The 57671-nt window shown below is 46.1% G+C and carries 50 protein-coding genes and 1 pseudogene (1 of these 51 cut by a window edge); 14 read left to right on the top strand and 37 right to left on the bottom strand.

What is annotated here, in order from left to right; translation table 11 throughout:
• Together crtO and QT987_RS13265 are read right to left on the bottom strand one after the other, a co-directional pair.
• Positions 1-589: the start of a beta-carotene ketolase CrtO gene (gene crtO, locus QT987_RS13270; protein ID WP_333240506.1), read on the bottom strand. The gene continues 1109 nt to the left of window position 1, outside the view; only the first 589 of its 1698 coding nucleotides appear in the window; it begins with the start codon at positions 587-589; the stop codon falls past the left edge of the window.
• Positions 590-1022: 433 nt separating this feature from the next.
• Positions 1023-2183: a tetratricopeptide repeat protein gene (locus QT987_RS13265; protein WP_333240503.1), complete on the bottom strand. Its 1161-nt coding sequence runs from the start codon at positions 2181-2183 to the stop codon at positions 1023-1025.
• Positions 2184-2273: 90 nt separating this feature from the next.
• Between QT987_RS13265 and QT987_RS13260 the strand changes: the two genes are divergently transcribed.
• Positions 2274-2600 carry a YbjQ family protein gene (locus QT987_RS13260; RefSeq protein ID WP_172184303.1) on the top strand — a complete coding sequence of 109 codons (327 nt, stop codon included), beginning with the start codon at positions 2274-2276 and terminating at the stop codon, positions 2598-2600.
• Positions 2601-2869: 269 nt separating this feature from the next.
• Positions 2870-3493, top strand: coding sequence for a hypothetical protein (locus QT987_RS13255; protein ID WP_333240500.1), 624 nt, complete (start codon positions 2870-2872; stop codon positions 3491-3493).
• 476 nt (positions 3494-3969) lie between these two features.
• Here the strand turns inward: QT987_RS13255 and metH are convergent, their stop codons facing one another.
• The gene (gene metH / locus QT987_RS13250; protein ID WP_333240498.1) at positions 3970-7521 is read right to left on the bottom strand and encodes a methionine synthase; all 3552 of its coding nucleotides are present in this window, start codon (positions 7519-7521) and stop codon (positions 3970-3972) included.
• 180 nt (positions 7522-7701) lie between these two features.
• On the opposite strand from metH, the gene QT987_RS13245 reads away from it, so the two are divergent.
• On the top strand, positions 7702-8076 hold the full coding sequence (locus QT987_RS13245; RefSeq protein WP_333240495.1) for a hypothetical protein: 375 nt from the start codon (positions 7702-7704) through the stop codon (positions 8074-8076).
• 156 nt (positions 8077-8232) lie between these two features.
• Positions 8233-9036 (top strand): lectin OAA family protein, encoded by an 804-nt coding sequence (locus QT987_RS13240; protein ID WP_333206283.1) that lies wholly within the window; start codon positions 8233-8235, stop codon positions 9034-9036.
• A gap of 162 nt (positions 9037-9198) precedes the next feature.
• Here QT987_RS13240 and QT987_RS29955 read toward each other — a convergent pair.
• The 3 genes and pseudogenes from QT987_RS29955 to QT987_RS13225 all read right to left on the bottom strand — a co-directional run bounded on the left by QT987_RS29955 (position 9199) and on the right by QT987_RS13225 (position 12146).
• Positions 9199-9407, bottom strand: a pseudogene (locus tag QT987_RS29955) (serine hydrolase domain-containing protein).
• Positions 9408-9548: 141 nt separating this feature from the next.
• A complete protein-coding gene (locus QT987_RS13230) occupies positions 9549-11117 on the bottom strand; it encodes a tetratricopeptide repeat protein (protein WP_333240488.1) in 1569 nt (522 codons plus the stop codon).
• Between the two features lie 192 nt (positions 11118-11309).
• Positions 11310-12146, bottom strand: coding sequence for a sigma-70 family RNA polymerase sigma factor (locus QT987_RS13225; RefSeq protein ID WP_333240486.1), 837 nt, complete (start codon positions 12144-12146; stop codon positions 11310-11312).
• Positions 12147-12650: 504 nt separating this feature from the next.
• On the opposite strand from QT987_RS13225, the gene QT987_RS13220 reads away from it, so the two are divergent.
• The gene (locus QT987_RS13220) at positions 12651-13826 is read left to right on the top strand and encodes an AAA-like domain-containing protein (RefSeq protein WP_333240483.1); all 1176 of its coding nucleotides are present in this window, start codon (positions 12651-12653) and stop codon (positions 13824-13826) included.
• Positions 13827-14312: 486 nt separating this feature from the next.
• Here QT987_RS13220 and QT987_RS13215 read toward each other — a convergent pair whose 3' ends face one another.
• The 6 genes from QT987_RS13215 to ispE form a co-directional block, all read right to left on the bottom strand.
• On the bottom strand, positions 14313-15047 hold the full coding sequence (locus tag QT987_RS13215) for a hypothetical protein (RefSeq protein WP_333240480.1): 735 nt from the start codon (positions 15045-15047) through the stop codon (positions 14313-14315).
• 105 nt (positions 15048-15152) lie between these two features.
• A complete protein-coding gene (locus QT987_RS13210) occupies positions 15153-15833 on the bottom strand; it encodes a dual OB domain-containing protein (RefSeq protein WP_333240478.1) in 681 nt (226 codons plus the stop codon).
• Positions 15834-15905: 72 nt separating this feature from the next.
• Positions 15906-16358, bottom strand: a complete 453-nt coding sequence (locus QT987_RS13205; protein WP_333240476.1) for a DUF488 domain-containing protein — start codon at positions 16356-16358, stop codon at positions 15906-15908.
• Positions 16336-16962, bottom strand: coding sequence for a DUF488 domain-containing protein (locus QT987_RS13200; protein ID WP_333240474.1), 627 nt, complete (start codon positions 16960-16962; stop codon positions 16336-16338). The genes QT987_RS13205 and QT987_RS13200 overlap by 23 nt, the downstream gene beginning before the upstream one ends.
• Positions 16963-17037: 75 nt before the next feature.
• Positions 17038-17391 (bottom strand): DUF3082 domain-containing protein, encoded by a 354-nt coding sequence (locus tag QT987_RS13195; RefSeq protein WP_333056726.1) that lies wholly within the window; start codon positions 17389-17391, stop codon positions 17038-17040.
• Between the two features lie 183 nt (positions 17392-17574).
• Positions 17575-18552, bottom strand: a complete 978-nt coding sequence (gene ispE / locus QT987_RS13190; protein WP_333240472.1) for a 4-(cytidine 5'-diphospho)-2-C-methyl-D-erythritol kinase — start codon at positions 18550-18552, stop codon at positions 17575-17577.
• A gap of 90 nt (positions 18553-18642) precedes the next feature.
• Between ispE and QT987_RS13185 the strand changes: the two genes are divergently transcribed.
• Positions 18643-20169 carry an ATP-binding protein gene (locus QT987_RS13185; protein WP_333240469.1) on the top strand — a complete coding sequence of 509 codons (1527 nt, stop codon included), beginning with the start codon at positions 18643-18645 and terminating at the stop codon, positions 20167-20169.
• Positions 20170-20294: 125 nt separating this feature from the next.
• Here the strand turns inward: QT987_RS13185 and rsmA are convergent, their stop codons facing one another.
• On the bottom strand, positions 20295-21116 hold the full coding sequence (gene rsmA / locus QT987_RS13180; RefSeq protein WP_333209787.1) for a 16S rRNA (adenine(1518)-N(6)/adenine(1519)-N(6))-dimethyltransferase RsmA: 822 nt from the start codon (positions 21114-21116) through the stop codon (positions 20295-20297).
• Between the two features lie 378 nt (positions 21117-21494).
• Here rsmA and galK point away from each other — a divergent pair, with 378 nt between their 5' ends.
• The gene (galK, locus tag QT987_RS13175; RefSeq protein WP_333240467.1) at positions 21495-22574 is read left to right on the top strand and encodes a galactokinase; all 1080 of its coding nucleotides are present in this window, start codon (positions 21495-21497) and stop codon (positions 22572-22574) included.
• On the opposite strand, the gene QT987_RS13170 is transcribed toward galK, so the two are convergent.
• From QT987_RS13170 to QT987_RS13140, 7 genes are all read right to left on the bottom strand, one after another.
• Positions 22564-22938, bottom strand: a complete 375-nt coding sequence (locus tag QT987_RS13170) for a signal peptidase I (RefSeq protein ID WP_333240465.1) — start codon at positions 22936-22938, stop codon at positions 22564-22566. The two genes, galK and QT987_RS13170, sit on opposite strands and share 11 nt — an antisense overlap.
• Before the next feature lie 476 nt (positions 22939-23414).
• Positions 23415-24107 (bottom strand): SRPBCC family protein, encoded by a 693-nt coding sequence (locus tag QT987_RS13165; RefSeq protein WP_333240462.1) that lies wholly within the window; start codon positions 24105-24107, stop codon positions 23415-23417.
• An 18-nt stretch (positions 24108-24125) separates the two neighbouring features.
• On the bottom strand, positions 24126-24377 hold the full coding sequence (locus tag QT987_RS13160; protein WP_333240460.1) for a hypothetical protein: 252 nt from the start codon (positions 24375-24377) through the stop codon (positions 24126-24128).
• Positions 24374-24613 carry a hypothetical protein gene (locus QT987_RS13155; RefSeq protein WP_333240459.1) on the bottom strand — a complete coding sequence of 80 codons (240 nt, stop codon included), beginning with the start codon at positions 24611-24613 and terminating at the stop codon, positions 24374-24376. Before QT987_RS13155 ends, QT987_RS13160 begins: the two co-directional genes overlap by 4 nt.
• A gap of 163 nt (positions 24614-24776) precedes the next feature.
• Positions 24777-24983 (bottom strand): hypothetical protein, encoded by a 207-nt coding sequence (locus tag QT987_RS13150; RefSeq protein WP_333056716.1) that lies wholly within the window; start codon positions 24981-24983, stop codon positions 24777-24779.
• Between the two features lie 5 nt (positions 24984-24988).
• Positions 24989-25366, bottom strand: a complete 378-nt coding sequence (locus tag QT987_RS13145) for a GIY-YIG nuclease family protein (protein ID WP_333240457.1) — start codon at positions 25364-25366, stop codon at positions 24989-24991.
• A 168-nt stretch (positions 25367-25534) separates the two neighbouring features.
• Entirely contained in the window at positions 25535-25948 is a 414-nt protein-coding gene (locus tag QT987_RS13140; protein ID WP_333240453.1) for a hypothetical protein, read from the bottom strand.
• On the opposite strand from QT987_RS13140, the gene QT987_RS13135 reads away from it, so the two are divergent.
• Positions 25947-26255, top strand: a complete 309-nt coding sequence (locus QT987_RS13135; RefSeq protein WP_333240450.1) for a hypothetical protein — start codon at positions 25947-25949, stop codon at positions 26253-26255. The two genes, QT987_RS13140 and QT987_RS13135, sit on opposite strands and share 2 nt — an antisense overlap.
• Here QT987_RS13135 and QT987_RS13130 read toward each other — a convergent pair.
• From QT987_RS13130 to QT987_RS13105, 6 genes are all read right to left on the bottom strand, one after another.
• A complete protein-coding gene (locus QT987_RS13130; RefSeq protein ID WP_333240448.1) occupies positions 26252-27028 on the bottom strand; it encodes a hypothetical protein in 777 nt (258 codons plus the stop codon). The genes QT987_RS13135 and QT987_RS13130 overlap by 4 nt on opposite strands.
• Before the next feature lie 14 nt (positions 27029-27042).
• Positions 27043-27552, bottom strand: coding sequence for a hypothetical protein (locus QT987_RS13125; protein WP_333240446.1), 510 nt, complete (start codon positions 27550-27552; stop codon positions 27043-27045).
• A 191-nt stretch (positions 27553-27743) separates the two neighbouring features.
• Positions 27744-28094, bottom strand: a complete 351-nt coding sequence (locus tag QT987_RS13120) for a hypothetical protein (RefSeq protein ID WP_333240443.1) — start codon at positions 28092-28094, stop codon at positions 27744-27746.
• A 402-nt stretch (positions 28095-28496) separates the two neighbouring features.
• Positions 28497-28736 carry a DUF4926 domain-containing protein gene (locus tag QT987_RS13115; protein ID WP_333240441.1) on the bottom strand — a complete coding sequence of 80 codons (240 nt, stop codon included), beginning with the start codon at positions 28734-28736 and terminating at the stop codon, positions 28497-28499.
• Between the two features lie 152 nt (positions 28737-28888).
• Positions 28889-29866 carry a heme o synthase gene (locus QT987_RS13110; RefSeq protein ID WP_333240439.1) on the bottom strand — a complete coding sequence of 326 codons (978 nt, stop codon included), beginning with the start codon at positions 29864-29866 and terminating at the stop codon, positions 28889-28891.
• Positions 29867-30173: 307 nt separating this feature from the next.
• The gene (locus QT987_RS13105; protein ID WP_333240437.1) at positions 30174-31085 is read right to left on the bottom strand and encodes a heme A synthase; all 912 of its coding nucleotides are present in this window, start codon (positions 31083-31085) and stop codon (positions 30174-30176) included.
• A gap of 949 nt (positions 31086-32034) precedes the next feature.
• Here QT987_RS13105 and QT987_RS13100 point away from each other — a divergent pair.
• Positions 32035-33459, top strand: coding sequence for an ABC transporter substrate-binding protein (locus QT987_RS13100; RefSeq protein ID WP_333240434.1), 1425 nt, complete (start codon positions 32035-32037; stop codon positions 33457-33459).
• A 432-nt stretch (positions 33460-33891) separates the two neighbouring features.
• Here the strand turns inward: QT987_RS13100 and QT987_RS13095 are convergent, their stop codons facing one another.
• From QT987_RS13095 to grxC, 6 genes are all read right to left on the bottom strand, one after another.
• Positions 33892-36393, bottom strand: coding sequence for a glycosyltransferase family 2 protein (locus QT987_RS13095; RefSeq protein WP_333240432.1), 2502 nt, complete (start codon positions 36391-36393; stop codon positions 33892-33894).
• Positions 36394-37119: 726 nt separating this feature from the next.
• A complete protein-coding gene (locus QT987_RS13090; protein ID WP_333154909.1) occupies positions 37120-37701 on the bottom strand; it encodes a hypothetical protein in 582 nt (193 codons plus the stop codon).
• 166 nt (positions 37702-37867) lie between these two features.
• Entirely contained in the window at positions 37868-39682 is a 1815-nt protein-coding gene (locus QT987_RS13085) for a CHAT domain-containing protein (protein WP_333240429.1), read from the bottom strand.
• Between the two features lie 465 nt (positions 39683-40147).
• Positions 40148-41287, bottom strand: coding sequence for a Gfo/Idh/MocA family oxidoreductase (locus QT987_RS13080; protein ID WP_333240426.1), 1140 nt, complete (start codon positions 41285-41287; stop codon positions 40148-40150).
• 160 nt (positions 41288-41447) lie between these two features.
• Positions 41448-42428: a glutathione synthase gene (gene gshB / locus QT987_RS13075; RefSeq protein WP_333240424.1), complete on the bottom strand. Its 981-nt coding sequence runs from the start codon at positions 42426-42428 to the stop codon at positions 41448-41450.
• Positions 42429-42495: 67 nt separating this feature from the next.
• A complete protein-coding gene (grxC, locus tag QT987_RS13070) occupies positions 42496-42759 on the bottom strand; it encodes a glutaredoxin 3 (RefSeq protein ID WP_333240421.1) in 264 nt (87 codons plus the stop codon).
• 655 nt (positions 42760-43414) lie between these two features.
• Between grxC and QT987_RS13065 the strand changes: the two genes are divergently transcribed.
• Positions 43415-43612 carry a hypothetical protein gene (locus tag QT987_RS13065; protein WP_333056697.1) on the top strand — a complete coding sequence of 66 codons (198 nt, stop codon included), beginning with the start codon at positions 43415-43417 and terminating at the stop codon, positions 43610-43612.
• A 666-nt stretch (positions 43613-44278) separates the two neighbouring features.
• On the opposite strand, the gene hflX is transcribed toward QT987_RS13065, so the two are convergent.
• Positions 44279-45874: a GTPase HflX gene (hflX, locus tag QT987_RS13060; protein ID WP_333240419.1), complete on the bottom strand. Its 1596-nt coding sequence runs from the start codon at positions 45872-45874 to the stop codon at positions 44279-44281.
• 49 nt (positions 45875-45923) lie between these two features.
• Between hflX and QT987_RS13055 the strand changes: the two genes are divergently transcribed.
• From QT987_RS13055 to QT987_RS13045, 3 genes are all read left to right on the top strand, one after another.
• Positions 45924-46049: a hypothetical protein gene (locus QT987_RS13055; RefSeq protein WP_263053573.1), complete on the top strand. Its 126-nt coding sequence runs from the start codon at positions 45924-45926 to the stop codon at positions 46047-46049.
• Positions 46050-46560: 511 nt separating this feature from the next.
• Complete coding sequence (locus QT987_RS13050; RefSeq protein WP_333056696.1) at positions 46561-46773, top strand: chlorophyll a/b-binding protein; 213 nt, start codon at positions 46561-46563, stop codon at positions 46771-46773.
• Positions 46774-47071: 298 nt separating this feature from the next.
• Positions 47072-47350, top strand: coding sequence for a Photosystem I reaction center subunit PsaK (locus tag QT987_RS13045; protein WP_333041853.1), 279 nt, complete (start codon positions 47072-47074; stop codon positions 47348-47350).
• Positions 47351-47506: 156 nt separating this feature from the next.
• On the opposite strand, the gene QT987_RS13040 is transcribed toward QT987_RS13045, so the two are convergent.
• The 4 genes from QT987_RS13040 to QT987_RS13025 form a co-directional block, all read right to left on the bottom strand.
• Positions 47507-48055 carry a DUF1349 domain-containing protein gene (locus QT987_RS13040; protein ID WP_333240417.1) on the bottom strand — a complete coding sequence of 183 codons (549 nt, stop codon included), beginning with the start codon at positions 48053-48055 and terminating at the stop codon, positions 47507-47509.
• A gap of 6 nt (positions 48056-48061) precedes the next feature.
• Positions 48062-48832 carry a CPBP family intramembrane glutamic endopeptidase gene (locus tag QT987_RS13035; protein WP_333240414.1) on the bottom strand — a complete coding sequence of 257 codons (771 nt, stop codon included), beginning with the start codon at positions 48830-48832 and terminating at the stop codon, positions 48062-48064.
• A 138-nt stretch (positions 48833-48970) separates the two neighbouring features.
• Complete coding sequence (locus tag QT987_RS13030) at positions 48971-51844, bottom strand: zinc-dependent metalloprotease (RefSeq protein ID WP_333240412.1); 2874 nt, start codon at positions 51842-51844, stop codon at positions 48971-48973.
• Between the two features lie 367 nt (positions 51845-52211).
• Positions 52212-55733 carry a hypothetical protein gene (locus tag QT987_RS13025; RefSeq protein ID WP_333240410.1) on the bottom strand — a complete coding sequence of 1174 codons (3522 nt, stop codon included), beginning with the start codon at positions 55731-55733 and terminating at the stop codon, positions 52212-52214.
• 641 nt (positions 55734-56374) lie between these two features.
• Between QT987_RS13025 and QT987_RS13020 the strand changes: the two genes are divergently transcribed.
• On the top strand, positions 56375-57671 hold a 1297-nt coding region (locus QT987_RS13020), incomplete at its 3' end, for a DUF4114 domain-containing protein (RefSeq protein ID WP_333240407.1).

Raw genomic sequence — 57671 nt, 5'->3', positions numbered from 1 at the left:
CCTCGTCAAACCACTCGTTGAGAAGGTCTTCAGCGCTGGTGAGCATCGTGCGAACAAAGTCCAGCGTTTTGTCGGGTGAACCGATGACTGACAATAAATCTTTGATTTTTGAAATATCGTAGTTGCCCAGAATATCTATGATCGATTTTGGTGGCGCATTAAACATCGGAACCATTGCCCCTAAAGCCCGCTGCCAAAAGTCTGTATATTCGGCATATTTTTTAGCGTCGCGCTCGTTGTAGCGGGCAATTTCAGCACAAGTTTTTTCAACGGATTTGTGCGCTAAGAAATATTTACCGTCGGGATGCGGACAAAAGGCCACTGGATCGCAGAAAAGATATTCTAAACCGTATTTTTCCAGTTCTAATTCTTCTACAACTGGCCCTAAATGGATAAACTCGTGGTCGATCGCGCACATATTGAATTTAAAATCCGGTAATTCGGGAATGGCCGCTTCAGTAGTTGCTGCGCCCCCGGGAACCGAACGTTTTTCTAACAACAGGACGGTATATCCAGCTTTCAGCAGATAAGATGCACAGACGAGTCCGTTGTGACCTGCGCCTATGATAATGACATCATACGTTTGCATAGATGAAGTTCTAGGGAGAGGATATTTTGCTTATTTTACAAATGTTAACAAGTTGGCTGTCTCTACCAATAGAAATAGATTCATTGTCAGTAAGCCCTTTTAGCATATTACAAAAGAGGGAGCTTTGACAAAATTCTGTTGTGCGATCGCCCTGATTTCTGCTTAAACTTACCGAGCACTCACCCTTCTCCAATTGCGCCAATATTGTACTATATTTAGGCAAATTTATCTGCGTTCAATTAAACAATTTACGCAAAGGAAGTAAGAAGGAAGAAGGAAGAGGAAAGGGGGCATAGGGAATAGGGAAGAGAAACAGTTTTGAGATTGCTTTTTTCCTTGCAAGACGGGGAGTGGAAGGAGTTAAGCCCTAGGAAAAATACTTACTCCACACTCAAAACTGCTAGCCAATTACCTATTAGTACATTGAGACATATTACTTTAGTTGCTGGAGCGCAGCCTCAGCTTTTTTGGCACCATCATTGTTGCCTTGCTGGCGGTAAGTGTCGAGGGCTTGTTTAAAAGCTTCAATTGCTTCGGATTTGCGATCGCGCGCTTTGAGTGCCGTACCCATATTATAATAAGCTTCTGCCCGGTTTGGATCGAGTCCAATCACTCGCCTAAAAGTGGTAATGGCTCCTAAAAAATCTTGTTTTTTCAGTTGAATTTCGCCGATTCCTGCGTGTGCTTCCACTAAATTCGGTCGCACCGCAATAGCCCGCTGATAAGCTATAAGCGCTCCGTCGAAGTCGTTTTGAGCCTGGAGAAGTTCGCCAATTTCTAGCTGCACTTCTGGATTCCGGGGCTCCAATTTGGCAGCTTCTTCAAAAGCTGCTAGCCCTTCGGAAGTATAGCCGGCACGCAGCAAAGCAGTGCCTAATTTTAACTGGACACCTGCTTGTTTGGGAGCGAGTTGGGCTGCTTCTTGGAGCACGGTGACAGCACTGGCAAAACTTCCCTGCTGGATCAATACTAAACCCATTGAAGAATAAGCTTGCCAACTTTTTGGATCGAGGGCGATCGCCTCTTGGTATGCTTTAAAAGAACCGCTGTAATCTTTTTGCTGAAAGAGTACCACTCCCAGACCGATGCGGGCATTGACATTTTTGCGATCGAGCGCAGCGGCGCGGCGATAAGCTGTGGCTGCTGCGGGGTAGTTTTGTAAATTCGCCATAGCATATCCTAATGCGTATTGGAAGTCCGCATTGTTCGGTTCCAGACCGATCGCTTGTTGGTAAAATTCTACTGAGGCTTCATAGTTGCCTTGACGCGCTTCTAAATAGCCAATACCAGAAAAAATGCGCGGGTTTTCCGTATCTAAACGCGCAGCTTCCTGATAAATGGCGATCGCGCTACTGTAGTCTCCTACATCTACAAACTCGCGCCCTTGTCGCAGCAGAGCATCTAAATTTGAATCATTTTGAGGGTTGACTTGAACGACTGTTTCTGCTGAGAGCGCCCGAAGCGGCGCTGCGACAGCGAATCCTGCTATTAGCAACGTACTGAATACCAAGAGACTTTGTTTGTGCACGGCCATGTGTTTCAAAGAGTATGTGGAATGGAAGAGCGAGTTGCTGTCAGCTTGACAAGCTGACAACTTATGATTTACCAGGAATGTTTGAGTGGCGAGATGTAGTAAATCTACAGAACAAGACCCACTCAAAATTTTCGTGATTGAGGCCAACTGATGATTGTAACAACAACTGATATCATCCAAGGAGCAGAAATTCAATCTTACCTGGGAATTGTAACTGCTGAGGTTGTCTACGGCACCAATGCCCTGCGAGATTTCTTCGCGGGCATTCGCGACATCATCGGCGGCCGCACCGGCAGTTACGAGGAAGTGTTTCTCAAAGGACAGCGAGATGCCCTCGCGGAACTCGAAAAACGGGCCCAGCGCCTCGGCGCCAATGCCGTAATCGGGGTGGAAGTTGACACCGGCACGATTAATGTAGACTCCAGCGGGGCTTTGCTGCTGATTACTGCCGTTGGAACGGCTGTAAGATTGCGTTAAGCAGTTTTTTCTGTATACGTCCGCATTTCCTGTATACATCCGGGAACTTTTCCAACGGGATAAAATAGTTATGAGTCATCAGTCATCAGTCATCAGTCATTAGCTAATAGCGGGTGGCTGGGGGCGGATGACTTTTTCGTTTCTTTCTTCAGACATAGATACTGGTTATTTCCCCAGGCAGATATAGTTTTTATCAATCTCAGCCACAATCAATGCTTAAGTGAAAGATTGTTAAAAATTAAAGCAACTCTAAGAGGAAAGAAAAACCTATGTCATACGTAAATAGACCTGTAGATAACGTTGGTACTGAACCCGTGGTCGTAAATTCAGTGATGGAATACCACGATCGAGTACGTTGGGGCCCGATTTTTTCGGGTTTGGTAATTGCGATCGCCACACAACTGGTGTTAAGTGCATTGGGCGCTGCGATCGGCTTGAGCAGCATTGCTGGTTCAGGAGCTCCGCGCACTATTTCAGGAGACGTGGGTACCGGCGTCGGAATTTGGTCAATTATCAGTTTGTTAATTAGCTTGGCCCTTGGCGGTTGGGTAACTGCTCGCGCTTGCGGCCCGATGAACCGCAACACAGCGCTTTTGAACGGAGCAATTTTGTGGGCAACCACCTTAACAATCGGCTCTTGGCTGTTAGCAAATGGCGTGGCCGGCACTTTTGGCGTCATAGCTGCGAATGCGGGAGAAGCAATTAATCAAGCGCAGCAAAGCGGGGTCGATTTGCCGAACCAAGCGCCTAACGTAACTGCTCAGGATACTCGCAATATCGCTGGTAATGCTGCGAAAGCTGGTTGGTCATTTTTGTTCGGCTCGCTATTGGGTTTAGTTGCTTCGATGGTAGGAGCATCTGCCGGTGCACGCACTCCCCGGAATTACTCATAAAAGTTTCGTCAGACACGGAAAGTTCATATACATAGAAAGCACTTTTGTTAAGGTGCTTTTTTGTTGCTTTAATTCGTGAACTATTTTTTTTCTCGTTCCCAGGTTCTACCTTGGAACGCATTTCTTGAGGCTCTGCCTCCAGGTTTTTAAATGGAGGCAGAGCCTCTGGATCTTTGTTCCCAGGCAGAGCCCATTGGTGACAACTTAAGACTGAAACCATTGATAAATCTCGCCTTTAGCTAAGTCTAGATCCCCCTAAATCCCCCTTAAGAAGGGGGACTTTGAGAAGACTCTTGTCCCCCCCTTCTTAAGGGGAGTAGGGGTTGGCTAGGGGGGATCTGAGCTTAATACTCAAACAGCAGTCTGTGATTGGGTTTGACGTTAAGTTATCACGAATCGGCAGAGCCTGGTAACGAGTATAACGAGTACAAGAACGAGAAAAACGACAGAAAAAAGTGTGAGTCGCACCCTATAAATTAAGCGCTGAAGTATTTAGCGGCTGGGTGATAGGTGATAATTGCGGTTGTTGATTGTTCGGGATAAAGTTGTTCGCTTTCATCCATGTACAGGTTGATACGATCGCACTTTAACAATTCCAGTTGCTTGTACTGATCCGCCATGTTCGGACAAGCGGGATAGCCGAAACTGTACCGCGAACCGCGATATCTTTGTGCCAGCATATCGCGAATGTTGTCCGGTTCCTCGCTACCAAATCCCAATTCCCGCCGAATTCGCGCGTGAGTCCATTCTGCTATTGCTTCCGCTGTCTGTACCGCTAATCCGTGAAAGTAGAGATAGTCGGTATATTGATTGTTAGCAAATAGCTTTTGCGCGTACTCGGTAGCAATTTCTCCCACTGTCGCTACTTGCATCGGAAATACATCGATTTTACCGGATTCTTTGGGCGCAAAGAAGTCGGCAATGCACAGCCGGCGCGCCGATTTTTGCCGGGGAAAGGTGAATGTTGCAGCGGGTGTCGAGACATTTTGCCCGCCATTCATAATTTCCGGGTCGTACAAATGCAAAGAATTGCCTTCAGCTTGACAGGGAAAATACCCGTAAATTGCTTGCGGCTGCAGTAACTTTTCAGTGATAATTTTGTGTTTCCACTCTTCCAATATGGGATAAACTTTCTCAGCTAAGAAAGCATCGTATTCTTCCCGCGATTGGTCTTTTGGCTTGCGGAACTGCCACTGACCCGCAACTAAAGCTTGCAAATCTAAGTGCCAGAAAATCTCCTCAAATGGGATGTCTTCTCCCTGCAACAGTTTCGTTCCCCAGAAAGGAGGATTCGGGCGATCGATATCTGCTGCAACTGCTTCGGATCGCCTGGTATCTATTACCACAGGAGTGTCTGCTTTCTTGGCATCTTCTACAGAAGTTTCTGGCGCCGCTTTAGCTTCTTTAACCGCCCCATTATCATCCTCTATTTCATCTAAAAATCCTTGCAAATCTTCCCATTTTCCAGCAGATTTTGCTGGCATGAGTTTGTCCATAAAGTGCAAGTCAGAAAACGCATCTTTGCCATAAACGACTTTACCTTTGTAGGTATTTTGGCAGTCTTCATGTACAAACTTGGGAGTCAAAGCCGCGCCCCCCAAAATTACCGGAACCGTGATTCCTTTCTGGTTGAATACTTCCAGATTTTCTTTCATGAATGCGGTGGATTTTACCAGCAAGCCACTCATGGCAATACAGTCGGCTTTGTGCTTTTCGTAGGCTTCGATGATATTGTCAACCGACTGTTTAATACCCAAGTTAATCACTCTGTAGCCGTTGTTTGATAGGATAATATCAACCAAGTTTTTGCCGATGTCGTGAACGTCGCCTTTAACAGTAGCGATGATAAATGTTCCTTTGGCGTTGTCCCCGGATTCGGACTTTTCCATGTACGGTTCTAAATAGGCAACTGCCGCTTTCATTGTTTCTGCTGACTGCAATACAAATGGCAGTTGCATTTGTCCCGAACCGAACAATTCTCCGACTACTTTCATGCCGTCTAGCAAGAAGGTATTGATAATTTGCAGGGGCGGATAGGTTTCTAAGGCTTTGGCGAGTTGGATGTCGAGCCCAATGCGTTCGCCGTCGATGATGTGCTGCTTGAGACGTTCTTCTACCGGGAGGCTTGCGTCTTCTGTACGATCGCGCTTGGTAGTTTTGCCCGCAAACACCGTTGTCAGGTCGCCCAAGGGGTCGTAAACGCAAATATCGCCGTCAAACTCCCGTTCGTCGTAAATCAGTTTACGGCAGATTTCTTGGTGTTTGGGGTCGATTTTCGCCAGGGGCAAAATCTTATTGGCGCTGACAATTGCCGAGTCCATCCCGGCTTGCATTGCTTCGTGCAAAAACATGGAATTCAATACTTGCCGCGCCGCCGGATTCAAGCCGAAGGAAATGTTAGAAACTCCTAAAATTACGTGACAGCCTGGTAATTCTTGGCGAATGCGACGGATCGATTCTATGGTAGCTTTGCCGTTTTTTCTGTCTTCTTCAATCCCGGTGGAAATGGGCAATGCTAGGGTGTCAAAAAAGATTTCCTCGGCGGGAATTCCGTAGGCGACGGCGGCGTTATAGGCGCGTTGGGCGATCGCAAATTTTTGGTCAGCAGTTCTGGCCATCCCGTCTTCGTCAATCGTCCCGATAACTATGCCCGCGCCGTATTTTTTCGCCAACTCCAAAACTTGATAAAAACGCGGTTCTCCGTCTTCGTAGTTAGTGGAATTCAGCAAACATTTGCCGCCCGCCACTTTTAAGCCTGCTTCCATCTTTTCCCATTCTGTGGAATCCAGCATTAAAGGGAGAGTTGCATTAGTCACAACGCGGGAAACTAATTCTTTCATGTCTCGCACGCCGTCGCGGCCGACATAATCAACGTTGATATCGAGAATGTGCGCGCCTTCTCGCACTTGTTCCCTCGCCATTGCTACTAAACCGTCCCAGTCTTCGGCGTTTAGCAAATCGCGGCATTTTTTGGAACCGCTGGCGTTGAGTCTTTCGCCGACAATTAAGAAGGAATTCTCTTGTTCGTAGGGTTGGGCGCTATAAATTGAAGCGGCGGAAGGTTCCCAAGTAATTTCGCGGATTTTGGGTTTAAGAGTTTTGCCAATTTCTGATAGTTCGCGGATGTGATCGTAGCGGGTGCCGCAGCAGCCACCGATGACTTGCACGCCTAAGTCTTCGACAAAGCGCATCAAGGCCATTTTTAATTCTATGGGCGTGAGTTTGTAGTGGGCGTGGCCGCCGATGTTTTCGGGTAAACCGGCGTTGGGAACGCAGGAAACGACGAAGGGTGAATGTTCGGAAAGGTATTTGACGTGTTCGGCCATGCGATCGGGCCCGGTGGCGCAGTTGAGGCCTAAAATGTCGATCGGGTACGGCTGCAAAATTGCGAGGGCGGCGCTGATGTCGGAACCGACTAACATTGTGCCGGTGGCTTCCATTGTGACTGATACCATTAACGGAATTCGCGCACCTTTTTTCTTAAATACTTCCTCAATAGCATTTAATGCTGATTTAATTTGCAGCACATCTTGACAAGTTTCGACAATAAATAAGTCAACGCCGCCGTCATAAAGTCCTTCTGCTTGTTCGGCAAAAGCGGTGGTGAGTGTGTCGAAATCGATGTGTCCTAATGTGGGCAATTTGGTGCCTGGCCCGATCGATCCTGCGACAAATCGAGGTTTTTCTGGCGTGGAAAATTCGGCGGCGATACCCTTGGCGAGTTCGGCGGCAGTTTTGTTGAGATAATATGCTTTGTCTGCTAAATCATATTCGGCGAGTACGATGGAAGCAGCGCCGAAGGTGTCTGTTTCGATGACATCGGCCCCTGCTTCGAGGAATCCCCGGTGCACGTTGGCGACGGCTTCCGGTTTGGTGTGGACGAGATATTCGTTGCAGCCTTCGTATTCTTTGCCGCCAAAGTCTTCTGCGGTGAGGTTTTGGACTTGCAGGTTGGTTCCCATCGCGCCGTCGAAGACGATGACGGGGCGTGAGGGGTGGTGGAGGCGATCGAGGAATCTGCTATTCATAAGCGGTCAAAAAAAACGCAGGTGCTATATATTTACAATTTTATCTATTGTGCAATATTGTCAACAATTATGTGACTGTTGGCAAATGGCTAATGACTATGCCGATTTGAGATTTTGGATTTTGGATTTTGAATAAAAAAAAACCAGCCCCCGGATTCATTCCGACGCGCAGGCTGACTGATGGGGACAATCCCCAATCTCAAATCCGATGACAATAGTTCGATCGTACCTGTAAGTGTGCGGGAAATGTCAGATTATTTCGAGGATGCTGTTGTGCGTGGAGATTTGGGGGAGAAGCGGGTGATTATCGGCTGCGAGGGGTTTTTCCGCTTAACTGTTGAGGATTTTTGCGAAAATGCGATCGAAATAATTAAACGAGTGATGTTAAAGGGCGATCGAATTCTCGGCTATCTTGTAATTATGCTGATAAGTGCGATCGCGATCGCTACTCCTGGTACAAGCCATTGTTTGAATGTTTCTTCTAATAATAAACGAAATTGGCTCAGATTCCATTGGCTGTTCATCAAAAGTCTCCTTGATGCAGTGAACCGATAGCTGATTGAATGGTAAGTGACAAAGAAGCGATAGCGAATGGAATTAAGTCAGTACGTGCAAAGCTATCCTTCGGGATAACTCGAAAAATTCACGAATTGGGTTTTGAGATCGTATTAAGGATGTAGAAACAACCAATATTACTACATCAAGAAAATTATGACGTTATACCAAGTGCAAAATCAATGGGGTGGCTCATCTGCTCCTTGGAATGAAGGTGGTACATGGGTAATCGGTAGTCGTCCTAACCAAAACGTTGTCGCTATCAATGTTAAGTCTGTTGATGGCGGACAAACCCTCAACGGCACCATGACCTATGCTGGAGAAGGGCCGATTGGCTTTCGAGCTACCCGCTCTGGCAGTAATACTTACACAGTTGAGAACCAATGGGGAGGGGCTGCTGCACCTTGGAATCCAGGAGGCGATTGGGTGATCGGTTCCCGCACTAACCAGAATGTGGTCGAACTAAACCTAAAATCTGATGACGGTGGTAAAACTCTGACTGGCAGCATGACCTATGCTGGAGAAGGGCCGATTGGCTTTCGAGCTACCTTCTTTAGTAATATTTACACGGTTGAGAACCAATGGGGAGGGACTACCGCGCCTTGGAATCCAGGAGGTGAATGGGCGATCGGTGGTCGCACTAACCAGAACGTTGTCGCTATCAATGTTAAGTCTGTTGATGGCGGACAAACCCTCAACGGCACCATGACCTATGCTGGAGAAGGGCCGATTGGCTTTCGAGCTACCCGCTCTGACAGTAATACTTACACAGTTGAGAACCAATGGGGAGGGGCTACTGCACCTTGGAATCCAGGAGGCAAATGGGTGATCGGTTCCCGCGCTAACCAAAATGTGGTCGAACTAAACCTAAAATCTGATGACGGTGGTAAAACTCTGACTGGCAGCATGACTTATGCTGGAGAAGGGCCGATTGGGTTCAAGGGGCAACGAAAATCCTGAACCCCTTTGAATTTAAGCTTTTGGCTCGGTTTGCCTACAGAGATATTTCAGCTTATTGACACCAAAGCTTGACCTGACGGGACAAGAACAATCGGTCAACCCCACACGCAGTAAAGGGTTGACCGATTGTTTTCAAAAAAAATAGGTTTCCTATTGCAATTGTCAGTTGGGCAAAAACTCTCGAATCGATCGATCCCAATCTAATTGACCGTCATCCACTAGCAAGCCGATAGTCATGGCGGTGAGGGCTTTGGTGCAAGAGGCAATGGGGAAACGGTTTCCGGTGTAACGGGTAAATTCTGCTCTACATTTCTTAATCCGAAGCCTTCACAGAGGATGATTTGGTCATTTTGTACGATCGCGATCGCCACTCCTGACACCTGCCATTGTTTGAGTGTTTCTTCTACGAATGAACGGAATTCGCTCTGATGATTTTTTTGAGTTTTAGGATTTATTGGGTAGATAGATGCACCCACAAACCTATAAAAACAGAAGCCTTTCAAATTAAGAATTTACAAACTTTCCAAACCTTCCTTAACCTCCCCACGAGCAGGGTAAAACAAATACTGACTCAAAGCATTGCGATAACTCTGCACAGCACCCCCCACATCCCCCAACCCCGACAACGCTCTACCACACCAGTAATGTGCAACACCGGGATTAAAACTCATCAATTCCAGAGCGCCAACGCACCCCTTCTCCAACCAACCCCGACACTTCTCCTCCTCACCCAAAACCCGATAACTCTCACCCAACCACACCGCCGCAGGTACAGATTGCAAGCAACCCCCCCCTTCTAATAACAACAGCCAACCTTGCTCCAACACTTCCACTGCCTCCCGGTGTCGCCCCGCCAGCGCCAACACCCGCCCATGTCGGAACCAAGCATCAGCTAACTGCGGCTGTAGCTGCATTCCCCGCGCAGACAACGCACATCCGCGCTCCATCTCTTGAAAATGTTCCACCAGCACCCGTCCCGCCGTCGCCCAGACACTCCAGCGCTCTGGAAACCGCTCCAACATCTCTTCCACCAAAGGTTTGAGCTCATCTCCTCTCCCCGCCACAGGTAAAATCTCGCACAGCGCCCGATAAATTTCCCCATCATTGGGATACAACCGATACGCCTTCAGCATCGCTTCCGCCCCAGTAATAGAATTCCCCGTGCGGAAGAGACATCGCCCATAGAAATACCAGCCACCAAGATTAAGCGGATGCTGTTCAACAAACTCCTGCAAAACAGCTACCCCTTTTTTCCACTCCCCGCGAAACAGGTGGTACTGGGCCAGCGAATCATGAACATAAGCAGCGTTGGGAGCCATTCGCAGCATCGTTTGAATCATTTGCTTTGTCCGCTTACCTTCCTCACCCCCAACTAATCCCGTACCACAGCGACTATCCGCCAGCAGTTTGAGACTCCGCAAATCCTGGGGAAACACCTCCAGCACTCGCTGCAAACGTTGTTCCGCTTCCTGAAAGTTCCCCAACATCATCAACGCATCATAGCTGTGACTATTAGCTACAACGTCATTCGGATTGAGTTGCAAAACCGTATCAAAAGCTTGCAACGCTGCAATGGGAGCCTCTTTTTCCAAATAAATCAATCCCAGAGCCAGCCAGTGAGCCGTATTCTCTGGTTCTAGGAATGTTGCTTGTTCAAAAGACACCGCCGCCTGCTCAATACAACGGCGACACACTGCAATTAATCCATTAATATGATGTCCGACTGCTTCGTTCTCAGAGAAACTTTTAGCCGTTTCATAAACTGCAATTGCTTCTGTCTCTTTCCCCATTAACTGCAATATTTTTCCCAACAGCAATTTCACATCTATTAATTGAGGTTGCCGTTGTAGCACTTGGCGATATTCTTCCGCTGCTTGCTGCCAGTTGCCCATTGCATATAGCAGTTCGGCTAATTCCCTTCGTTTCTTCCATCCCGTGGGATGCTGCTCCACGTATTTACTTAATGTTTTAAGCTTAATATCTTGCCTTGTGAGTTTCTCATCTAAAACTAGATAAGCATTCATTTCCACCCCGGTAGGCTGATTAAGCTGTACCAGGCAAGTAGCAGTGACTCTAGACATATTGGAGTAAACCTATTATAGTTAATGGCTTGTAAATGCACCCCAATATCGGCAACACTTTCCTTTTAAGGTATGTTGTTGCGCTTTAGCGCTCTTATCTGAGTTTTCATAAGAGCGCTAAAGCGCAACAACGTACCAAACTCGCCCCTACAATCAGACTTGAAAAGCTCTGTATTCTGTAAGATTTCGGAATTATCTCCAACTCAAAAGGCTGGATGAGCTATATCTCGTATGTAACAGTGAATCAAGATAAGTAGTTGTTACCCTATAATCAATTGGCTGTTGCACATACTCTTCTACCCTCAACTTTTCGCAGCCAGATGTCGCCGGCTCATCCGACTTCGGTTCCTCGACTTCTGCCGTATCCAAACCTAAACGATAATTGTGCAACTGCTTTTGCAGAATCTCTCGTGCCAGTTGGATGCGTTTCCGCACATTATTTTCAGAAAGAGCCAATTTTTTGGCAATATCTCGGTAAGGCATCTCCTCATACCACCGCAAAATGGAAGGGTCTCGCAGTTTGGCAGGTAGACTATTAATAGCACGGCGTATGTGTTGGCTCGTTTCCTGACGAATAATGGCAGCTTCGGGTGATTCGCTGCTACCACCAATTCCCTCATCTTCGGAAATATTTTCAATGTTCTCGACACCCTTTGCACCTTTCTTGCGTTCTCGATGTATATCCATGCAGATGTTATGGGTTAGTCGAGCCAGCCAAGCTTTAGGATAAGTAATTGTGCCAGCGAAAGAAGGCATTTTTTCCCAGGCTTTTTGCCTTGCTCGACTCAGTGCTTCTTCTGCCTCTACCCGATCGCCTCCCATCCATGTTTGACAGCAACGGTAGAGATAATCTTGATGCCATATCCATAACTGCCAGAATGCTCTTTTGTCGCCTTGAGACAGGCATTTTAATAGGAGTTGCTCGTCTAACTTTGTCTCACTTGTGGCTTTTTGAGCGATCAGGGAACGAAATCGGTGGAGAGTTACATTCGTTGTTACATTCTCTGTCAAGCTTTCTTTATCTAGCATCAAGTTGTTCCTTCACTAGGAGAGCATTGGCTGAACAAGCTTACAGTCCAGTCTGCCTCTTCTCCTCGCTGTAAACAATCGCAGTTTTCGCAGTTAAGATCCGAAGTTAAGGATTTTTCCTCCTCAAATTCCCACCCCATACCACCCGTAGGGGTGTAAAAGTTGGAAAATTTAGTGGCTACCCTTCTATGGCGGGACAATAAACTTCTTTGGAGAAAGGGGTCTATAACCAAAATGTCCCGTTTTAGGTGGGTAGCCAATTTAGCAACCTCATGAGCCAAACTTGCTCAAATTCGGAAAAATTTCTTACAATTAGGGAAAATACTCTATTATTTCTGTGGTTTAGCTTAACTAACGGCTCTTAAGCTATTTATTTACTTAAGTTCCCGGCTAATACCGTAGGATGGCCAACGATTTTGGGTGCAAAGGAGAGGAATGGAAAGCTGTTCCTAGATTTTTTCAATTTAAAAGTTAAATGTACGCTAGCTTAAGTTGAATAACCCCATGTATCAGCCTAAATACAGACGCAGGCGCGGTGTCATCCTTACCCCTCAAGGATCGAGCAAACTTCAGAAAGCGAAATCTGAGGCGGAATTTAAAGAAAACTGTGGCTACCGGTACACTCTTGAAAAGTTGAGCGATCGCACTGGCTTAGCTGTAGATACCTTGCTCCGGGTCAATAATGGCTCTACTACCGTTGATAAGCAAACCCTCAAGCGCTATTTCAGGGCTTTTAATCTAATTCTGGATCCCTCTGATTATTCTTGGCCAGAAACTCAGATTAAAGAAGTTGAACCCGATCGTGTAGATGTAAAGCCTGAATTACCGGGGGGTCAAGTACCTCTCGATTCGGCGTTTTATGTAGAACGCCCTCCCATTGAATCTCGCACCTGCGAAGCGATTTTGCAACCAGGTGCCTTAATTCGCATCAAAGCTCCCCAACTAATGGGTAAAACTTCCTTGATGGCAAGAATCCTGGAACGGGGGAGAAAAGAGGGCTATCAAACAGTGGTGTTGAATCTCAAGCTGGCTGATGAAAAAGTATTCACCAATCTGGATCGATTCTTGCAATGGTTTTGTGCTTGCGTGAGCCGGAGCTTGAAGCTACCGAACAAACTAGCAGACTATTGGGATGAGATGTTTGGTAGCAACTATAACACCACCGATTATTTTGAGAATTATTTATTAGCTCAAATCGATTCACCGCTGGTGCTCGCCTTAGATGATGTCGATCGCCTTTTCACTCACCCCGAAATTGCCTCTGACTTTTTTAGTCTGCTGCGAGCTTGGTACGAAAAAGGCAAGTATGGCGATCGCAATAGTAATATCTGGCAGAAACTTCGGTTAGTAGTAGTACACTCGACAGAAGTTTCTATTCCCCTCAATATCAATCAATCCCCATTAAATCTAGGGCTGTCAGTTGAAATACCTGATTTTACCAGCGCTCAAGTGCAAGATTTAGCACTTCGGCATGGATTGAATTTGCCAATACAGGATGTAGAGAAACTAATAAATTTTGTGGGTGGAAATCCCCATTTAATCCGATTGGCTTTATATCATATTTGGGCGCAGGATATCTCGCAGGAACAAATGTGGCAAATAGCACAAGTGTGGAAAATTGTCACCAAACTTTATATTATTCCCTATATTCCTCCTCTACACCCTAATCTTATCCGGTAAAAATCCGCTTCTAGAAATCGAACCGGATACCTGTTTCTACATCCAGAATTAAGCTTTATTCAGAAGCAAAAATTTTGACTTAGAAACAGACCCGCCGCCGGATTTGGGTGTAGAGTCTGACTACACAAATTATTATCTAAATAAGTTCACAATCTATTCTTCCCTTGGCGTTCCCGAACTTTGGAGATAGCGCGGGCAAACCTTAGAACTATATCAGCTTGTAGAGGGAAAATAAGATCGTGCTGCTCAAAGTTTAGCTTTTCCATTTTTGGCGATCGCAGAAGTACCCGGATTTATTGAACAAAGCAGGGCGATCGGACAAAGAGCAGCCGTCAGTTGATTTCGGACAAGAATTAGAGAAATTTTGCCACATAGCGAGGAATAAAAGATGCACAATAGATACGCATCAACTCTATATTTAGCGTGTATATGGCGCACATTTTCGCTATAAATAGCGCCTCACACTCTAGAAAAGATATATCATCATTATTTCTTTCTCATCCTTCTCTGGGAACCTCTTTTAGGCAGTCGCTTAATTTCTGTTTCGCCTCCTTGAAATTCTACTTCTTCTCTAATTTCTACAGTGACACTTTTAACATCGCTTTCGGTCATTTCTTCCTTTTCATCAATTTCCTCATAATCCGGTAGATTTTCTATTAACTGCACGTCCAACCCAGCAGCTTGAACGGACAATTCTTCGATTTTTTTACTAATTTCAACTTCTCCAATCCCCTGCTCAATTTCCGCCGCCACTAAATCTTCCTCGAAAGCAGGAAAATCATCAAGTTCTTGACTAATTGCAGTTTCTCTGATTTCCTTTTCTACTAGCTGCATGGATAACTGCTGCTTTTCCCTTGACAATTCATCAACCTTAGTTCCAAGCATTCTAATCTGTTCGTTGAGAACGCGAATTTCTCGGTTTTGCTGCTGAATCATTTCTTCGGCATCAGCAAGAGTTCGATTTCTCTCTAATATAACCTCATTTTTAGTTTCTAATTCCAAAGCGCTCATAGCCGCTTTAATTACATTATAAAAATGTGGCTTAGATACATCAACTTGTTTAGCATTATGACGACTTTTTCCCAAAAGTCCAATCTTTTGTCCTTGCTTAACAGCCAAAACAAAACCTTGATGATTTTTTATTTTTAATTCTTTGACAAAATCCACTTGAACTAAACTGCAAATATATTTGTGACAGTCAAAATAAAATTCTGCTTTCATCAAAAAGCACCCCTTTCTGCTACAGTCCCGCAGAATTATAGCATGAACAGAGTTTTTGCGGGAAATAAAAAGAAATAAATAATCGATCGCCCATTTGGGTCAAAACTAAATTTCATCATCAACAACATCTTCCGGCAACTCTACCACACCCGCAATCAACTTCCAACAAGGGTCATCTCCCTCCCAATCATCGGGCCGCCAAGGCATACTCAAACTCACTGTTACCAAACAAGCTTTTTGCGGTTGATACCCCAATTCTAACTTTCTAATAAACACCGGATCTGTAATTGTTGCAGTCAATCTTTGACCATGCTGCGTGACAATAGATCCTTCCCATTTATTACCACCTTCAAATCTTTGACTTAGCTTTTTTACCGTAAATCTTACTGCTTTGACTAATTGCAAAGTTAGGCGATCGCACATTGGCAAAGACTGCATATATGCCACCGTAACATATCGCAAATCGTTGTGCAAAATATATTCTTGACTCTGGCAATATTTCAGCAAATATGCTGACGGAACTTTCCCTACTTGCCGCCATTTTCCCGGTAAAACAGAAAGATTTTCACACTCAAAGCCAAAGTCCGGCCCCGTCTTTGCCAGAGGAATTTCTAGAACATCTAACAACGCGGGTTCAAGTCTATTTATCTGCCGCATTTCTTTAGGAATTTGGCCCTCTGGTAAGTCGGAAACAGGACGCACCCACTTACCTTGAAGTTCATTAATTCCGGCGATGCACCTGTCGCCGCGTTTCCAGGAATTAGCGAGACAAATTATCCGAGTCATTCGATTTTAGATTTTAGATTTTAGATTTTAGATTTTAGATTCATCCCACCATTATCTAATCTTTTCACTAAATCAAAGATGATTAATTGTGACATTTTTCCACTTCTCGCTGAGATATTCAGCAACTAAGCGGCGGTGACAATTATGAGGTTTTGGTTCGCTACAAAGCAGACACCCGCAGTCTAAAATATCCGATGAAACCTTGTGTTCAATTTGTCGATCGCCCATTAAGCCCAAAAACTTCTGTTCATAAACCTCCCAATCTCCCTTTTTCTTTTTATAATCATCCAAAATATCTTGAGTTGGCGCTAAATCCAGAATGTGAAGGTACTCAATATTGCCAATGGTTCGCAAAAAATACTCTAAATCTTTCCGCTTAGCAAAACCCGCCAACTGCGATACATTATTCAGCCGCGTATCTATCACCCTGCGGACTCCCGCTTTCATCAAAGTATCAAAAAACTGCTCGGCGCTTTTTTGAGTAAAACCAATTGTAAATAAATTAATTGCTTTCTTTTGTGACATAAGCGATTTCCAATCCGTGACGATAATAAGCTGTTTCTAAATCTACTATTTCCTGTTTAACTTGAGGCTCTAATTCAAACAAGCTTAGCTGAATTGGCTCATTATTTTTTTTGCCTTTGTTAAACTTGCTCAAAAGTCTTTCTTCTAAATGCTCGTGCGATTCTAATTTTCCATCTGACAGAATGTGATTAATTTGTAAATTAAAGTCTTTGACTTTGTGGCAGACTAAAATAGTCCGGTGACAAGTAATCGGGTCTTTTTCCGCACACATTAAACTGATTTTATAATTGGCTGCGCCTTGGATCAAGCGCTGAATTCCTTCGGAAAATAGAGGAGTTGCTGCTATGCGATCGTATAAAGCTTTGCCGCTAGTATCGTAACAGCTTAAATCCTCTGGTCTCGCGCCCAACTCTTTGCCTAAAAAAACATATTGAATGCCAACACTTGACAGAGAAACTTTAATTTCGGATTTATTAAAATGAGGTAAATAGCGGCTAAAAGGATGCGATCGCACGTCCGCAACCGCCGTAATGCCATGTTTTTGCAGCAGCAAAACAAACGCTTCAATACTTAGATTGGAGTGTCCGATCGTAAATAATTCCATTGCTTCGATCTTACTATGCAGTCTTTGCCTTGCGGATGAAAGTTTGTGTAGCCCAATTTTTGCAATTGGTAGACTTCAAGCTGTAGGTTTCTTTAGCAACTTTTGAATCACAAGTTGCACAGCCAGCAGCATCAAACCCAAAGATGCAAAAGCAAAAACACCCGCACCCAAAGCCACAATCCCCATAACTAAAGTTCGCACAGCCGCGCCAATGTTAATCGCAGTCACATTGTCAGAATGAATGGGGGAATTTGCAAAAGTTTGGACTATAGACAAAGTTAGCGCGTACAAAGCCGCCGCAAACCCGCCCGCAATCAGGGAACCCATCACGCACCGCAAAATCGTCGGCGGCGTGGAAGATGCAGAGGTTGCATCTTCAGCCGAACTCAGAGGTTTAGAAGTAGAATTTGGATTAGTTAAATCAGTCATGGCGATTTTAGATTTTAGATTTTAGATTTTAGATTTCTGGTTAATTCACCAAAACTAAAATCGGTATTGCATGACATATTATCAGTTCTTCGATCTCAATAGACTCTGCGAAAAGTTAGATTAATCTTTACCCTCGCCTGTTAGACAGGTTTAACGGGCGATGGCGATCGCACCCTCTTCGAGTTACACCCTCGAAATCGGCGGTTTCGTCTCGTTTCCCTCCGAAAAAATCTGAATCCCAGTATTGCTAAACTGTGCTACCCAAAAATCCAAATCTGGAGAAGCGATCGCACTTTTAACCCGTTCCAAAACCTGCTGAGCCTGCTCTGAAGACTCTGCCAGCGCAAACACCGTCGGCCCGGAACCCGACATCATCGTTCCCAAAGCCCCCGCCGACTCAAAAGCCTGCCGCAACTGCAACACCTGCGGGTACACAGGTAAAGCAACTTTTTCTAAATCGTTGTGCAGTAATTGACCAATTTTCGATCGATCTTTTTGGGCGATCGCCCCCACCATCGGGCCCGAATGCAGCCGTTGCCGACGGCACACCAAATCTTCCGCTGCACAATAGGAACTACTGAACTGCTGGCGATAAGTTTGATACGACCATGCCGTAGAAATACTGAGGTTGCGGTACTTTGCCAAAACCACAAAAAAGCCACCCAAATCAGGCAGTGGCGACAGTTGATCTCCGCGACCAGTTGCCAAAGCCGTACCTCCCGCAATGCAAAAAGGCACATCCGAACCCAAAGTTCCCCCCAACTCTTGCAACTCCGACTGAGTAAGTCCCAATTGCCACAGCAAATCCATCCCGACTAAAACCGCAGCCGCATTGGCCGAACCGCCTGCAAGCCCCGCCGCCACTGGAATCTGCTTGTGAATGGCAATCTCGACTCCGCCGTATTTCGCCAAAGCATCGGGGAATTGCTTCGCCAACAAATCCGCCGCCCGGTAGGCCAGGTTATTCTTATCAGGAGGGACTTGCGGGTGATCGCAGCGCACGCGAATCGTGTCCGTACCGATCGCGCGCAAGTCAATTCGATCGGCTAAATCTATGCTTTGAAGTACCATCGCCAGTTCGTGGAATCCGTCGGGGCGATCGCCTATGATTTCCAGATACAGATTGATTTTTGCTGAAGCTAGCAGAGAATATGAACGCATAGGTGATTAAGCCGCAGGTGAAAGAAACCCCTGGTTGAAATTAATTGACACCAGTCAGAGTCCATTTTCTCACAACTCAAAGGAAATATTATGCAGGAAATGTGGAAAACTTTTTTTACTTCCGGGCCATTTATTCCTCACGGCCACTGCTATCTCTGGCATACCCCGTTAGTCTGGCTTCACCTAGCCTCAGATTCTATCATTGCACTCGCGTATTTTTCCATCCCGATTACATTGGTTTATTTTATTTCCAAACGCGAAGATTTGCCCTTTAATTGGATCTTTGCCCTATTTGGAGCCTTTATTGTCGCCTGTGGCATCACTCACATATTTGAACTCTGGACACTTTGGCATCCTAACTATTGGCTTTCAGGAACAATGAAAGCAATTACTGCCCTTATTTCATTAGCTACAGCCATACTTTTGGTAGACTTAATGCCTCAAGCCCTAGCACTCCCCAGTCCCGCACAGTTAGAATCCGCCAACCGACTCCTAGAAGCTGAAATTGTCGATCGCCAATTAGCCGAAGCTGCACTAAAAATAGCTAAAGAAGAATTAGAAATTCGAGTTGAGGAACGCACCGCAGAGTTAAAGTCTCAAACTCAACATTTAGAATTGGCAAACCGACTCCTAGCATCGGAAATTATCGATCGCCAATTAGCCGAAGCTGCACTAAAAATAGCTAAAGAAGAATTAGAAATTCGAGTTGAAGAACGCACCGCAGAGTTAAAGACTCAAACTCAACAACTCGAACAAGCCTTGTCTGAATTGAAGCAGGCTCAATCAAAGCTAATTCATAGCGAAAAAATGTCATCTTTGGGGCAATTGGTCGCTGGGGTTGCTCATGAAATCAACAATCCGATTAACTTTATTTACGCGAATGTTACTCACGCTCGCGAGTATGCCGATAGTTTGCTAGAATTGGTGAATATCTATCAAGAACAGTATCCGAATCCCTTACCCACACTTAAAGAAAAACTCCAGTCTGTAGATTTAGATTTTATTATCTATGATCTACCAAAAATATTAATTTCTATGAAAAACGGGGCCGAGCGCATTCTCGGTATTGTCAAGTCGCTGCGAGTTTTTTCGCGCCATGACGAAGCCGATATGAAATTAGCCGATGTTCACGAAGGAATTGACAGCACACTGATGATTTTGCAAAGCAGATTGAATGCTAAGCCCGGTTTGGCGAATATTCAAGTTATCAAACAATATGGCAATTTACCCCGAATCGAGTGCTACCCCGGACAGCTAAATCAAGTGTTTATGAATATCCTGGCTAATGCTATTGATGCTTTAGAAGATGACAGCCACAGCGAGTCGATTGCAGCCAATGAAGCTGATAGCCGCATCATCAAAATTTCTACCCAACTTTCAGACAGTGAAGTGGTAGAAATCCGAATTAGCAACAACGGGCCAGAAATAATCGAATCGGTGAAAAACCAGTTATTCAATCCATTTTTTACCACTAAACCAGTAGGTAAAGGCACGGGATTAGGTTTATCTATTGGCTATCAAATTATCACAGTAAGACATCAAGGCGAATTGCAGTGTATTTCTGCACCTGGGAAAGGTGCAGAATTTATTATTAAAATTCCGATTAGCCTGCAATAAACCTTTCAGAAATCCCAGAAAACCTAAATTCAACTGTTAGTAGTCACAGGTAAAAGTGTTGAAAAAAAAAACACCCATATCTCCGAATTATTTAATAATTCGGGTATCTAACACAATCCTGAACTTCAAACCTCGCACATAAGATTATTGCTCAACTTTACCCATTGCTCCACGCTTAAATCTTCAGCGCGAGATTGAGGATTTATCTGTAACTCTTCTAGCAATTGAACGAGTTTATCTAAGTCCACAGCCCCTTTCAAATTATTTCGCAGCATCTTGCGCTTGCTACCAAATCCCAACTTAACTAAATTCTCCAAATAGCGCGGATTAACCGCCGGAGTTTCTATCTGTCTGGGAAGCAGCCGCACCACGGCAGAATCGACTTTTGGCGGCGGAAAAAAGTCTTTAGACGGCACATCGCAAATTAACTCGCATTCTGCTAAATACTGCACCCGCACCGACAGCGCGCCAAAAGCTGTCGAACCCGGTTTAGCGTAAAGCCTTTGGGCCACTTCTTTCTGCACTAACAGCACGATCGCATCGAAGGGTTTAGCAGCAGGAACAGAGATTGTTCCCAGCAGTTTTTGCAGAATCGGGCCGGTAATATTATAAGGGATATTGGCAACAACTTTATTGGGATTTTGGAATTTGGGAAAGGCTGTTAGTTCAGCCTCTAAGTCCATTTCCAGGATGTCGCCTTGCAGCAATAAAAAATTGTCGGTTTTGCCGAGTTGTTTGGCTAGCTTGAGACACAAATCTCGATCGATCTCCACAGCTACAACAGACTCAGCCGCAGGCAGCAAGCGTCGAGTCAAAATCCCCGTGCCCGGCCCAATTTCCAGGACGCGATCGCCATCCAAAGAAGCCGCTTTCACAATCTTATCTAAGGCTTTCTCGCTTTTGAGCCAATGTTGAGCAAACTGTTTCCGGGGTCTGGTCGATCGCATTTTTTGAATTTTTGGAGAAATCTTAGCCTGTCATTCTATCACAGCTCAATATCTTTTCCCAACCTACGGTGATGTTTATTTTTGTTAACAGGGGTTGAATTAACCACAAAACTTGGGCACTATAATAAGGACAAACGATAAAAAATAAATTTATTTCTTCCCAATTACCAACAGCACAACACGGAAGGCACGGAGACAGGGATAGCTGTTTTTCCAAATAACCAATAACAAATATAGCAATCCTTGCAGGAGTCGTAAATTTTTTACCCCACCCCAACCCTCCCCTTATCAAGGGGAGAGAGTAAGAAATTTACAAATGATTTAGGATTGCTATAACCAATAACAAATAACCAAGAACCAATTACCACTTCCCCAAAAATGAAATTCCAACGAGTATTTGGTACATTACCCAAAACCACAGCCAGCGCCCCCGGCCGAGTAAACCTGCTGGGCGAACACACAGACTACAACGATGGATTTGTACTTCCAACAGCGATTCCCCAGCGCACCACAGTACAAATCGGCTTCAGCAGCGACGATCGCCACCATTTTTATTCAGCAGAATATGACGAACTGATAAATTATTCAGACGACGATACCATACCGCAAAAATTTGTCACTTATATCTGTGGCTGCCTCAGACTTTTAGAAAAAGAAGGATACAAAATACCGCCAATAAATCTCTACATTACCTCGACTGTGCCGATCGGAGCCGGTTTGTCCAGCAGCGCCGCTTTAGAAATAGCAACCCTCAGAGGAGTGCGCGCCCTGCTGAACCTCCCCATAGACGACGTGCGCCTAGCTCAAATCGGACAGCTAGCCGAAATCCGATATGCCGGCTTGAACTGTGGGATCATGGATCAAATGGCGTCGAGTTTAGCAGACACCAACACCATGCTATTAATCGACACCCGCAGCCTCGAATGCCGCCCGATACCTTTTCCCGCAAACACAGAAATTTTAATAATTGACAGTGGCGAAAGCCACCAACTCGCCGCAGGAAGCGGCTACAACCAGCGGCGCGCCGAGTGCGAGGAATCCGCGCGGATATTGGGAGTTAAAGCTCTCAGGGATATCGCCGATCCCCAAGCTGTCGAAGTATTGCCGGAACCCCTCAGAAGACGAGCGCGGCACGTGGTTACTGAAAACAACCGCGTACTCGAAGCGGTAAAATCTTTACCAGCCAAACGTTTTGGCGAGTTAATGAATGCTTCCCATGCCAGTCAGCGCGACGACTACGAAGTTTCGGTGCCGGCAGTAGACACGCTGGCGGCCATCTTGCAGTCAATCCCCGGAGTTTTCGGCGCAAGGCTGACGGGCGGAGGTTTTGGCGGTGCTTGCGTAGCCTTGGTGGAGAGTGGGAAAGCGGGTGTTATTGCATCCGAGGCGATCGATCGCTACCAGCGCGCGGGTTATAGTGGCCGCGTTTTGGTTCCCGAAATTAAAGTTAATTCTTAACTCCAGAACTATCTCCCGGTAGGGAAGGCCACCGCACAGTCACGATTACCGATTCCTCCTCGGCCGACCAATAATGAGGCACTCCCGGCAGCCAGAGAGCATAATCTCCTTCGCGAGAAAGCAAGATTTCTTGCTCTGGAAATTGCAGGCGAAACCGCCCTTTTACCAGGATAGAAAGCGTCGTGGCTTCTGCATTTACCGCCCACTGAGTCCTACAATCTCCGGCGGGGTGAGTGCCCCATTTTACCTCTAATACAGAAGTCGATCGCGGGTCATCTTCCGGCGTCATAAAGTGACCCGCAAACCAACCGCCCCGACTTGCACCTTCAGCGCCCGCATTTCCGAAAACCACTTGAGATGACATCAGCTAATCAGGTAAACAACAAATAGCTTGAGAGCACAAACTCTACGTTTGGTACTCAAGGACATCCCGCTCGATCGCTCGTGTCGTAGGGACACTTTAATAGTCCATAGGTGTCAACTTAACGTACAACCGATAGTCCCACAGTCCGACAGGGGTTGAAACCCCTGCCTCAAAGCTAAAGTCGTCTGAAGACGACTAATGAGTTTTTCAGTCCTCTTTGAGAGGACTTTAGCTATGAGACAGGGAATTCATTCCCTGGCTGCCTCAAAGCTAAAGTCGTCTGAAGACGACTAATGAGTTTTTCAGTCCTCTTTGAGAGGACTTTCGCTATGAGACAGGGAATTCATTCCCTGGCGGACTAACGGGTGGGCGGGAGGACTGGTGGACAAAAAGCTTAAGTTGAACACCTATGGGCTTGGCCTAAGTCCCTACACTCGCTGTGTCCCTACAAGGGCTTACCACCAAAAGTGCGATACTTACTTGCGGCCCGAAGATTGACCTTCCGTAGTCGCTATTTCCCCAGCTTCCATCAACTGCTTAAAGCGACGTAAATCATCTGCAATTTGCTGTTCGGGAGCTTCGCCAAATAGTTTAGCAGCACCAGCACCAATTGCACCGCCCGGAGGGTTGTATTCGATGACAACTTTTACCTCTGTACCCCGTCCCGCTGGTGCCGGTTGAAAGCGCACAAAGCCAGAATTGTCAATATCAGATCCTTCCACAGACGCCCAAGCAATTAAGCGATTTTCTTCTTCGCGGACAATCTCTGCATCCCATTCCACACTATTGCCCATCGGCGCGCTGGCAATCCAGTGAGAACGTGTTTCATCGATGACCGTAACGTGTTTGAGATGCTTCATAAACCGAGGCAAGTTTTCAAAATTGCGCCATAAACGGTACAATTCATCAGCCGGTTTGTCGATCGTCACCGTCTTTTCAACTTTAATGCTTTGATTGGCATCTGCGGCCGACTGCAAACCCTCTACAACCCCCAGCCCGCGAGCCGCTAAACCACCGCCTGCAACCGCCAGCAAAGCACCTCTCAAAGAACGCTGCGACAAACCAAAAAGCACCAGCGCCCCGCCACCAATTAAAGATGCCCAGCGTTCGGTATCGCCGGTGTTAGTTTGGTTTTGTTTGTCGGAATTTGTCATTGAAGTAGATTCCATTGGTTTAAACCTCGTGAATTAATAGCGAAAAATAGCAGCTAAAGGTGCCTCGTCCGGCACTTGTTCCGGCGGCATCGCGTAAACAGTTCCGCCGTTGAGAATAGTTTGAATTGCTGCCGCATTCAACAAATCAGCGTCGCCCAATTCTGCATCGGGGTGGATTTGCACCGCGTTAGTATCGGGATTAAAAGTACCCCACTGCTGAACGCCAAGAGCAACAAATAGTCGATCGACCCGTCCAAAATAAGCAGCCGAAACAGCTTCTTTCAAATCCGCAGAAATTTTATCGCTGCTTCTGCTCGGACTGGCTCTAGCAATCCCACCGCTTCTTTCTTATCAAATCCGTACTCTACTATTTTGTGTTCAGCCTCTCTGATTAAATTTTTGAACCGAATCGGATTTTGTTGAATTTCTGTTGAGCGAGCGACTGGCATATAAATTGATACGCACAATCCCGGAGATTGTTGTACCAGTGCTTTGAGTTCCTCTGCAGATATTAAGTTCACCGCTGAAACTCTTTTTCTAATAAGGGGTTGTGTAATGAAAACAACAGATTCTTTAAAATGTATCTTTCCTGGCGCGGCTCCGGCGTCTGCCTAAAGTAATGATCGCCTGCTGTAGAGCATTTCATCCCCGGACTAAAACGGGGGTTTAAAGCTCTTGTCGCTTTTACTGCCCGCGTCCTGGTTTGCAATCTACGAAACCTAATGCTTCTGTGTCGAGAAAACTGGCGATCGCCATTTCGATCAGCGCTTCGATCGGATATTCAATTTCCGCAGCACGCGCGATTAGAGCTGCTTTAATTCGTTCTGGCAAACGTCCCAAAATAACTTCGGCATCAGCAGGAGAAAGTTGTTCTTGAAGTTTGGCTTGCATGGCATTCACCTTTGGGTTGGAATTTGAACGTTGTACGGAGGTTCAGTGGCTCTTAGAATGATGGCTTCTAGCTCCAATAGTAACGCAGGGTTTTCACAGTGAGAGATTAATTGCATTGCAATCCGCACATCCTCGTCATTGTACTTATCGAGCCACGCCCATAAAAAAGCCTTGTGCCCGCCACTGAAGCGTCCTCGTAGGCTCTTGGTTTTACCGATGTAAAGTAATCCGTCAGTTATGTGCCTGACTGCATAGATGCCAGGGCGAGCAGGAATCTTATCAAACTCACGGGTCAAGGGTTGACATTGCTCGAAAGGAGTGAAGGCGATCGCATCTAGAATTCTCCGCGCTTGGGCTTGCAGTTCAGAATCGTTTGTTGGCATGGAAGCAAGAAGGCTAATTGCACAGAAATCATGTTCCCACAAATTCTGTTATAGCTCCCAAATAAACGGAATTGAACCGTTTTTTTGTCGATCGTACTGAGACAATACTCGCAGCAACCATTGGCGCGTTGTTTAATGAATTGTCGTTGCTGCTGTGTGAGGCGGGATTCAGGCATAATCAACGATATCGGGTTGAGGATTGATGCCGAGGGTTTGCATGAGCTCCGTCAGAGGTTGGTTGCGGAAGGTTGCGAGTTGAATTAAGGCTTGAATGCGGGTAACGTTGAGTTGTTCAAGGCGATCGCTCATTTGGATCAGTTGCTTGTGTTCTTGGGGAGTCAGGGTTTCGGCATGACGCTTGGCGATGAGGGCATGGTATTCTTCCCAGGTTTGTGCACTAAAGCCGATGTTAATTTGTTGCAGCAAGTCGGCTTCAGTAGGTTGGGTGGTTGGAAGTCTAGGCTGGAGGCGTTCTTGCAGGGCGTTGAGGATGTAGCGATCGGGTTCAACGCCCTGTCGAGATGCTTCAGTGCGGATCTGGTGTTCGAGTTCGGGAGAGAGGTTGAGGGTGATGGTGGTCATGGTTATCTTGGCAGCAACATCTATTCATCATTTTAGCGATCGGGTTTTCACATTATCAAAAACTATGGCTGAGATGAAACTCCGATCAAAATATCCAGATTCACTCAGACAAATTATCAAAAATGCTTTGTCAGAAAGACTCCCTAGCATTGAAGCAGGAATTAAACGAATGAAAGAGCGACTTCAAGAAAATGTATATAGCAATCCTAAATCATTTGTGAATTTCTTGCCCCCTCCCCTTAGCAAGGGGAGGGTTGCAAAGTGGGGTAAAAAACTTACGACTCATTTAGGATTGCTATATTGCTAAATCTTCTTTTCACTTAGCACTTTTCGCAAGGCCTTGAGAGCATCATCAAGTCCGGTGTCCAACATAGCTCCACCTGTAAATTTAACCAGATCTGATGAATTAACGACAACCTCAATGCTATCCCCACCTGCTACCGCCAGCTTAAAAAATTGAGCCTGTTTCATGATAAAACCATTTGGCAATGTGTAGTTAGTAGAATCGTCTCTAGTTGAAACTGCAACTACATCTCGATAATAAAATTCATCATCTCTTTCATTAACAGGAACGCCTCTCATGAAGTTATAGTCACATTGATAAGAACTGAGTTTGTGTTCTGTTAAATGTATGATTGTTACGGCATTGAGGCTAAATCGAATATACTTATCCTTACCTTTCTTCCATGTGAGTTCCTTATTTAGGATACCATAAACTGACCAGAGAATTGGACCACGAATTACAACCGAGTCTCTGATTAATTCAGATTCCTCAATATTGAGACGCTGCAATGAGCGTTTTTTGAGATTTTCGATATCGTCAAGTAGCCAAGAATCAATGGTTAGATCCCCAGGAGCATCCATCATACGTTTAATCTCGATAAACAACCATGCTCCTCCTATCATTAGAAAAATTACACCCATGCCTAATGTAGAGGAATGTGGCAGGAAGATGAAGCTGAAAATAATAAGAATGATTTGCCATTTTATCTTAAGTTTCTGAAAATAATTGCGGATTCTCTTACGCTTATCATTCTCCGAAACGGATTGACTTAATGCGATACCTTGGGATGCTTCCATTGAATTTTATCCAATCAGTTAATTTGGTTTACAAGATCCATGTACATTTGATTACCAGTCATCGGTAGTTTTACTAGCAATGCTCGCAATCTATCAATGTTTGTCTCACCAGGACGAATAAATTCCAATATGCTTTCGATGGATGGTGATGGGCAGTTCATTCCGTTGCCAACGTAATAGTCATATCGAACAAGTGCTCGAAACCAATAAACAGTTGCGTCAAAATCACCCATAGCACTAGCCGTAGCCAACAATTGATCGATTTCTTCAATTTCACTACGTTTCAATATTTTGGGTCGTCTGCCTCTGAGCAATGCTAGTGCCAGATAGTAGTAGACATAAGCTATTGATGGATTAGCTTTAATTGCATCATTGAATAAGTTTATTGATTGCGGATAAGACTTTACGTCCAACAATTTAATACCTTCATTCAATAAAACAGCGGGATCTGGTGATGGTTGGGCTTCTACATTGATGTTATTAACTTGTGTGTGGACACGTTGATTACGCTGGTCGTAGGCCATGATTTTCTAACTTCTCACTTCAGTGACTATTCATCTAAAAATCGTAGCTAGCTGTTAAGCTGTCGCGCATTTAAATTGCATATTCGGGACGGGCTAGGAGCAACGTCCCACAAGACTTTGATTATTTCTTGACATACAGTTTAAATGCAAAACAGCTTATCCGCCGTGAACACCTGTCAACGTCACAACTGTTAAAACAGTTGTTGAACCATCTCAATAGATTTTGCGATGCCTGCGATAATACCACCAACCTCAATCGCATTTTTCAGGAAGTCCTTCGCTGTACCAAGATGCTCCAATATGGAATTTTTATTTGGTTCAGGTTTTTTGGCTTGATCGACAGCCTTCTGAATTTGATATTGAACATCTGTGACTATCTCAGCATCGATAACTTGAGCCTCACCAGCTTTTGATATCTCATCCTTAAGTTTTTCCAACTCACTGATGAGATCTGTTGGATTTTGAACATTACCAAAATTGATATTACCAGCAGAATTGTACTGATAATTCACTTTTTGACCACGCATATCGAACGCTGACATATTTTTTTCTCCATCTAAATCAACAATGTATCTAAAAGGTTATACGGGATATATGAACTACTTACAGGTCATTTACCAGATTTCAGTAAATATACGGAGAGCTTGCCTGCACAAAAACACTATTTTTCTGAATACACGGAAAGTTTCCGTGATTCTGTCAAACAGATAAGGAACGGATACTATAGCAACCGCCAAGTGGTTAAGGCATTTACGATCGTTGAGTCCTAAGCAAAGTCGAAAGGCTCAATAACCAAAGCGCCTTGGCGACTGCTGTAACATTGGTTAAACTCGTCTGAAACCTTTGTCTCTCGCTTACTTCATTTATCGCCCCACACTCACACCGCGATATAATTCCTCGATCGCCAGTTCCAACTCAATACTCTGTAAAGTATTATTTGTAGGTTAGGCGCAGGCAGGAAGTGGCTCATAAACGAGTTGCATGAGTTTTTCTGAAGGAACGGTTTCCATTGCATAGGTATTACCTTGAGCATCGGCAAAATCTACTAGATAAGCGCGATCCTCAAAGCTCATGAGAATAGTGCCAACTTGTCCCGGTCTGAGCAAAATTGGCTGAGAGGTTGCTTTATGGATTGCCTGAATTTCTGCGGTCAAGGCAACAACATCATACTCGTGTAACGTCATCACAACCTCCTCAATTATTGACAGGATAGGTATTCGCTCTTTTTTAACCGCTGATTAACGCAGATAGGAGAATGGCGTTCGCTATTTTACCCTAAACAAACAAAACCCGCTAGATGCGGGTTTCATTTTAATAATTGCTATTTAACTAATTACTACATCACAACTGCACTCATCAAAGTTTGCACGTTTTGTACAACAGCAGTAGTAAAATTATGAGTCACAGGCAAACTGTCAACGACTATTCCGGCACACAATAGCATCAGGTACAGAATAGAGTATTTGAAGAGCGATCGCGCAACAATCTTATCCTCTGGAGTCTGCAACAGCAACCAAGCTTTTTGGGCAAAAATAGCACCGAGGAAAATAGCTGTTCCCGCATACACCGCGCCCGCTAAATGCAGGGGATAAACTAGCAGCAAAGTTGCAGGAATCATCAATAGCGTGTAAATCCAAATTTGGCGGGCTGTCTCTTCGTCGCCCTCAATTACGGGTAACATCGGCACGCCTACTTCCTTGTATTCATCGCGAATCATCATTGCTAATGCCCAAAAATGCGGCGGTGTCCACAGGAATATAATTCCAAACAGCAGCCACGCACCCCAACTCAAATCTCCCGTAACCGCAGCCCACCCAACAAGCGGGGGAATCGCCCCTGCTGCACCCCCGATGACGATGTTTTGCACGCTGTGACGCTTCAGCCAGTGGGTGTAAATTAGGACATAGAAAAGGATGCCTGACATTGCTAGTAATGCGGCTAATAAGTTGGCAACAACTGTGAGCAATGTAAAGGATATTGTAGCTAGGGCGATCGCAAATATCAAAGCATCCCGCTTCTTGACACGCCCGGAAGGAATCGGCCGCCACCGGGTGCGCTCCATAATATAATCGATGTCGCTGTCGTAGACACAATTAATGGTATTCGCCGACGCAGAAGCTAAAGCGCCTCCCGTAATAGTTGATACCAGTAATAGCGGATCTACTTCTCCTTTTGCCGCCATCCACATTCCTGCTGATGTGGTGATTAGCAGCAGTAAAATAATTCTGGGTTTTGTTAGTTGATAGTAACTTTTCACGACTTGCGAAAAGTTTTCGTGGAGACGGGGGCTATTGTTTGTAAGAACTTCTTGCATCGGTTATTAGTTGTTAGTTTTCAGTTGTCAGTTAGTTGTCATTGGTTCGTAGGGGCGGGTTTTACGAGAGATATCTGCCGTAGCTAAAAGGATTAATAAACCCGCCCCCACCGACGAGAGATAAATCAGCCCTCTCTTACTCAAGGAATAGATAAATCTGCGTTTTAGAGAGTGTCCGGTTGATTGGTGCTTGTCTGGGCGGGGCGGGTTTAGGAAACTGTTGGCTTTTATCGAGAATGATGGTGAACCCGCCCCTACAAGACCTTGGATTATAATAATAACGATGCTACCGGACATAATATTACTCTCAAGCTGATAAAACTCGATCGCGCCAAGCTAAAACACTAAAAGCTATCAGGGTTCCCAGCAAAGCAGCACCGACTGCTTGGTGGGCGACTGTCAGCGGTTCTACCTGAAGGTGCAGCCGGAAAGTTGCTAATCCCAGAACTAATTGAGCAATTAGGCAAACACTCGCCCAGTTAGCCAGTTTTCGCAATTTTGGGCTCAGTGCAGGCTGCCGCCAAGCCATGACTGCTACGGCTAAAGTCGCTGCTGTAGCTGGTACGATACCGGCGATGTGGCTGTTCATTACCGAGCACAATTCTGAGGAGTCCAAACATTGGTGCAGTGCCCATCTAGAGCCTACTAATGCTCCTAGCAAACTTTGCAGGTAAACTAATAATGCTGCGATCGAACTTACCCAAGCCAATTTGCCTGCATTTCCTGTAGCTTCGTAGGGAGTCAGCATGAAACCGATGACTAGCAGGGCGCCAAAAAATAGTAAAGCTGTTCCCAAGTGAGCGGTAACGATGTCAAATCTCAGCAGTTGTGTTACTGTCAAGCCGCCCAATACGCCTTGAAAAACGATTAAAAATAGTGCTCCGGCGCTCGCCCAAGGCAGCCATTTTGGCAGGCGGCTGCGGTAAAACAAAGATAGTCCTAAAAGTGCGATCGCGCTCAGGCCAATCGCTGCTGCGTCCAACCGGTGAAACCACTCCAGAAATACCTGCAAATTCATTTGCGCTGCAGGTATTAATTGACCGTAGCACAGCGGCCAGTCGGGGCAAGCGAGCCCCGCATTCATGACTCGCGTGGCGCTGCCTACTGCCATTAACAGCCAGGTTGCGATCGCAATTTTCCACACTAAGCCGCGGATAATATCTTTTGGCTGCCACTGCACTCCTGCTGCTTTTGGCTGATTTAAAACTGAGTTTGCCATGAACTTTACCTTAGCCTTTGTTATCGATCGAACTTAATGAAATAGCGAGCTTTTACTTTTGCTGAGCTTAGCTGAGCTTAACACTCTTTTTCGGTGACAAACCGTCATATATACTACCTTAGCGACATCGCAATCCAATTAGTTTGTCTTTAGATATTTTTCAACTTTCCTCTTTACATTACAAAGTATTGCAGCTATTTTTATAAATTTCAACAAACTTTAATTATTTTACCGAACCCTTTGCTGTTACAGCCTCCCTCCCTGTCCCCCTCGCGGAGAAAAATAAAGATATCATTAAGAAAAGCTTTTTTTGAAAGGTTTATGATATATACCCAACTTTAACGTAAAAATTTGTAACTAAATACAGGACTGAAGAGTTACCCCCTAGGTGTTATTCAAGGTAGTTCTCAGGTTTACTCACCTTAGATTGTATAATTCAGTTCCAACACTCAGCGTTTTATCTAATCCACCAGTTATCATTTCTTGCCTGCTTAACTAAATTGGGAATGGAGGAAGTGGCGCTCTTGCAGGGTAGGGTTCACTAATCTTTGAATCGGTAACTTATAAAAATTCCTGCACTTTTCTGGTGGAACCACCTTGAAGGCATTCAGACTAAACAGTGCGATCGCTATTTTTACTAGGCCAATGTTACTGAATTATATCATGTCCGGGCGATCGCATATAATAAGGGAGTAGTGACTACTGGATTTTAGGCTTGCATGGTGCCTCTGCTCCGAGATCATCAATTGATAGATCCAATCCCTCTATCTGACGAACCATACATCAATTCTGGCTCGCCAAGTTAAAATCACTTTTTATCCTTGGTCAATGTTTTTGAATCTAGCCTAATAACTAATGACTAATGACTAATGACTAATAACTAATGACTAATGACTAATGACTAATGACTAATGACTTCGTTATTTCAAAAATCTAAAAATATAAAATTATGTCACAAAAAAATGAAACTGCTGTTCTCATCTTATCCCTCCTAATTACGATCGGACTAGCCGGTGCAGGTATTTGGTGGCTGACAAGCCGAGGCGGCATCAATGTCGGGGGTTTATCACCCCAAAATCCGACATTTCCCAAGCCTCCGACTAATTCGTCGCAGTCAGATCAGGCAATTGAGCAGCGTCTGAGTGCCGGACAAAAAGTGTTAATTCCAGAGCAAGCCACAACAACCAAACAAACAGCAGTACAGGCGATCGCCTCTGGCAACTATAACGCAGCTATTTCCGATTTACAAGCTTCGCTGAAAACCAATCGCAACGATCCAGAAGCCTTAATTTACCTCAACAACGCCCGCATCGGCGATCGGAAATCCTACACAATTGCCGCCGCAGTTCCCATTGGAGGCGATATCAATGCGGCTCTAGAAATTCTGCGGGGCGTAGCTCAAGCTCAAAATGAAATCAACCAAAGAGGCGGCGTTAGCGGGACTCCATTAAAAGTGCTAATTGCTAAGGATGACAACAACCAAGAAATGGCTGCCCAAATTGCTACTGCTTTAGCAAATAATTCGGAGATTATAGGAGTAATTGGGCATTTTGGTTCAGATACAACGCTAGCAGCTAGCAAGATTTACCAGCAAAAACAATTAGTAGCAATTTCTCCCACAAGTACGTCAGTGCAGCTCTCAGGAGTTGCCAACAATATATTTCGGACAGTGCCGAGCGATCGGTTTGCAGCTAATGCTCTTTCCCGTTATATGGTGGAAAAATTGCAAAAGCAAAAAGCTGCTGTATTTTTTAATTCTGCTAGCAGTTACAGCAAATCTTTAAAAGATGAATTCACGACGGCTGTTTACGGAGATGGAGGACAAATAGTATTGGAATTTGACTTTGCTAATGGCAATTTTAATGCCGCCGATAGCGTTAAAAGTGCGATCGCCCAAGGAGCAGAAGTGATTCTGTTAGCATCCGATTCAACCACGATCGACCAAGCTTTGCAAGTAGTGCAAGTAAACGGCAAACGGCTGCCCTTACTAGCAGGAGACGGTGCTTATACTGCTAAAACACTGCAAATCGGTGGCGCAGGAGCAACAGATATGGTGCTAGCTGTTCCTTGGCACATTCTCGCAGATCCGCAGTCCAACTTTCCCCAAACATCCAAACAACTTTGGAATGCTGAAGTAAGTTGGCGCACAGCTTTAGCCTACGATGCGACGATCGCCTTAATTGCCGGTATAGGGCGCAATCCGACTCGTACAGGCATTCAACAAGCTTTATCGGCGTCAGATTTTTCGGCAAATGGAGCATCGGGCCCGATTCGGTTTTTGCCTTCGGGCGATCGTAATCGAGCAGTTCAATTAGTAACTGTTAAACCCGGAAATCGCACCAGTTACGGTTACGAATTTGTGCCGATTAATTAAAAAACAAGTTCTGGTCATTTGTCTATGTATAAGCTGTTCTCCATTTAAATTGTGTGTCAAAAATCACTCAAATTATTGTGGGATGGGCTTCTAGCCCGTCCCGAATATGCAATTTAAACGCGCAACAGCTTAGCAGAAGGAAGAAGGAAGAAGCAATAAAATCAATCGTGTCAGCCATTAAGGATCGCGAATTAAATAATTTACACAAGTTTGTGAGTTGGGCGTCCCGCCCGCCCTTTCTGGACGGGCGGGACGCCCATCCCACAAGAACCATCAAAATTCTAAGTTATTTAATTCTCATTCCTAACAAGTCCTAACCGTCTTGGCGGTTGCTATAAAATCTACCATTGTTCCTTGGCGGGGGCAGCTTGATGGGATTTTTTGTTAGCGCGATAAAGGTTTGGTGCAAGCCGCGCGGGATGGAAACTCGATCTAAAGTTGCGAAACTGCGATCGCCCTAACTGCCCTATTCCTCTCAAAAACAGCCCTCGGTTTCAAAGCAATTCTCAACAACAGCCACAACGATCGCCATTCTCCCGGAGTTTCCTGTCGCTGCCACTGGCCCGGGCGACAATACAGCATTTCGATCAAACAGCGGTGCTGGCTAATGTTCAGGCGATCGAACGCAATTCGCACAGTCGGAAATTCCGCAAAACTGCACTCTTTTTCATCCCGAAAACTCGACTCCAACTGAGATTTATCGCTCACCAACTCAATCTTAGCCACAGGAATAAAACAGTTCTCTTCCATAATTTCCAAAGTCGCCGAATCGCAATCAATCAAACCTTTTGCCAAAGGACGCTCAGTGCCAAACTCAACAACAGACGGCCCTACAGATATCCTTGCTTTGACTGTCGCACTGCGAGGGAGCGCTTTTATTTTACCCTGGGATAAAGTTGTCGGAACGGCATATTTTGGCAAAATCTCTGCTGCTGTAAAACTCTCTTTACTGCCTTTATTTTTCACCGCAAAACTTGGCCACTGTGTCAAAGCAACTTCCGCGCCACTTTCCGAAATTACAGTGGTTACACCCCAAAAACTTTGACCGCCAATATTCAGTTGTACAACCCTGCGTAAATTGAACCATTCGTAAATGTCCGGCTTAGGAATATCCACCAAAATCAGCAAGGCAATCCCCAGCATCAGCAGGTTGTACGCGCTCCAAATCCATCCCCAACCCAGGCTTTTTGACAAATCTGCACTTTCTGATATTGACTGTACGGTGCCAACATTTTTAACTAAATTAATGTTGAAATTGTGCCACAAACTGACTGCTGTAGCTGCGAACAAGACAATCAAAGGCCATCCCAAATTCCAGTTAAAACGAAAGCGATCGCTCGCCATTCCTTTTGGCGTCACCTGAAACCCTTTTCCAAACGGATTCAGCATGGAACTCACCACCGTCACCGCTAAAGGAATACACTGGACGAACGAATAAATATCCGAAAGCAAAGCCGATCCCGATCTGCGGTTCAGCCAAGAAAACACAGTCAGTTGCACCAAATAGTAAGGCAGGAAAAAGTACAGCAATTCCCGCGCACTTGCCCGCAAAGGAATTATGCCAAAAAATGAATAAGCTAAAGGTATCAACAGATATAAAACCTTGGTTAAACTGGTAAACCAGTGCAACAATCCTTCCAAATGAGACAGCCTTTGTACGAATCTGAGACCGCGAATTGTTAAAGGATTGGAATCAATAAAAAATGCCTGAAGCGTGCCTCGCGCCCAGCGTAGCCTTTGATTTAGATGAGCCTCTATACTTTCAGCCGCCAAACCAGCACTCAATTTTTCATCTAAATAAACTAAGCGATATCCGGTTGCTGACAGCCGAATTCCGGTAAAATAATCTTCGCAGATTGAATCTGTGACCAAGCCTCCGGCTGCTTCTAAAGCACTTCGCCTCACTACAAAAGATGTACCGCAACAAACTACGCTGTCGGCGCTGTCTTTGATGATTTCAATTTGCCGATAAAAGATTTCTTCTTCCGGCGCGAGCACATTTTCTAAACCTAAATTCCGGGAGATGGGGTCGTGATTGTAAAAGCTTTGCGGTGTTTGAACGAGGGCGATTTCGGGATTTTGAAAAAATCCAACTGTGCGAGTTAAAAAGTTTTTAGTGGGAATAAAATCTGCATCGAAAACTACAATTAGTTCTCCATTTGTTAGGGCTGTGGCATGATTGATGTTTCCAGCTTTGGCGTGAATATTATCGGGTCTGGTTATATACTCGCATCCCAGTTCTTTTGCTAGCAACTTGATTTCATGCCGCTTGGTATCGTCGAGCAAATATACTTTTTTGTTGGGATAATCTAATGCTTGACAGCCGATTACACTGCGCCGTAAAATAAAAGTCGGTTCGTTGTAAGTTGGGATAAAAATATCTACGGGCGGGGTGAAGTTTCCAGCTTCAACTGCAACTGCCATGCGATCGGCTTCTCGACGCCGGTCTTTCATTCTCAGCATTAAATACAATTGAATACTGCTGTTAAAAACCAGTAACATTTCTAGGAAAAACAGCCCCAAACTAAAGATACCGTTGAGGGGATCGGTTAAATTTAGAGTAGCGAGCGATCGCCATAAAACGTAGCGAATCGTTAAAGCCAGAACTATTGCAACTACCACAGCGCGCGACCATTTCTGCGGTTGAGGCGAAATTTTAATTGCAGCTAAAGCGGTCGAAACCAGCATAAAAGTCGGCAGTAACAAATACATCTTGCTCGTAGCAGGCACTTGCAGCCACACAGGCGGGTTTTGCTGCCAAATGTTAATTGTGGCAAAAATACCGCTGACTGTACCTTCACTGCCAAACCAGGCTGCGGCGATCGCACCTGCGAAAGCAACCACCCCCAACACGACTAGCGTTGCCGTCTGCACCCGCGAAATCCGCCCAAAGCGGCGTTTCAAGTCTTGAAAATCAAATCTTGAAGTTGTCATAAAATAATTTTAAAGTCCCGATCGTGCCTGCAACAGTAAGGGTTTCCTGCTGTCCACTTTTTAATTCAGTTGAAAATTCCGACACACCCCAATTACTCTCTTTACATTTTTTAACATTCTGACCATTGTATGATAATTCATCTTGCTTGCGGTTGCCAAACTGCTTAGCAAGTCCAAACCTGGCAAAATATAGCAGAAGCAAGAAGGAATAAGGCTTTAGTTACCGAGGAGAGAAGTCAATCGATTTTAGATTTTAGATTTTAGATTTTAGATTTTAGATTTTAGCATTGACCCCACGGATCAATTAGGGGGGCAAGTTTCATCGGAGACAGGTTTTTTATTTCTGGACGGATGAATCACGTGGCGGGTATCCTGGAGGCGAGGGGTCAAAAGCAATCTTCGGCAAGGATTTCAGCAATGTCAGCAACAGGCTTTCGGGCCTGTTTCACCATAAAAAATATTTCTTGTGGGCCGTTTCTGCGACGCCGCCCATAAAAAGCTGATTGAAAATGCTGCCACATCCCAGTCCTAAACGTCGGGCCCGCTTGCTATAGTTCAAAAAAAATTATCTTGTCTACAAATCAAATAGGATTGCTATATCAAACTATAGCAATCCCTAGGATTTAACAATTAGACGAATTTGACATCTAACTAAAGGTAGATTAATTTTATATTAATTTAAAAAAATTACCGCGATCGCAGCACAAAAATTTAGCCATCCAAAAACTAATCAGCAATTTCTAATTGCGAGATTGCATAGCGGGCGACAGCCAAACTAACTCTGGCTTGTTCTATTTCCGACAATTGGGCCCAAGGTCTTTTAGTAGCCATCACTAATTCTCCCCCTTCCGAATCCACATCTCGCATGGCATAAGCCAAAGGACGTGCCAACACCTGCAAATCTTCCTCAGCCCACTGAGGCAAAATATCTAAGACGCACTCTACCATTTGGTCAGCTAAAGATTGATACTTAACAGTGGCGTTTTGCACGCTTTGAGCGATGCTGGCCAAAAAATCTTGAGGAACGCGAGCAAATTTCTCGCGCAAAGACTTTTGCAGAGCAGTCGTCAGCCAAACTTGTTCTAATTGCGAAAATAAAACTTGCGACTTCAGGGCAATATCGCTGTCGCTGAATGAATCAGATAGCGCAAATTCCTGCTCTAGGGCAGTTAAATAAGATTCCGATTCAAGCTGTGCAGGATTCCAGGGGTAAGCAACATCAGTCTGAACAATTGTGGCGAGAAGTTCCATCTGGGCCTGAGTTTGAGAATCTCGAAAATATTCAGAATCAGTAGATTGGGTAGCCATGATGTAATACCTAAGTGGGAAAAGGAAAAGACAGAGGGGGGACTGTGCCAAGAGCTAGTGCCGAGCTATCAGTGGTGAGTAACTCTCTTAAATTCAGACTGGAGACTTAACGCCTAGAACTTTGCTGTGCTACTCGCCGCTTGTCTTCATTAGCTACACCCGCACCTTAATTCGTTCCGCAATCAGTCTCACTGTAGCCCGAAGTTTTAGGAACCTCAATAGTGAACTCAAAAATCTGACCTTGAGAACTGCCAAATTTTAGCTGAGTCCCGCTGCGTAGCAGCAATTCTTGGTGGTGAACTCTCTGCCATCCCTCAGATCCCAAAACTAGAGTCCCGTAGCGAGAAAAATCGCGCAGGAAGTAGCTAGGTTCTTCCCGGCTATCTCCGATCGTGTTGCGACAGAAAATCTCGGCGTGTTTTTGAGAAACCCACTGTTCTCGAATCACTACGTCGTTTTCTTCCCAGCGTCCGACTCGAACCATACCCGCGCGAATGGGCCAAACCTGATTGCTCGAGTCGGTGGATTTGCCATTGGGTCGATCGCGCCCCCGCAAATAAGCACAAGACGGCAACCGTCCCAGCCAAGTAGAAGAATTTAAAGGCAACTCAGTTTTGAGGTCATCAACCGGCTCAGTTAGCTGACCGTCAAACTCAGGGTGCATATACAGCACAGGCAGCGTCCAAGCCGGTTGATTGAACTTGTAAAGCGTTAGTAGCTGCTGTCGGGCGACGGCAACTGCCCGATCGATCGACATCCGTCCGGCCAAAGCTTGGGCAAAAGTTTGGATAAAACTCAGGGCCTCACGATCGGCGATCGAGTCCCGCATCCCCAACACCGCAGGCACCCCGTGATGGATCAGTACCTCAGCCAAACTGCTGCGGGCGATCGCCTGTTGCTGGCCGTTAGTTGAGTGCCACCTCTCCACCGCCGGCTGAGCTCCCCAGCAGGCATTAAACACCGCCAGAGTCACGCGGCACCGAACTAATACTTGAGCCAGTTCAGTGCCATTAATCGCCGTTTCCGGCCCCAAAAACAGCAAACCGCCGTCGGGGCCCGGTATCCCGTGGCCGGCGTAAAACAGAATGTTGTAAGCTTGCGTTTCCAGCCGAGAAATGAGTTCCGCCGGAGTAGGTTCGATCAGAGTATCGACGTGAGTCGGAACGCTGATGTCAAAATATTTGCCGCTGTCGTCGGTTTGAAAAGCACTTTCCAGAATGCCAGCTAGGGCGAGTGCTTCTTCTCCCAACTGCAAATGACCGTTATTACTGTTGGAAAATTGAGAATTAGCACCGCCGCCTGGTTCTGCTTGTCCCAAAACTAGCAAAATGTTGAGCGACTCCGCAGGATGCAGGGGTGGCAAAGGTTCAACATTGCTGGTAGTGCGGCTAAAAAGCAATTGCTGCGACAGAGAAATTGCTGGTTGACCAGCTTGAGGCTGCATAATTTCCCAAGGTAAAGCAATTAAATACGGTTCGCGCAAGTCTACGCGCACTCGCAGGGGTAGATTTTGCCCGATCGCGATACCTTTACTTTCCTGCAGACTACCCTGAATCGGCCCTTCAAACAGCCACTGCCAAAGATTAATCCCCAAATGCTGCATCAGGCGACTGCTGTAGCTTGCCGGTGGCCGAGGCGGATGCTGATCCCCCTTGTCGCCCCACCCCCCTTGACCGAGGTGGAGGGGCACAGAGGGCGTCGGTATTCGTTGTTCAGTTTCTGCCAGTATATTCTGGTTGTTTTCCGGCGAGACCAAACTGCCATCAGGATTTAGGGGCAATTCGTGAATTGTCCCGGAGGGCGAAAACATTTCCTGCCAAGCTTTCCATGATTGGGAGAGGGTATCGGGCCACATACAATCGTGGTGAACGTACCCGCTGGGATAGGGAGCTTGTAGAACCCAAGTGGCAAAATGGTTTGCCCCAGAGGTTCTCAGGCGAGCGATCGCTATACTGAGGCAAGGACTTTCAGGGCGCGCCATTCACAAAAAACACTCGGTAAGTGGGAAGCTCAGAGACTTTAGTCCTGAGAGGAAAACGACTCGGCGGTTTCAACCGCCTTGAATCCCCTTTCGGGGTTAGAGGGGTATGGTTGCCCCTCTGTGGAGATATGGTTGTCTCCGAATCCCTTTCGGGTAATGTTCGCCTCGACCTGGTTATAAAGGCTTGTTAGACCTGCAACACTGTTTCAGTGACTTTAAAACTGTTTAATTGCAGATGACAGAGCGGAAAACTGGCGTCGCATTCTCCGGTATCGTGACCTGAATAACGTCTCCTCCTGAGAGGGGTCTGGTCAGAACAACTTGTAATTTCTTACAAGCTCAGTGGCTTTAGCCCTGAGTTACTGACAACTACCGACTCTGGATATAGGGTGGGATTGAGTTTCTCTATTTGTAGTTTATCGGGTTTGGGGTGCGATCGAGTGCGAGAGATTGCTTTGGGAGTTTTTACTTAGTGACCAAAAATTTATCAATACTCGGTAAATCTACCCAAGTCCCCGTAGCATTCGACTCCTGGGTCAAATCCATCAACAACTGCGAGTAAACCCCTTCTCTGAGGGACGGTATCAAGGATTTACCGGCATCTATTGCTTCAACCCACCTATCTACTACTCGAATAAAGGGTGCAATTCTCCCGTCTGGATAAACTTGAGGAAACTCCAATCTTTGAGGAATTTTGATTTCAGCTAAAGGTTCTCCACCTTGGGAACCCCACAAGCGAAATCCGTGGACGTAATCTTGCTGGTTATCGCTTCCCAACACCAACGTACCCTTACTCCCGTATATTTCCACCCAGTGTCCCCGCCCTTGATACGTAACAGAACTCAAACAAACTTGGCAAGGAGTTCCCCCGGCTAATTCCAACATCAACGTGCAAGAATCATCTGCATCAACTAATTTTAATTTTCCCGAATCATTCGGATCTGGCCGCCGCGAAATTCCTGTAATCAATTGCCCAGAAAGCCTCTGGGGCGCGCCGAACAGCCAGCTAATATAATCAAAAACGTGAGAACCTGTCGCGCCCAAAACTCCGCCGCCTCGCTCTTTCTGCGCGTACCAATTCCAAGGGCGACTCGCATCAGCGCGGCTCGAAACCAGCCAATCAATCTTAATTAAACGCTTTTCTCCCACATATTCTGCTGCCAATAATTCTGCTAGCATTTGCCATGCGGGGATGAATCGAAACTCAAAGTCCATTGTGGCAATTGCTCTCGAACCACCATTTCTAAAATCGGTTTGAGATTCGTTGTTTGCCACTCGGTAAAGTTCCCTGGCTTCATTTGCTGTCAGGGCTGTGGGTTTTTCTAATAATAAATGCTTGCCTGCTTCCAAGACGGTTTTTGCCATTTCAAAATGCAAAAAGGGCGGTGTGGAAATGCTGACTCCCGCTACTTCTGGGATGGCTACTATATCGGCGATCGAGTCGCAAGCGTAGGGGATATTGTGGGTAGAGGCGAGATCCTTTGCTTTGTCTAAATTCCGGTGATAAACAGCCACAACCTCTGTCCGGTGATGGGCCTGGAATCCGGGAATGTGTACTTTTTGACCAAAACCGGTACCGACTACTGCAACGCCAATTTTTGACATAATTTAATAATTGGGAATTGGGAATTGGGAACTTGTGCTGCCCTGCGACTTCGTTCATGAACCGCGTAACCGAAGTATTAGGTATTGGTAGCAACTAACTAATAACTAATAACTTCAAAATCAGAAGGAACGCTCGATAATTAATCCGTGTATCCGTGTCCTAATCCGTGTCGTGCTTTCCTTCTTCCTTCTCCACCCATTCAATTACTTGTTTCCCCAAATTAACGCCCTCAAACAAGTCAATTTCTCTGATCCCTGTAGGGCTGGTGACATTAACTTCTGTGAGATAACCGCCAATGATATCAATGCCGACAAAGTACAGTCCGTCCCGTTGCAGCACTGGTTCTAACTGAGTGCAAATTTCCAGTTCGCGATCGGTAATTTCGGTTTTTGCGACTCGGCCGCCGACGGCCATGTTGCCGCGAAATTCATTTCCGGTGGGAATGCGGTTGATAGCACCGATCGGCTTGCCGTTTAACAATATAATCCGCTTGTCTCCCTCTTTGGCTTCCGGCAGATAAGTCTGAACCATCACTGGAATTTGCCCTTGTTGAGTGCTAATTTCGACCAGGGAGTTAAGATTGCGATCGTCAGCTTCCAAAAACAAAATCCCCTCGCCAGCTTTGCCGCCCAAGGGTTTAAGAACTGCTGCTCCTTTTTTCTCGACAAAGTGCCGAATTACCTGCTTGTTTTGAGAAACAATTGTCTCAGGAATCGCTCCCTCAAATTGCAAAGCATACATCTTTTCATTCGCCGCCCGCAATCCTTTGGGACTGTTAACTACCAAAGTTTTAGCCGGATCGATGCCATCTAGAAGGTAAGTAGCGTAAAGGTAAGGAATGTTGACTGGGGGATCTGTCCGCATAAATACAGCGTCCATTGCTTCCAGAGGCTGCAAAGTAGGCTGTTCTACCTGGTACCAAGCCTCAGCCGCCTCCCAGCGTCCCTCTACCACTTTTACTGGGGTGAGGGCTACCCGACTGAGCATTGCCCAGGTTTTGCCGCCGATGACGCTTAATTCGTTGGCTTGAGTCGCCCAGACTTCGTGACCCAACTCTTGAGCTGCCTCCATCAGCGCTACGCTGGTATCGTGTCCTGGAATTAGTCGCGCGAGGGGATCGATGATGAATGCAAATTTCATTGTCAGTTAAAATTAAGAATTGGTCGCCTAAAAATTTGGGCTAATTGAAAATTCCACAGGGAATGCCTCATTTTGCTGCTAGCAGCGGATCTAGCAGGCCTTGAGTATCGAGTTGGTGGATGTCGTCGCAGCCGCCTATGTGTTGGTCGTTAATAAATATCTGGGGCAGGGTGCGACCTCCGTGGGATCGATCGCTCATTTGATCCCGTGCCGCTTCATCTCCGTCGATCGCGTACTCTGTGAAATCAACCCCTTTTCGTTTCAGCAGTGCTTTGGCACGAATGCAAAACGGGCAGGTTCTCCAAGTGTAAATTTCTACTTTAGGGGTCATGGGACGCTCAAACAATAACAATATTTTTTAATTTTAATCTTAACCCTAGTGCGGACTTTTTTTACTTCCTAGGCTGAAACCCTCGATTTTTCGTTGGTAGCAAACTTGCCTAGGAGCCTTGAAACCCTTATTATACGGTGGGTTCTCAAAAACTGTGCGAAGCATTGATCTTAACCAATCTTATTTTAATTTTTATATTTTAATTTTTATTATATATAGCAACATATAGCAACCTTATCTGTTGCACCGGAGGTTATTCATTGCTAAAACCCTTGCCAGGAAGTGCATTTGCCTTCTTCCTTGTTTTTACCCTGACCAGGAATTTCAAAGGTGGTACCCGCCACGTGATTTATCCGTGGAATCAATCCCAAATCGAAAATCGAAAATCCTCAAGAAAGAGCATTTATCCGTGGGGTCGCCTCTAAAATCTCAAATCTAAAATCTAAAATCGATTGACTGAAGTCGCTATCGCTTTCTTCATTCCCAATCTGGCTCTATTTGCAGCGCACAAGCTAGGTGTCAAGTTATTTTTTATACAACTTTTTATTTTTTATATAAATTTAAGTAAACAAATATCCTCGCTTAAAAAAAACGGAGACATTTTAAAGGCAAACAGGTTGGTCATCAGCCTGCCTAGCGCTGCGGACCAACCTGATTGTTTCGCTTTCTGCAGGAACATATCATACCTGCACCTGTCAGTAGGACTGCGATCGCAGTACCCGGTTCCGGAATAGAAGTTGCATTTCTCGAAGGTGTAGTTCTGTATATTTGGGACAAACGGGGCTGGGTCGCCAATGGGCTCTCCGATGCCGTTGGGGTGGGTGCCGGCGGGGGGGCACAGGCAGTAGAATAATTTCCCGGACCGCAGACATCTACTGCAGCTGCCGGAGGGGCGGCAGCTAGATAGTAAAACGCTGTTGCCATTGTGGCAGAGAGTCCAATTGCTAGTTTTGCCAGTGGCGTACACATAACTATTTAGTTAAACAGTGGTAAAATCGAAAAATAGAAATAGTCCTAGAGATTAGCGCTGTACGACGGGCAAGGATTTTAGAGTTCTTACAATCAATCTTACAATCAATTTACAATCAATAAGATGTATTCTCTCGCGGACGTCTGTAAAAGATAGTATAGCGCTTGAGGTAAGTGCCCAAACACTTTAATAAAATTATTCTCTTTTACCTTGACATCCCGTACCGTGGTTTGCACAGAGGTTTGCACAGACAGGTAGTTTGCACAGAGTTAACCAACAGTTAAGCAACAGTTAAGCAACAGTTAAGCAACATCTTTTTGCTACCTCTGAACCAACAGCCCTTACAGCCATTAACAAAGAGTCTTTTTACCTTGACCGCGGCCTCCGGGAATTAATTATTTAACCGCTCGCCAAATAGAGCTGCTGTATTGTACTTTGCCATGCACAATCTGACTACTCTTTTATCATCTCATATTTCGACTAAATCTGTCCTCAGTATATGTACGTATATTCCCCCATGTCAACTATTCAAAAGGAATATTTAAGTATTTACCGAGGGTAGAGGGCGTATTGAATGAGCTGAGCTAGTCTGTCGCGGAGAGTTTCCATCCCCAAACCTTTGGCGGCCGAAATAAATACTGCTTGAGGAAATTCTTCTCGGGCGAGGGCGAGAGTCTCTCCATCTACGGCATCTATTTTGTTAAAGACTACAAGGGCTGGGCCGGGAGTTACGGGCATATCGGTCAAAATATTCATGACCGATCGAATTTGGCTCTGCCACGCGGGATGGGAGAGATCGACGAGGTGCAGCAAAGCATCGGCGTCAGTGACTTCTTCGAGGGTAGCCCGGAAAGCGTCGATCAAGGCAGGAGGCAGTTCGCGAATAAAGCCCACTGTATCTGTGAGGACGATCGATAGCGGTTCCCTAGTGACAGTGCCAGGAATGGTCAACCGTCGAGTTGTGGGGTCGAGGGTGGCAAATAACTGGTCGGCGGCATAGACTTCGGAATTTGTGAGCAGGTTGAGCAGAGTAGATTTACCGGCGTTAGTGTAGCCAACGATCGCCACTGAGGGTACATCGTGATGATGGCGGTTCTGCCGCAGCCGGAAGCGGTGCGCCAGCAGTTGATTTACTTCTTGCTGCAATCGAGAAATGCGTTTGGCGATCGTCCGCCGTTCGGTTTCTAGCTTGGTTTCCCCTGGGCCTCTGGTACCGATGCCACCACCCTGTCTCGACATTGCCTGACCGCGACCTCTGAGCCGGGGCAGGGCATACTCTAGCTGAGCGAGTTCGACTTGTAGTTTACCCTCGCTCGATCGAGCTCTTTGGGCAAAGATGTCGAGAATTACCTCTGTTCGATCGACAACGCGAAGACCTATCTGAGTTTCCAAGTTACGTATTTGTGCGGGTGCCAGGTCGCGATCGAATACCACGAGGTTAGCGCTAATCGTCTGAGCGGTGAGGGAAATTTCCTGAACTTTGCCTTCGCCGACCACTGTCTGCGGATGGGGGCGCGATCGTTTTTGGCGCACTGTTTGCAGAACCTGACCGCCGGCGCTTTCAACCAGCCGCGTGATTTCTGCGAGCCCGTCCTCAAACTCCAACTGAGTCATGTGCTGAGTCATTACACCTACCAGCAGCACTTTGTCTTGGTCTGCATCGACCTGCTTAGCGACAAACTCTGCTTGAAACTCTGCTTCGAGCCCTTCCACCAAATCCAGAAAATCTTGGTCGGCGAGTTCTTCCAAATTCAGCGGTTCTGATATTTTCCAGGGAAAGTGTGGAGTTTGAATTAGTGACTTTGGAATTGAAGGCTCTTCTATTTCATCAGTTGAATCTGGTTCTAACTGAGCGCTCAAAACAGAGAACTCAAAATTGGGCTGATCTCCCTGGGGTATCAGGTGAGCGAGATAAGTTTCTTGGATGTAACCAGTCGCACCGCCCCCCCGACGCTGAAATCCTCCCCCCGTCAGTGTCAGCCAAACCAGGGCATCCAGGCGCTGAATTGCCATTGCTGTGAGGGCTGCTTCGCTTGGGGTTTCTGGCTTTAGGTGGGTAGCGATGCAGCGAATGCCGCTGAGGCGACCTCCCCCATACCGGGGTAATTCTAAGGGTGCAATCTGGGTTTGCCGCGGTGAACCCACGCCGACGCGAATTACTTGTCCACGGCGGTTGATGTAGGTGCAGATTGGTTTGTCTATTTCCGTGCTGATGGCGGCGACGCGCTGGGCGAATTCTGCAGTGGTGATGCGATCGCCCGGTAGTCGCTGGTGGTACAGCTTTTCGAGTTGCTTGAGCTGGCTGGACTTTAAACCTTGAAGATGGCCGTAGATGGTTTCGATAACTGTTTCTCCCGATCGATCTGTTTATCTCCTATTTTAATTAACTCCCGCGCTATGTGTTCGGCTTTTGAGTTTAAATTTACTAAATTTTCTTGCTTCTAGGATTTCGCGGATTCAGTCTGAGCGAGCTCAAAAACGGATACTTGCTTTCCGACAACAGTCGTGAGTCTGCCAAAATTTTAGAGCTTCCAGATTCATCTGTAGAGTAAATCTCAAATCTCAAATCTACTGACGAGTCAAAAGCGCCGTTTTTTGTCGCGGCAGCGCGATCGGGCTTGTCACAGCAGCAATCTCAACTTGCACTTGTATTTAGTATCTACAGATACAGGCGATCGCTGAAAAATCTCGCGAAACAAAACTTAACATTTTTTTTTCCGTTTCCAAATCCTCCTTTAGACTTGTGTGTATCTTGGGCCTAGAGACAGATAGCAAAGCAGAAATTAGGCCGCTACCATGAGAAGCGAAACATTGTTAAGGAATGTAAAAACATGGAAACTCGTCCTACTAACCTGCCTCCTACAGCTAATGCTTACAACGGCAAAGATCGGAATGCCTTCTTGTTTGGCTTCAACCCACAAGCAGAACTTTGGAACGGTCGCTTAGCGATGATCGGTTTCTTAGCTTATTTGCTCTGGGATGCTGCTGGATTTAGCGTTCTGCGCGACATTCTCCACTTTCTGCCTACCTACATTGCTCAGTAATGAGTAGGTGTGTTTCCTGTCTGGCAGCGTGAGTAAATGCCGCCACTGCCAGACAGGCTAAAAGTTACAAATGGCAGCGAGTATGGTTTTGTCCCTTTGTATCTTTCGTTACTTTTGAATGGCATTAAAAGACTTCTTGCTGTGATTCGACGATTACGGGTGGGGGCGCTGTAGCTGGCGCGGTGAATATTAATAGCAACAGATATTTATTGCGTAAGGGCGATCGCCCCTGCTGTATTTTTGGCAAGAAATCTCATCAAGCATTTCTGATAATTTATGAAAAATAGGAGCATCAACGATGATTAACTCAAATTTACTGGCAGTAGTAGAATCGACCCTGGCTGACACAGCATCAGGAAATTGGCAAAAACCAATAGTGATGTTTGTTTGCAATATCTTAGCATTGCTAGTTCTCAGTCGCCGAATTTGGTATCCCCACGTCGGGCCAAAAATGCCTTTGCCCTTCCCGTCTTTGTTCAACAATGTTAGCGTACCGGCATTTCTGGCTTGCATGAGCGCAGGTCATTTGCTCGGAGCATTTATGATTTTGACCCTCAACATCGACAAATATTTCTAGCATAAATGGCGTCGCTTTTGTGGTGATTTATTGCTAGATTTTTTAGTAAGTTAAAAAGCGCCAAAAAAATGGTAGGGGTAAGTGAAAAGCACTTACCCCTAATTTTAATTTTATATATGGAGTGGCGCAGAAATCGTTTTTTTACCATCCACATTATTAGATCAGCTTACTATGCTTAAAGCCTTCAAATTCGACTGCAAAGCCTTCACCTTGGGGAGCCGCACACATTAACCCAACTTGAACGATTGGTGACTCAGTTAGATATGCCAGTCGCATCATTGAATAGTCTGACCCATTCAACGAGTATTGCACTTCCACCGTTTCAGCTCGGCGCTTTACCCGCAGCCACAGGGAAACAGGCGGCACTTCCAGCGGCATAACAGACCAATCGGAATAGTCTCGTGTCACAACCGCACTCACGTTTTGCACTCCCTCAACAAACTCAATGCCGCACTTTAGCCAGATATTTTCGCTCTCTCGAATCATCAATCCTGCTTGATCGTAGAGCGATCGATAGCAACCAGTAATTTTGACTTCGGCTGTAAAGTCGCCTGAGACTTGACGGTAGTAAAAGTTGCCGTTATCGCGAATGAATCCGTAATGAGTGTGCCGCCAAAAGTCAGTCTTTGCGTCGGCGGTAATGTGGATAACATCGTTATCCTCATGCCATTGTAAAGGTTCATTGTACCATTGCATTGTTTGCATCTCCTGCTAACTTCCTCCAATTCCGTGCAGTACCAAGTCGGCAAAAAAATGAGATAACATAGCGTATTCTAATCCCCAACGCCAGTAAAGAAAACCAAAGGGAATCCCTAAGAGGGCATTGAGCACAATCGTTCGGAAAATGACGATTGGGGTTAGCCCCCAGAGATTGGCAGCGGCAGGCAAATGACCCACACCAAACAATATTGCCGCCGCCACAATTGCCAGCCAAAAAATCCATGTAGAGGGTTGCAGTTTGTCTCGCTCAAAAATCTTCCAAAGTAGCCACGCCATCAATGTCATACCGAACAGTCGCAGCAAGAGTTCTTCGGTGATGCCTCCGTAGAAGGAAGCTAATATGCGTTTCCAGAGGTCAATTTTTAACGCAGTTGTTGAAGCCATTGGAGGCATCCAAGGTTCAAACCCTAAACTCAATCCAATTAAGACGATGCCACCAACGCCACCGACTATCAGTGCCGTTTTGATAGCAGATTTAGAAAGAGTGGGAACAGGCTGTCGATACACCAGCGCACGAATGAGGGGGGTATCGAGTCCCATTGAGTTGCCTAGGCGTAGTCCAATCCAATTCAGGAGAATCAAAAGAAGTCCAGTTTGAAGGGCGGACGCAATAGCTATAACAGGTAACGGTGTAGGCACTTGCCTAACTGCTGGATTCAGAGACAGCGCATAAGGAAATAATGCCAACGCTGCCAGACTCCCCAGTAATGCCCAAAATAACGCCAATCGAAGGTGATGTTTGTTTGAAGTATCTGTAGTCATAATTTTTGATTGCAGATAGAAACACCCAATTAATAAGTCAGGAATTACGCACTTCCACCAAAGAAACCGGGTTTTTTATCGAATCTGGGGGTGGCCACGAAATATCTTCCTCAAAAACCCGGTTTCTGAACCCCCCAGTTAATTCGACTGAATTTGCGAATTCAAAACCTTAGAAATTCGATCGCGCGTTTCCTCCAAATGAGCCCGCGTATAAGCATCCGCATTCCGATCCAAATTCCGAATACTCTTGCTCAAACCCTCCCGCAACTGCCGCAACTCGTACCAAGCCAAACTCCGCGCATCCTCTGGAACATTCGTTTTTCGCAGCACCATTCCGATCAAAATTGCTAAATGTTCCCGCTGCAAAGAACGCCGAAAAGTTGGAATTTGCATCTTCTTTTCCGGCTGCAAAACCTCTTGCCAGATATCCTTTTGCACAGTGTTCAACACTTCCGGCAACCTCAAAGCAGTTTCCGGCGCCGATTTTAACTCGGCATCCCGCAGCCTCGCCAAGCGCATCGGAGATAGCAAAACTCGCAACACAAACCGCTGCAAAAAAGTAATTCGATCCCCGATCGGGTAATCTAGAGGAAACACCAAAGCCGGACTTCCCCAGTGTTCCCAGCGCGAAGGCGCCAATTTATTCAGCAATTCCGGCGCAAAACTAAACGCATCCGGCGCAAAAACGTACTTTTCAAGGGTTGCTAATGCTTCTCGCTGCACAGAAAGTTCGATCGGCACAAACGGCAACTTCGCATTAGTATCTCCAGGGCGAATCCGACTAAACGACTGTCCCCCCACATACAAAGTAGCATTCATCACCTGCTGAACATAATACCCGAACACCGAATCAAACATCACCCGCAGTTCGTTATAACCGTTTTCCCCAACCGGAATTCGCTTTTCCAAACGCTTCCACATCGCCCTAGCATTATCCAATTGCCATTGCGAATACCTCAGCATATTGGCGCTGAGATCAAAGGTATTTGCAGCCGGATCGAGAATATCAAAAGAATCCTCATCCGGCGCGTAAGATAATTGGGGTTCCGCAGCGCGGCTGGCAATTTGTTGCAGCGTGGGTAAGTCGCTGTTCGGGTCCCGGCCGCCAATCACCTTGTAACCATACTCGATCGCCCAATCGTCATAAGGCCCTACAATCGTTGGATAATAGTCGCCCTGCACAGTTCCGGCAGGGGCCAAATTAATTGGCACATAATCCATCACCGACGCTACCAAACCTTGCGTGCGAGTTACCTGAGTATTGTTCAATTCCTCCGGTTGCAGCATCGTACTCCCGTGAAAATTGTGCCTCAAACCGAGAGTGTGACCGACTTCGTGGGCAGTCAAAAATCGGATATATTCATTCACATAATTGTCAATTGTCGGACTGCTAGGCGCTGCATTTTGCAACAAATCGATCGACATTGCCCCCATCGCAAACTGCCGGCTCGATTCCAACCCAAAACACATATCCGAACTCGACATCAACCGCGATAAAGGAGCTCGCTTTTGCTCTTGATATTGTTCTACCAAAGTCGGCAAATCCTCAGCAATTCCCCCTCGATCATTTTCCCCGCTGCTTTTTCCTAAATCCCCATTTTCGAGCACATTCAAATAGCGAGAATACATCCCAAACTGACAGGGACTGGTATTAGAACCGTTTCGCCCTTGAAAACTCTTAGATAGCGATCTATTTTGTTCCACCAAAGACCGATAACCCTGTTTGATTTCCCGGACAACATTAGCATCCAACAGAATGTCAGCATCCAAAATTTCCCCCGTCAGCGGGTTAGTGCGAGACGGCCCGATGCCGGCAAACTGAGGCTCAAAAGAACTCGACCAGCGGATAGTATTGTAGCGAACATCAGCCGGGTCCCATTTAGCATTGTCCGGCATTTGTTTGACCTGAATTGCCTCAGTAAAACCTGCCTTTTCAAAAGCTTTGTTCCACACCAAAACGCCCTCGCGGATTGCGTTTCGGTATTCGGTAGGCACATTATTTTCAATCCAAAAGACGATCGGCTGAACCGGAGGCGACATCGGCGCCGTCGGGATTTGCTTTTGCAAATGCCAGCGATTGATATAGCGCACAAAAGGCTCCCGGCTATTCTTGTCAGAAAAGTCCTTATATGCTGTGAGGAAATAGCCCACTCGCTCGTCCGCAAGTCGGGGCCGATAGCCGTTATTTAGCGGCACTTCCGAGAAACTGTAGTGAATGCGGAGGTTAAAAGCCCGACTGTCAGGAATCGAAGGTAAATAGTTAACTTCACTGTCATTATCGCTAGAAAAACCATAGACAGAAGCAATCTCCACATTCAGCGGAAACGCTTTAACATCTTTAAAAGAAGACTTGTCTGCATCGATCGAGTAAGAAGCGCCCAAAAGCATCGGCAAAATCGCTTTTACCCCTGGTAAATCGCGTTTGTCGCTCATCAGCAAATCGCCTAAATCGATTAGCAGAGTTTGTCTTTGCGGATGAATGCTTTTGAGAGGCAAAGAATAGAGAATCGACTCGCTAAATCCCCGTGCTACCGAACCTGCTTGCGGGTCGCCCGGACTGGTGCGAAAATTGATATTTGGTATCACAAACTGCACGTTATTTTGGACGCGCCGCAGTTGAAACAAGAAATCGCCGATCGGCATTCCGCTCAAAATGCCCGCTTCCCCCAAACCCGATGCCAATGTCACAAAGCATAGGAACTTTTTGTTGAATTGTTCCGGTTTAATTTCCAGATATACTTTATCAGTTGCTTGATTGCGGTAAAGGGTAAATAATCCCTCTAACTTTTTCGCGTCTTTGACAACCTCTTCAAAGGGTGCCAGAGTTTGCTGTTCGCTACTTGGTTCGTTGCTGGGCGGCCCAGATGATAAAGCTACAGGTAAAAAGAAACCTTTATACAAACTGAAACAGAAAAATGCTAAAGATAATATAAAAAATATCAAAGGCAGATTTTTTCTAGGATTTTTTATCTGTGTATTTTTGCTATTTTCAGGAAATATCAATCTTTTCATTTTCAGTATTTAGCCGCAGGAAAGAATAGTTTTGAGATAGTCGAGCCGCACTCGCAATGTTGGGAGCATCTCACATCTTGCACCATTCTCAATTATATCAAGTTCGGTTAATTGCTTATAAGAACCGACCGGGCGGGTTTATGAGATTGTCAATTTTAGGGAATTATTATTGGTGAACCCGCCCCTACAGGAATTATATCTATTTAACCGAACCTGATATTACTTGTTTAGGAACAGGCTTTCCGGCCTGTTCCACAAGAAGAAAACTCACTCTTTGTGGAACGGGCCGAAGAGCCGGTTCTTGACAATGGTGCAACATCTGAGGAGCATTTAACATCTAAAATAACTCAAAGCTCAAAAATTAGAACTATTGTTGCGCTGGCCAGGGAATCATGGGATCTTGAGCCAACCGCTTAGAAACTGCAACAGCACCGTAACGGTTGAGGTGGCTGGGGTCGGAAAAAGATTCCCGCGCCTGGGGCCACAATAAACTCTTATCTAGGAAAATTAGTCCGCTTTGAGCTGATAATTCTTGCATATATTGCCGGAATTCTTGTTCGTAACCTGTCCGCACCGGGTCTAAATAATCTTCAGTCAGAGGCATATTTACAAACACGAGATTGATGTTGCGAACCTTGGTAAATTCGATCAGATTTTTGAGTGCTAGAGCTTGTTCGCCTACCAATTTAAAATTTTGATAGTCGGAGTCGTAATAACCAGATACTTTCGGGTGCTTCTGAAAGTAAGTTTCGGGATTGAAGCGTATATCGATCGGCAAAAAGCCATTTGGTTGATACTCGCTGACTGGTTTACTCACAGCAGTTGGCTGGGCATTATTTTCCCTTGTTTGTTCACCCAGGGCTGCGGTTTGGGGGCTGTCGGTTGCCACAGGGGCTGAGGGATTAACGATCGATCGCAAAAACCCTTTGAGTCGATCGCGCTTTTTGTAAGTTGCAGAACCCTCCACCAACTTTTGACTCACCACTTGCTGAACATTAGCTTGAGCTTGTCCCAAATTGTTCACCAATTCAGTCGCAGTCGCCACCGGATTGTTAGCGCTTTCTTTCGATGTTTCGGATTCTAATTGATTGGTGGGGATCAGAAAACTACCCCGGCTCAATTGCCTGTAACCTTCCGAAGAAGCGATCGCACTAAAAGTCAAATCCGGCCGCCCGCTGTTGAGAGCCCTCGCCCCGTCAGCCAACACCAACAATTTCGGCAGTTGTTGCGGCGGCAAAATCCGGCGGACGATCGAATCTACAACTTGGAGAGTAGCTCCATTAACTCCAAAATTGTAAGCCCTCAGCCCCGGATAGCCCGAAGCTGCCAAAGCTGTTTCCAAAACCGCCGGATCGATGCCCCGCAGCGCCCTCGAACTACCGACAATTAAAATATCCGGCGGTTTTTTGTGCAGGTGGATGTACTCTTGATAGCGCGCTATCTGATCGTCAAGCTGCTCGCTCCTCAAAGTTGGGAACACCGGAGGAGCAGAAACATCAGCTACAGGAACGCTAGTATTTCCCGGTTTCGTAAACCCAGAGCCATTGAAAGCCTCTTGCTGGTTCGCTTCCGGCGACGGTTGCAACGGAATTCGAGGCAAATTCACCTCCCCAGAAGGGGGAACGGGGTTCGCGGTTTCGTTCGGAAGTCTGGCTGTAACGTCGCCTAAAGCCTTGGGAGCTGAATGTTGACAATTTGGGCCGCTGCAAACTTCGGAGGCACTAGGAGCTTGACTGACCGTCGCAGATTGCAGAAATTGACCGAGGATCCAATCGGTATTGAAAGTCAGCAGACAGCCGGCGATCGCCCAAATCAAAGCCATTCCCGCCGCGCGATCGGCTCTCACGCCACCCGGCGCAGCAGCATTCGTGGATAAACCATCGTTGGGAACAAACAAACCCGAAGCGACAAGCGGTTGCACCGCAGCTTGAACTAACTGCTCGCCCAGATTGTATCCGGGGAGTCTGATTTTGAAGCGGGGCCGCCAGGAGTTGGGCGTCGGAGCATCGAACACCAAATTGTCGCCCAAACCCGAAAAACTCCCATCCTCCGCCGGCGCAAACTCCGGCACCGGTTCCTTTTCCAACACAGCCACTTGGGAGGGAGCCTGTGCGGGTGCCGTCGCTGATTCTTCGTCAACAGCGGTTCTGAGGTCGATTGCGTAGCGCCACAGGGGCAGCTTCTGGCCCGCGCGCCGTCCGTAGACTCGCACCCCTGCCACTCCCGGAATTTGTAACTGTCGCAAAAATTTCGCCACCGGCGGGCCTATCTTCGACTGAGAAGGGCAAGTCAGAGCTTCTGTCATGACGTGCAGCACGTTGGCTTTTTGCAGCACGACAGCCCGAATCCCTCCTGTTTCCAGCTTGCGTCTGAGATTGGGGTTGAGCAACCTGTTCAATAAAAAAGTCAGAGCCAATTGGTCGCCCTCGACCGCCAGCGTTCTAGCGTTCGCAGCCAAGTCGGGGTGGTGGGCGGCAGGCAAGTCCACCCAGTCTATCCACACGGGGGACTCCGGCGCCGCCTGAGAGTCCTTGGCTGGTTCTACGCCGTAGATAGTAGCTGCGCGGATGCCTTGGGGTGCAAAGGAGGCTAACAAAGGGGCGATCGTGTCGGTGGTTTGCTGCTTGTCGGGGTATTCTTGCCGTTTAGGCTTTTGTCCTTTTTTGGCAGTTTTGCTGCAAAACAGGTGGAGGGTTGCTTCTTTGAGGGTAGCCCGCACTTCGACTCTCGATGCAGCCAAGTGTTGGTTTAGCAGTTTGGCGATCGACTGTACGTCTCCCCACCTAGCCCATTCCTTAAGAATTTTGTCGGGCGAAGTCAAATCCACCCGCAGCAGCCAGTCCGGTTTCGCTTCGCCGCTGACTTGGCTGGCGATCACGGCTTCGCGGAAATCCTCTAGTTGCAGTTTCCGTAGCCTGCCGGCGATGGGTTCGGCCAGCAATGAGGGGTCGGGGCTGTAAGCTGACTCGCACAGCACCAGCAGCCGGCGTTCTTTGGGCTTGATATTTTCCGGCCCATTCACCGGCTGGGTTTCTAGGCTGCTTTTGAGTTCTTTTTCGCGAATGCTTACTTTCACCGAAACTCCCATCGGGCCGAGGATTTCGCTGAGATAGCTGGCGATCGCATCTGGATAGCCCCGGCGCGCCAACGTTTCCGGCGAAACCGTTAATGTTCCATCGCGATCGCCCTCGCCTGAGTCAGCTTGGGGGGATTGAATCAAAGCCACTGCGCCACGGTTGGCTTTCTGCTGCGGGGGAACGGCGGAACCGACGGCTTCCCGCGTCGCAGCAGCCGAAGTGTCGATCGTCACGGGGGAAGTTTCAAAAGCTTCTGGGTATTCAATGCGGGAGGCGACGGGCAGACTGTCGGCGTCAAAATCCAGTTCTTCCCGTACTTGCGGCGGTTGCGCGACTGTTTCTATCGGTTTTGGTGTCTGTTTGACTTTGCGGTTGTCATTCTTAAATCTGCCGAAAAATCCGCCTCTTTTAGGGCTTGCTGGCGGTTCGTCGGGGGAAGTCGCTGGCGGCGGCACTTCGGCAACTTTTGGTTCCGGTTGCTGTGGCTGTTGCTGTTGCTTGGGACTGCTGCAATCGAGCCGGACTGTCCAGTCATTTTGTCGGGAACCGATTTTGCGGCCGCACAGAAACAACTGGTAAATTTTAGGTCGATCGGGCAGCAGTTGCGTTAAATCAGTGTGTTCGAGGGCGTTGGTAAATCTCGCCGTCACCAATTCTTGAGACGGACACTGCGCTGCTTCGCACAAAATGTGCAGGTGATTTCCCCGCAAACGCGCTTGTACTTGAACTTCGGGAAGCCCTAAAGCTTCTTGCGCCCACTGCGACGCGGCCGATCGATTGTCTGCCAATATGCTCCCGTTCGCATTCAACATGGGACTTTAAATTTCGTCAAGGCTGCTTTCGTCTTCTACAGATAGCACATTTCGTCCGTATTTTGGCATATATTAGGCTTCACTTAGGCGAAGTCATCAGTCATTGGTCGTTAGTAATTATTACCAATCGCACCACACTACATAAAATAGTGTGTCTGCGTCCAGGACTGTACAACCTAGTTTCCAAAGCCTTTATAGTTTGGCGATCGGTTTTTTCTTATTTTTGCAAAAAAATAAGTTACTTATTATACAACAAACAGAAAAATTAGTTGGGCGATCGCCAATCCAAAGTTGTCACTCATCCCACAATTCGTAGCGTGACACTTCAGTACACGGAAGTGGATTAAAGCTTTCATAAAGTTTACTTCCTGATGGCGAACACCGCTTGCGATCGATAAAAGTTACTGATATTCTCAAATGTATTCGTAGCAATAAAACAACCCAATTATTCCATCACATCATTTTTTTTCAGCCGCATCGGCAAGTTTTCACCTGTCGATATCGCAGCTTCCGTCCTCAATAAAAAAACAAAATTTCAGCATCGTCTGGAATCGCTTTGCTTGCGAAATTTTCAAGATTAACATCCTCAACTTCTGCATAATTTTAGTCACTTTCATCATCAAAAAGCCGAAGTTTAAATCATGTCACTAATCGAAGCATCTACCCCAAAAATAACTGCCAATATTTCTGTCATCCCCGACATTGCAGAAGACTTGCAACTAGCAAATTCTACCAATAATTACTCTTCTGCCCCGAAAACTCTCCTAACAGTTAACGAAACATCCTCCACAAACCCCAGCGTTGAACTATTACAATCAAACAACCAAATCCTCGATAAAAGCCCAGAAATATCTCCCCAACAAGCAGAGATAAACGCCTTCATCCTCAACAAAGATTCAACACCAACAACCAACAGCATCGCCGAAGAACCGCAAACATCCACCACTCAAACCGACGCAATCACAGGCGATACAACCAAGCCAGCAACTCGCAATAACATCTCTTTCGACTCCGGCATTTTCCAAGCAGACGAAACAGGTAAAATTGTGTTCGATTACCTATCAGACGGAGGCTCGTATCAAGGAGAACTAGCAATTATCAGCCTCACAGGAATGCAAGAATTTGTTCCCGATTCCGAAGCATTTATCCAAGAAGCAGCCAGACGCGCTTTAAGCAACTCCTCACTCGGTTATATCGCCATTTCTGACAGTACAGAAGCAGCGAAATTCTCTATTTTCGAGGGAGAAAACAACTTCAATATCGGGGAATACCGAGGAATTAAAACCTTTGCAATGACACCAGGAGATGAAATTGGTATCATCGTAGTTCCCAACGGCACAATACAAGAAGCATACAATAATCCAGCGATTGGCGGCGACAAAAAGCCCTTATTCTCAATGGCTACAGCTAATTCCAGCGATGCTTTTCAACGTGGACAAATAGCCAGTGTTGCGAATGGCGGCAGTATATTTGTCATGGAAGATATGGGGATAGGAGAAGGGAGCGATGCTGATTACAATGATATCATATTTTCGCTCAAAGGTGCAACCCCTAAAGTCATTTCAATGGATGATGTAATTGCCAAAAACTCCGATTGGCGTACATCAGAGAAAGCTAAAGAATTGATAGCTTATGCTGCGCCAAAAACTGAGACTAAGTTAGAAGACAAAAAACCCGATACTACTTCTACAACCAATTCGGCTGAGACAGAAATCGAAAATTCCCCCGCAGTTGAAGACAAAAATCCGACTGTTTCGGAAATTCCCAATTCCGAGACGACTTCGGCTGAGACAGAAATCGAAAATTCCCCCGCATTTGAAGACAAAAATCCGACTGTTTCGGAAATTCCTAATTCCGAGATGAATTCGGCTGAAACAGAAACCGAAAATTCCCCCGCAGTTGAAGAGAAAAATCCGACTGTTTCGGAAATTCCCAATT

It is taken from the genome of Microcoleus sp. SVA1B4, assembly GCF_036700545.1.
GTDB lineage: Bacteria > Cyanobacteriota > Cyanobacteriia > Cyanobacteriales > Microcoleaceae > Microcoleus.
The sequence above is the reverse complement of the archived record's forward strand: the minus strand, read 5'-3'. Positions and strand labels throughout refer to the sequence as shown.

Excerpts from the sequence above, each read along its gene's own strand:
- QT987_RS13245 (WP_333240495.1), top strand. The coding sequence starts at position 7,702 with ATGGGGACAATCCCCAATCTCAAATCCGATGACAATAGTTCGATCGTA.
- QT987_RS13210 (WP_333240478.1), bottom strand. The coding sequence starts at position 15,833 with ATGACTCGGATAATTTGTCTCGCTAATTCCTGGAAACGCGGCGACAGG.
- QT987_RS13240 (WP_333206283.1), top strand. The coding sequence starts at position 8,233 with ATGACGTTATACCAAGTGCAAAATCAATGGGGTGGCTCATCTGCTCCT.
- QT987_RS13195 (WP_333056726.1), bottom strand. The coding sequence starts at position 17,391 with ATGACTGATTTAACTAATCCAAATTCTACTTCTAAACCTCTGAGTTCG.
- grxC (WP_333240421.1), bottom strand. The coding sequence starts at position 42,759 with ATGACCCCTAAAGTAGAAATTTACACTTGGAGAACCTGCCCGTTTTGC.
- QT987_RS13105 (WP_333240437.1), bottom strand. The coding sequence starts at position 31,085 with ATGGCAAACTCAGTTTTAAATCAGCCAAAAGCAGCAGGAGTGCAGTGG.
- QT987_RS13140 (WP_333240453.1), bottom strand. The coding sequence starts at position 25,948 with ATGACCACCATCACCCTCAACCTCTCTCCCGAACTCGAACACCAGATC.
- QT987_RS13220 (WP_333240483.1), top strand. The coding sequence starts at position 12,651 with ATGTATCAGCCTAAATACAGACGCAGGCGCGGTGTCATCCTTACCCCT.
- rsmA (WP_333209787.1), bottom strand. The coding sequence starts at position 21,116 with ATGCGATCGACCAGACCCCGGAAACAGTTTGCTCAACATTGGCTCAAA.
- QT987_RS13050 (WP_333056696.1), top strand. The coding sequence starts at position 46,561 with ATGGAAACTCGTCCTACTAACCTGCCTCCTACAGCTAATGCTTACAAC.
- QT987_RS13205 (WP_333240476.1), bottom strand. The coding sequence starts at position 16,358 with ATGTCACAAAAGAAAGCAATTAATTTATTTACAATTGGTTTTACTCAA.
- QT987_RS13090 (WP_333154909.1), bottom strand. The coding sequence starts at position 37,701 with ATGGCTACCCAATCTACTGATTCTGAATATTTTCGAGATTCTCAAACT.
- QT987_RS13165 (WP_333240462.1), bottom strand. The coding sequence starts at position 24,107 with ATGGAATCTACTTCAATGACAAATTCCGACAAACAAAACCAAACTAAC.
- QT987_RS13130 (WP_333240448.1), bottom strand. The coding sequence starts at position 27,028 with ATGGAAGCATCCCAAGGTATCGCATTAAGTCAATCCGTTTCGGAGAAT.
- QT987_RS13185 (WP_333240469.1), top strand. The coding sequence starts at position 18,643 with ATGCAGGAAATGTGGAAAACTTTTTTTACTTCCGGGCCATTTATTCCT.
- QT987_RS13040 (WP_333240417.1), bottom strand. The coding sequence starts at position 48,055 with ATGCAAACAATGCAATGGTACAATGAACCTTTACAATGGCATGAGGAT.
- QT987_RS13035 (WP_333240414.1), bottom strand. The coding sequence starts at position 48,832 with ATGACTACAGATACTTCAAACAAACATCACCTTCGATTGGCGTTATTT.
- QT987_RS13135 (WP_333240450.1), top strand. The coding sequence starts at position 25,947 with ATGGTTATCTTGGCAGCAACATCTATTCATCATTTTAGCGATCGGGTT.
- QT987_RS13260 (WP_172184303.1), top strand. The coding sequence starts at position 2,274 with ATGATTGTAACAACAACTGATATCATCCAAGGAGCAGAAATTCAATCT.
- QT987_RS13215 (WP_333240480.1), bottom strand. The coding sequence starts at position 15,047 with ATGAAAGCAGAATTTTATTTTGACTGTCACAAATATATTTGCAGTTTA.
- QT987_RS13150 (WP_333056716.1), bottom strand. The coding sequence starts at position 24,983 with ATGCAAGCCAAACTTCAAGAACAACTTTCTCCTGCTGATGCCGAAGTT.
- ispE (WP_333240472.1), bottom strand. The coding sequence starts at position 18,552 with ATGCGTTCATATTCTCTGCTAGCTTCAGCAAAAATCAATCTGTATCTG.
- galK (WP_333240467.1), top strand. The coding sequence starts at position 21,495 with ATGAAATTCCAACGAGTATTTGGTACATTACCCAAAACCACAGCCAGC.
- QT987_RS13025 (WP_333240410.1), bottom strand. The coding sequence starts at position 55,733 with ATGTTGAATGCGAACGGGAGCATATTGGCAGACAATCGATCGGCCGCG.
- QT987_RS13085 (WP_333240429.1), bottom strand. The coding sequence starts at position 39,682 with ATGGCGCGCCCTGAAAGTCCTTGCCTCAGTATAGCGATCGCTCGCCTG.
- QT987_RS13100 (WP_333240434.1), top strand. The coding sequence starts at position 32,035 with ATGTCACAAAAAAATGAAACTGCTGTTCTCATCTTATCCCTCCTAATT.
- QT987_RS13225 (WP_333240486.1), bottom strand. The coding sequence starts at position 12,146 with ATGCTAGATAAAGAAAGCTTGACAGAGAATGTAACAACGAATGTAACT.
- QT987_RS13115 (WP_333240441.1), bottom strand. The coding sequence starts at position 28,736 with ATGACGTTACACGAGTATGATGTTGTTGCCTTGACCGCAGAAATTCAG.
- QT987_RS13125 (WP_333240446.1), bottom strand. The coding sequence starts at position 27,552 with ATGGCCTACGACCAGCGTAATCAACGTGTCCACACACAAGTTAATAAC.
- gshB (WP_333240424.1), bottom strand. The coding sequence starts at position 42,428 with ATGAAATTTGCATTCATCATCGATCCCCTCGCGCGACTAATTCCAGGA.
- QT987_RS13030 (WP_333240412.1), bottom strand. The coding sequence starts at position 51,844 with ATGAAAAGATTGATATTTCCTGAAAATAGCAAAAATACACAGATAAAA.
- QT987_RS13145 (WP_333240457.1), bottom strand. The coding sequence starts at position 25,366 with ATGCCAACAAACGATTCTGAACTGCAAGCCCAAGCGCGGAGAATTCTA.
- QT987_RS13120 (WP_333240443.1), bottom strand. The coding sequence starts at position 28,094 with ATGTCAGCGTTCGATATGCGTGGTCAAAAAGTGAATTATCAGTACAAT.
- QT987_RS13230 (WP_333240488.1), bottom strand. The coding sequence starts at position 11,117 with ATGTCTAGAGTCACTGCTACTTGCCTGGTACAGCTTAATCAGCCTACC.
- QT987_RS13095 (WP_333240432.1), bottom strand. The coding sequence starts at position 36,393 with ATGACAACTTCAAGATTTGATTTTCAAGACTTGAAACGCCGCTTTGGG.
- metH (WP_333240498.1), bottom strand. The coding sequence starts at position 7,521 with ATGAATAGCAGATTCCTCGATCGCCTCCACCACCCCTCACGCCCCGTC.
- QT987_RS13255 (WP_333240500.1), top strand. The coding sequence starts at position 2,870 with ATGTCATACGTAAATAGACCTGTAGATAACGTTGGTACTGAACCCGTG.
- QT987_RS13110 (WP_333240439.1), bottom strand. The coding sequence starts at position 29,866 with ATGCAAGAAGTTCTTACAAACAATAGCCCCCGTCTCCACGAAAACTTT.
- QT987_RS13045 (WP_333041853.1), top strand. The coding sequence starts at position 47,072 with ATGATTAACTCAAATTTACTGGCAGTAGTAGAATCGACCCTGGCTGAC.
- QT987_RS13170 (WP_333240465.1), bottom strand. The coding sequence starts at position 22,938 with ATGTCATCTCAAGTGGTTTTCGGAAATGCGGGCGCTGAAGGTGCAAGT.
- QT987_RS13080 (WP_333240426.1), bottom strand. The coding sequence starts at position 41,287 with ATGTCAAAAATTGGCGTTGCAGTAGTCGGTACCGGTTTTGGTCAAAAA.
- QT987_RS13200 (WP_333240474.1), bottom strand. The coding sequence starts at position 16,962 with ATGGAATTATTTACGATCGGACACTCCAATCTAAGTATTGAAGCGTTT.